General features: G+C 60.6%; 47 protein-coding genes and 2 pseudogenes (2 of these 49 cut by a window edge). 20 read left to right on the top strand and 29 right to left on the bottom strand.

The features are described 5' to 3' along the window. Both HNQ50_RS00480 and HNQ50_RS00475 read right to left on the bottom strand, forming a co-directional pair. On the bottom strand, window positions 1-1,899 hold the 5' portion of the coding sequence (locus HNQ50_RS00480) for a T6SS phospholipase effector Tle1-like catalytic domain-containing protein (protein ID WP_184096452.1). The gene continues 120 nt to the left of window position 1, outside the view; 1,899 of the gene's 2,019 nt are visible here — the first part of the coding sequence; it begins with the start codon at window positions 1,897-1,899; the stop codon falls past the left edge of the window. After that, window positions 1,896-2,588 (bottom strand): DUF3304 domain-containing protein, encoded by a 693-nt coding sequence (locus tag HNQ50_RS00475; protein WP_184096450.1) that lies wholly within the window; start codon window positions 2,586-2,588, stop codon window positions 1,896-1,898. Before HNQ50_RS00475 ends, HNQ50_RS00480 begins: the two co-directional genes overlap by 4 nt. A gap of 392 nt (window positions 2,589-2,980) precedes the next feature. Here HNQ50_RS00475 and HNQ50_RS00470 point away from each other — a divergent pair, with 392 nt between their 5' ends. From HNQ50_RS00470 to HNQ50_RS00460, 3 genes are all read left to right on the top strand, one after another. Next, a complete protein-coding gene (locus HNQ50_RS00470) occupies window positions 2,981-3,409 on the top strand; it encodes a YciI family protein (protein WP_184096448.1) in 429 nt (142 codons plus the stop codon). A 54-nt stretch (window positions 3,410-3,463) separates the two neighbouring features. After that, entirely contained in the window at window positions 3,464-4,756 is a 1,293-nt protein-coding gene (locus tag HNQ50_RS00465) for an RNA polymerase sigma factor (protein ID WP_184096446.1), read from the top strand. 214 nt (window positions 4,757-4,970) lie between these two features. Next, a complete protein-coding gene (locus tag HNQ50_RS00460) occupies window positions 4,971-6,587 on the top strand; it encodes a methyl-accepting chemotaxis protein (RefSeq protein ID WP_184096444.1) in 1,617 nt (538 codons plus the stop codon). A gap of 31 nt (window positions 6,588-6,618) precedes the next feature. Here HNQ50_RS00460 and HNQ50_RS00455 read toward each other — a convergent pair whose 3' ends face one another. After that, a complete protein-coding gene (locus tag HNQ50_RS00455; RefSeq protein ID WP_221302925.1) occupies window positions 6,619-7,545 on the bottom strand; it encodes a DMT family transporter in 927 nt (308 codons plus the stop codon). 355 nt (window positions 7,546-7,900) lie between these two features. On the opposite strand from HNQ50_RS00455, the gene HNQ50_RS00450 reads away from it, so the two are divergent. Beyond that, window positions 7,901-8,806, top strand: coding sequence for a LysR family transcriptional regulator (locus HNQ50_RS00450; RefSeq protein WP_184096440.1), 906 nt, complete (start codon window positions 7,901-7,903; stop codon window positions 8,804-8,806). A 299-nt stretch (window positions 8,807-9,105) separates the two neighbouring features. Next, window positions 9,106-9,717, top strand: coding sequence for a DUF4142 domain-containing protein (locus HNQ50_RS00445; RefSeq protein ID WP_184096438.1), 612 nt, complete (start codon window positions 9,106-9,108; stop codon window positions 9,715-9,717). Window positions 9,718-10,242: 525 nt separating this feature from the next. Here the strand turns inward: HNQ50_RS00445 and HNQ50_RS00440 are convergent. Further along, the gene (locus tag HNQ50_RS00440) at window positions 10,243-10,545 is read right to left on the bottom strand and encodes a PilZ domain-containing protein (RefSeq protein ID WP_184097856.1); all 303 of its coding nucleotides are present in this window, start codon (window positions 10,543-10,545) and stop codon (window positions 10,243-10,245) included. Between the two features lie 190 nt (window positions 10,546-10,735). Beyond that, window positions 10,736-11,290 carry a DUF2199 domain-containing protein gene (locus tag HNQ50_RS00435; RefSeq protein WP_184096436.1) on the bottom strand — a complete coding sequence of 185 codons (555 nt, stop codon included), beginning with the start codon at window positions 11,288-11,290 and terminating at the stop codon, window positions 10,736-10,738. A gap of 225 nt (window positions 11,291-11,515) precedes the next feature. On the opposite strand from HNQ50_RS00435, the gene HNQ50_RS00430 reads away from it, so the two are divergent. Both HNQ50_RS00430 and HNQ50_RS00425 read left to right on the top strand, forming a co-directional pair. After that, the gene (locus HNQ50_RS00430) at window positions 11,516-12,796 is read left to right on the top strand and encodes a S1 family peptidase (protein ID WP_184096434.1); all 1,281 of its coding nucleotides are present in this window, start codon (window positions 11,516-11,518) and stop codon (window positions 12,794-12,796) included. Further along, entirely contained in the window at window positions 12,781-13,752 is a 972-nt protein-coding gene (locus HNQ50_RS00425) for an FHA domain-containing protein (RefSeq protein WP_184096432.1), read from the top strand. Before HNQ50_RS00430 ends, HNQ50_RS00425 begins: the two co-directional genes overlap by 16 nt. Window positions 13,753-13,772: 20 nt before the next feature. On the opposite strand, the gene HNQ50_RS00420 is transcribed toward HNQ50_RS00425, so the two are convergent. The 4 genes from HNQ50_RS00420 to HNQ50_RS00405 form a co-directional block, all read right to left on the bottom strand. Then, complete coding sequence (locus HNQ50_RS00420; RefSeq protein WP_246428520.1) at window positions 13,773-15,260, bottom strand: sensor domain-containing diguanylate cyclase; 1,488 nt, start codon at window positions 15,258-15,260, stop codon at window positions 13,773-13,775. Between the two features lie 652 nt (window positions 15,261-15,912). After that, the gene (locus HNQ50_RS00415; RefSeq protein ID WP_184096430.1) at window positions 15,913-16,719 is read right to left on the bottom strand and encodes a substrate-binding periplasmic protein; all 807 of its coding nucleotides are present in this window, start codon (window positions 16,717-16,719) and stop codon (window positions 15,913-15,915) included. Window positions 16,720-16,888: 169 nt separating this feature from the next. Continuing rightward, on the bottom strand, window positions 16,889-18,502 hold the full coding sequence (locus tag HNQ50_RS00410; protein WP_246428519.1) for a carbohydrate-binding protein: 1,614 nt from the start codon (window positions 18,500-18,502) through the stop codon (window positions 16,889-16,891). 397 nt (window positions 18,503-18,899) lie between these two features. After that, a complete protein-coding gene (locus HNQ50_RS00405) occupies window positions 18,900-19,463 on the bottom strand; it encodes a TetR/AcrR family transcriptional regulator (RefSeq protein ID WP_184096426.1) in 564 nt (187 codons plus the stop codon). 104 nt (window positions 19,464-19,567) lie between these two features. Between HNQ50_RS00405 and HNQ50_RS00400 the strand changes: the two genes are divergently transcribed. Then, window positions 19,568-20,035 carry a nuclear transport factor 2 family protein gene (locus tag HNQ50_RS00400; RefSeq protein ID WP_184096424.1) on the top strand — a complete coding sequence of 156 codons (468 nt, stop codon included), beginning with the start codon at window positions 19,568-19,570 and terminating at the stop codon, window positions 20,033-20,035. 482 nt (window positions 20,036-20,517) lie between these two features. Here HNQ50_RS00400 and HNQ50_RS22525 read toward each other — a convergent pair. The 3 genes and pseudogenes from HNQ50_RS22525 to HNQ50_RS00390 form a co-directional block, all read right to left on the bottom strand. Continuing rightward, window positions 20,518-21,213, bottom strand: a pseudogene (locus HNQ50_RS22525) (ATP-binding protein); the annotation flags it as partial. Between the two features lie 201 nt (window positions 21,214-21,414). Then, window positions 21,415-22,368: pseudogene (locus tag HNQ50_RS22520) on the bottom strand (PAS-domain containing protein); the annotation flags it as partial. Between the two features lie 746 nt (window positions 22,369-23,114). Beyond that, window positions 23,115-23,837 carry a response regulator gene (locus tag HNQ50_RS00390; protein ID WP_184096420.1) on the bottom strand — a complete coding sequence of 241 codons (723 nt, stop codon included), beginning with the start codon at window positions 23,835-23,837 and terminating at the stop codon, window positions 23,115-23,117. A 652-nt stretch (window positions 23,838-24,489) separates the two neighbouring features. On the opposite strand from HNQ50_RS00390, the gene HNQ50_RS00385 reads away from it, so the two are divergent. The 6 genes from HNQ50_RS00385 to HNQ50_RS00360 all read left to right on the top strand — a co-directional run bounded on the left by HNQ50_RS00385 (window position 24,490) and on the right by HNQ50_RS00360 (window position 32,513). Next, window positions 24,490-25,170, top strand: coding sequence for a response regulator (locus HNQ50_RS00385; protein WP_184096418.1), 681 nt, complete (start codon window positions 24,490-24,492; stop codon window positions 25,168-25,170). 150 nt (window positions 25,171-25,320) lie between these two features. Beyond that, a complete protein-coding gene (locus tag HNQ50_RS00380; RefSeq protein ID WP_184096416.1) occupies window positions 25,321-25,698 on the top strand; it encodes a response regulator in 378 nt (125 codons plus the stop codon). A 678-nt stretch (window positions 25,699-26,376) separates the two neighbouring features. Beyond that, the gene (locus HNQ50_RS00375) at window positions 26,377-29,850 is read left to right on the top strand and encodes a response regulator (protein ID WP_184096414.1); all 3,474 of its coding nucleotides are present in this window, start codon (window positions 26,377-26,379) and stop codon (window positions 29,848-29,850) included. Further along, window positions 29,823-30,671 (top strand): CheR family methyltransferase, encoded by an 849-nt coding sequence (locus HNQ50_RS00370; RefSeq protein WP_308419113.1) that lies wholly within the window; start codon window positions 29,823-29,825, stop codon window positions 30,669-30,671. The genes HNQ50_RS00375 and HNQ50_RS00370 overlap by 28 nt, the downstream gene beginning before the upstream one ends. Window positions 30,672-30,673: 2 nt before the next feature. Then, the gene (locus tag HNQ50_RS00365) at window positions 30,674-31,267 is read left to right on the top strand and encodes a chemotaxis protein CheB (RefSeq protein ID WP_221302924.1); all 594 of its coding nucleotides are present in this window, start codon (window positions 30,674-30,676) and stop codon (window positions 31,265-31,267) included. Between the two features lie 4 nt (window positions 31,268-31,271). Further along, complete coding sequence (locus HNQ50_RS00360) at window positions 31,272-32,513, top strand: hybrid sensor histidine kinase/response regulator (protein WP_221302923.1); 1,242 nt, start codon at window positions 31,272-31,274, stop codon at window positions 32,511-32,513. Here the strand turns inward: HNQ50_RS00360 and HNQ50_RS00355 are convergent. Together HNQ50_RS00355 and HNQ50_RS00350 are read right to left on the bottom strand one after the other, a co-directional pair. Further along, on the bottom strand, window positions 32,479-33,159 hold the full coding sequence (locus tag HNQ50_RS00355) for a copper chaperone (RefSeq protein ID WP_308419122.1): 681 nt from the start codon (window positions 33,157-33,159) through the stop codon (window positions 32,479-32,481). The genes HNQ50_RS00360 and HNQ50_RS00355 overlap by 35 nt on opposite strands. Window positions 33,160-33,166: 7 nt before the next feature. Next, window positions 33,167-34,627: a tyrosinase family protein gene (locus HNQ50_RS00350; RefSeq protein WP_184096408.1), complete on the bottom strand. Its 1,461-nt coding sequence runs from the start codon at window positions 34,625-34,627 to the stop codon at window positions 33,167-33,169. A gap of 222 nt (window positions 34,628-34,849) precedes the next feature. On the opposite strand from HNQ50_RS00350, the gene HNQ50_RS00345 reads away from it, so the two are divergent. Beyond that, window positions 34,850-35,119: a hypothetical protein gene (locus HNQ50_RS00345; protein ID WP_184096406.1), complete on the top strand. Its 270-nt coding sequence runs from the start codon at window positions 34,850-34,852 to the stop codon at window positions 35,117-35,119. A gap of 331 nt (window positions 35,120-35,450) precedes the next feature. Then, window positions 35,451-35,915 carry an Lrp/AsnC family transcriptional regulator gene (locus HNQ50_RS00340; RefSeq protein WP_184096404.1) on the top strand — a complete coding sequence of 155 codons (465 nt, stop codon included), beginning with the start codon at window positions 35,451-35,453 and terminating at the stop codon, window positions 35,913-35,915. Here HNQ50_RS00340 and HNQ50_RS00335 read toward each other — a convergent pair. Next, complete coding sequence (locus HNQ50_RS00335; RefSeq protein WP_184096402.1) at window positions 35,893-38,106, bottom strand: alkaline phosphatase family protein; 2,214 nt, start codon at window positions 38,104-38,106, stop codon at window positions 35,893-35,895. The genes HNQ50_RS00340 and HNQ50_RS00335 overlap by 23 nt on opposite strands. Before the next feature lie 172 nt (window positions 38,107-38,278). Between HNQ50_RS00335 and HNQ50_RS00330 the strand changes: the two genes are divergently transcribed. From HNQ50_RS00330 to HNQ50_RS00315, 4 genes are all read left to right on the top strand, one after another. Then, complete coding sequence (locus tag HNQ50_RS00330) at window positions 38,279-39,055, top strand: substrate-binding periplasmic protein (RefSeq protein ID WP_184096400.1); 777 nt, start codon at window positions 38,279-38,281, stop codon at window positions 39,053-39,055. Between the two features lie 430 nt (window positions 39,056-39,485). Then, the gene (locus tag HNQ50_RS00325) at window positions 39,486-40,931 is read left to right on the top strand and encodes a serine hydrolase domain-containing protein (protein ID WP_184096398.1); all 1,446 of its coding nucleotides are present in this window, start codon (window positions 39,486-39,488) and stop codon (window positions 40,929-40,931) included. 721 nt (window positions 40,932-41,652) lie between these two features. Next, window positions 41,653-42,411 carry a COG4705 family protein gene (locus HNQ50_RS00320; protein ID WP_184096396.1) on the top strand — a complete coding sequence of 253 codons (759 nt, stop codon included), beginning with the start codon at window positions 41,653-41,655 and terminating at the stop codon, window positions 42,409-42,411. A gap of 57 nt (window positions 42,412-42,468) precedes the next feature. Then, complete coding sequence (locus HNQ50_RS00315; protein ID WP_221302922.1) at window positions 42,469-42,885, top strand: hypothetical protein; 417 nt, start codon at window positions 42,469-42,471, stop codon at window positions 42,883-42,885. Between the two features lie 155 nt (window positions 42,886-43,040). On the opposite strand, the gene HNQ50_RS00310 is transcribed toward HNQ50_RS00315, so the two are convergent. The 14 genes from HNQ50_RS00310 to astA (HNQ50_RS00245) all read right to left on the bottom strand — a co-directional run. Further along, complete coding sequence (locus HNQ50_RS00310) at window positions 43,041-44,180, bottom strand: osmoprotectant ABC transporter ATP-binding protein OsmV (protein WP_184096394.1); 1,140 nt, start codon at window positions 44,178-44,180, stop codon at window positions 43,041-43,043. After that, a complete protein-coding gene (locus HNQ50_RS00305) occupies window positions 44,180-44,839 on the bottom strand; it encodes an ABC transporter permease (RefSeq protein WP_184096392.1) in 660 nt (219 codons plus the stop codon). Before HNQ50_RS00305 ends, HNQ50_RS00310 begins: the two co-directional genes overlap by 1 nt. Before the next feature lie 9 nt (window positions 44,840-44,848). Then, window positions 44,849-45,766 (bottom strand): glycine betaine ABC transporter substrate-binding protein, encoded by a 918-nt coding sequence (locus HNQ50_RS00300; RefSeq protein ID WP_184096390.1) that lies wholly within the window; start codon window positions 45,764-45,766, stop codon window positions 44,849-44,851. Window positions 45,767-45,784: 18 nt separating this feature from the next. Then, window positions 45,785-46,501 (bottom strand): ABC transporter permease, encoded by a 717-nt coding sequence (locus HNQ50_RS00295; protein WP_184096388.1) that lies wholly within the window; start codon window positions 46,499-46,501, stop codon window positions 45,785-45,787. A 429-nt stretch (window positions 46,502-46,930) separates the two neighbouring features. Then, window positions 46,931-47,797, bottom strand: coding sequence for an alpha/beta hydrolase (locus HNQ50_RS00290; protein ID WP_184096386.1), 867 nt, complete (start codon window positions 47,795-47,797; stop codon window positions 46,931-46,933). A 1-nt stretch (window position 47,798) separates the two neighbouring features. Next, window positions 47,799-49,079: an MASE1 domain-containing protein gene (locus HNQ50_RS00285; protein WP_184096384.1), complete on the bottom strand. Its 1,281-nt coding sequence runs from the start codon at window positions 49,077-49,079 to the stop codon at window positions 47,799-47,801. 442 nt (window positions 49,080-49,521) lie between these two features. Beyond that, window positions 49,522-49,773 (bottom strand): hypothetical protein, encoded by a 252-nt coding sequence (locus HNQ50_RS00280; protein ID WP_184096382.1) that lies wholly within the window; start codon window positions 49,771-49,773, stop codon window positions 49,522-49,524. A 4-nt stretch (window positions 49,774-49,777) separates the two neighbouring features. Continuing rightward, window positions 49,778-50,185, bottom strand: coding sequence for an SRPBCC family protein (locus HNQ50_RS00275; RefSeq protein WP_184096380.1), 408 nt, complete (start codon window positions 50,183-50,185; stop codon window positions 49,778-49,780). Between the two features lie 91 nt (window positions 50,186-50,276). After that, on the bottom strand, window positions 50,277-51,911 hold the full coding sequence (locus tag HNQ50_RS00270) for a DUF4124 domain-containing protein (protein ID WP_184096378.1): 1,635 nt from the start codon (window positions 51,909-51,911) through the stop codon (window positions 50,277-50,279). 156 nt (window positions 51,912-52,067) lie between these two features. Further along, window positions 52,068-53,039, bottom strand: coding sequence for a succinylglutamate desuccinylase (astE, locus tag HNQ50_RS00265; protein WP_184096376.1), 972 nt, complete (start codon window positions 53,037-53,039; stop codon window positions 52,068-52,070). A gap of 2 nt (window positions 53,040-53,041) precedes the next feature. Then, window positions 53,042-54,391 (bottom strand): N-succinylarginine dihydrolase, encoded by a 1,350-nt coding sequence (astB, locus tag HNQ50_RS00260; protein WP_184096374.1) that lies wholly within the window; start codon window positions 54,389-54,391, stop codon window positions 53,042-53,044. Between the two features lie 195 nt (window positions 54,392-54,586). After that, on the bottom strand, window positions 54,587-56,065 hold the full coding sequence (astD, locus tag HNQ50_RS00255; RefSeq protein ID WP_184096372.1) for a succinylglutamate-semialdehyde dehydrogenase: 1,479 nt from the start codon (window positions 56,063-56,065) through the stop codon (window positions 54,587-54,589). Window position 56,066: 1 nt separating this feature from the next. Further along, on the bottom strand, window positions 56,067-57,098 hold the full coding sequence (gene astA / locus HNQ50_RS00250; protein ID WP_184096370.1) for an arginine N-succinyltransferase: 1,032 nt from the start codon (window positions 57,096-57,098) through the stop codon (window positions 56,067-56,069). Next, window positions 57,095-57,671: the 3' portion of an arginine N-succinyltransferase gene (gene astA / locus HNQ50_RS00245; RefSeq protein ID WP_184096368.1), read on the bottom strand. Its footprint extends 455 nt past the window's final position; 577 of the gene's 1,032 nt are visible here — the last part of the coding sequence; its start codon lies off the right edge, out of view — the gene reads right to left on this strand; it ends in the stop codon at window positions 57,095-57,097. Before astA (HNQ50_RS00245) ends, astA (HNQ50_RS00250) begins: the two co-directional genes overlap by 4 nt.

The following is a 57,671-nucleotide window of genomic DNA, read 5'->3' as shown; positions in this document are numbered from 1 at the left end:
ACCCGCCAGAGAGTCATGCACGTACCGGTCAAAAAAGTCGGCAATTTGCGCTGCGGGGCCCTGCTGCCGGGCAACCAGGTCTGCCACGGCCACCAGCCGGGCGTAGTGCGGGCGCAAGGGCGGTTTGCCGGTCGGCGCGTTGTAGGGGTCCGTCAGGTAGGCCAGGTCTTTGAGCAGGGCCCGGTCATACACTTGCAGGGCGGCAGAGAACTGGCCTTCGTATTTGGGCAGGGCTTCCAGCCGGGCGTGGATGCGGTTCCACGGGTCATTGGCGGTACGCCATTCACGTTCGGCCTCGTCCAGCTCGTCCCAGGCTTTGCCCACCGCTTCATGCGTGGGCGACCGGCCCGAGCACAGTTGCGCAGCGCGGTCCCGGCAGTCCTGGTAACGGTTAACGGCCTTGAGCCGTGCCGGGTTGCTTTCTTCGGCATCCAGTTCCGCCTGAATGCGCGCATGCTCGGCCTTGTACTGGGCTTCTTGCTGGGCAATCGCGGCCAGTTGGGCGTCCCGGCCGTGGGCCATGCGCCACAGCCGCCAGTGTTGCCAGTGCTGCATCTGCGTGTTGACCAGTTGTCCGAGTGGGGCAGAGGCATTGGCAAGACCGGTGAGCTGGCAGTATTGGTTGAAGTCCTGGATGAGTTTGCTGTCTATAACAAAGTCCCGTTCAACAGTAAGGTCATGAAGACTACCCAGCTTTTCCAGGGGCACGCCAACTGAGACCGCTGTCTGATACATCGCATACAGCGTGATCTGGCTTAATTTCGAACCATCATCAAGGCTCTTGCCCTGCTCTCCAGCCCGATACCCGCCCCCCACATCACTGTGCGAGCCCGGATACACCACTTCGGTACAGTTGTCCGGGTACACCGCCCCTACCCGCACTGAATCCAGCGGGAAGGAATTGCGGATTTCATGCGCCGCCACCAGGTGCAGGCACTGCGCCACAAACGGGCGCGGCGGAATGGCCAGGCCATAGTCCTGGACCCAACTGCCGTGGCCGTTGGTGCCGTCCCCCCAGGTGCCCTGCACCGGGTTGGCCCCGGCGGCCTGCCCCCAGGCAATGCGTTGCAGGCCGTTGCCGGTTTCAGCAGGCAGCCCACTGTCTGCCTTGCCCATGTGCCGGGTGGGGGTCTCGCCACTCAACCGGCGCTGATCCAGGGTGTGGCCCAGCCAGCCGGTCAGAGACTGACCGCTGCTGTTGGCACTGGCGCTGGCAGGGATGCCCACCGAGGCCACGGTATCAAACAACCCCATGAAATAAATGCGGATGGGCACCTGGGCGCCCTTGATATCCAGGCTGCGGTTACCGTGTTCATCGGCCTTGCTGCGCTGCTGCAACAGGTTGGCAAAAGCGCGGGCCTCTGTCGCCCCGCGGGAGAAGCCGAACAGCGCCAGGTCTATCTTGCGAATTTTCCAGGGGGCATAGCCGGCCTGCCCGCGTTGGGGGTCCCCCCCGGTCAGCACGCGGGTGATTTCGGCAAAGGCCCATTCCAGCCGGGCCTCGCCATACCGGGCAAAACCGCTGCCCAGGTTGCCACCAGGGTCGCCAATGTCTGCCATATAGGTGCCCAGACCGGCCACGTAAATTGCAAAGTGGGCGGCCACCGAGTCGTTGAGCGGATGAGCACGAAATAACCGGGCCACGTTGCTGTGTTTGCGGCTGGGGAGATCGGCATCCATATTGTTGCCGGTGCCATCAAAAAAGATGGCCAGTTTCACGTCATGGCAGCACAGGCCAAAGTCTTCGCGGTTGTACGGCGTGCCCGGCCCTACCGGGGTCTGGGTCTGGGCGGTCAGCGCGCCGTGGGCCGGGTTAGCCACCGCATCATCGGCGCTGGTCTGCAGGGCCGCGGCGGTCTGGCTAAGCACCAGGGCATCGTTGGGTGTGGTATTGGTCATGGTTCATTTCTCGGCAGGGCGGGCGCAGGGGGGGTGTTGTGGTGATTGAATACCGGGTCGTTCTCGATCAGGCCGTCTGGCAGCACAATCCAGTCATACAGTTCCGGGTACCCGGGCTGGGTAATCTGGGCGGGGGTGCAACGCTCCGGCAGATAGGGCACACCGGGGCGGCGGCCGGTGTCGGGGTCAATCGGCAGGATCAGGCGCGGGGCAGACGGGCGGCTGGTCACCGCCACTTCCACATGACCGTCCGGGTAGAAGTGGGTTTCGAAGTAGGCCGGTTCTTCACCAGGCGGGACGTGGATGTCGGCAGCGCTGAGGGAGACTGTTTGTTCGCGCCACAGGATGCGCGCATCATTGCGCCGCGTACCATCGTAGCTGGAGACTTGGGTATAGCGGCATTCGTCCCCACCCCATTGAATACGGTATTGCCTGGGCAGGGGGTCTTTAAGGCTGAAGCCGCTACAGCAAGTGGTCTTGCTCCCCCCTGCGCTGGAGCGACTCAAAAACACATTGCCGCCCCCCGCCCCATTCACGGAGTAGGTATCTATGGTGCGGTTGGTGTAGTTGTAGGCAATCAAGCCCAGGCTGAACCAGGTTTTGGGTTGGGCTTGGGGTTCCGGGGGGTTGGCACAGGCAGTCAGTACGGGGAACAGACAACACAACAACCAGGCGTATGGATATTTCATGCGGGGGCCTCGGATACATTGGCATTCACGAGGCTGCGCCAGGGCGTCAGGCCGCCTCGCTGATAACAGACGGTCTGATGCTACGCGGGCGAGATGGTCGGTAAAACACCGTAAAAATCACCAAGAAAACGCTGGATTCCGCCGCAAACCCGCAAGAATGTAATGTGCACTCTCCATTACGAGTATGCCGGTTGGCCCGCAACGCTTGCGCAAGCGGCAGCAACATGGTCTAACCTGCCCGTTCCGGGCGGGCGTTTTGCGGTGTAACGCGCCTGGCAAAAAAATAATCGTCGAGCATGTCGATGCTGTCGTGGCTGGTTCGTCGTCCCCATAGATGCCGGAAAAACCACGCGGCCAGCGGCGTCCCAACCTCAATCTCAAGGAGCTTCATCATGCGTTTTATGGTTATGGTCAAAGCCACTCAGGAATCTGAAGCCGGCACGATGCCGGAAGAAGAATTGCTCACCGCCATGGGCAAATACAACGAAGAACTGGTCAAGGCCGGCGTGATGCTGGCCGGTGAAGGTCTGCAACCCAGCGCCAAAGGGGCGCGTATCCGTTTTTCTGGCAAAGAGCGCACCGTGATTGATGGCCCGTTTGCCGAGACCAAAGAATTGATCGCCGGCTTCTGGATCATGCAGACCAAATCGCTGGAAGAATGTATTGAGTGGGTCAAGCGCTCGCCCAACCCGTTCCGTACGGACAGCTATATCGAAATCCGCCAGGTGTTTGAAGCCGAAGATTTTGGCGACGAATTCACGCCAGAAGCCCGCGCGGCAGAAGAGCGCATGCGTGAACAAATGGCTAAACAAGGCCACTAACTGGCGGGCTCAGGGCGGCCGCCTGGCCGCCCTGTTTGCTGATGGAACCCTGTTGTGACCCAGCTTGCTACCCACCGGGCCATTGAAGCGGTCTGGCGTATTGAATCTGCCCGCATCATCGGCGCGCTGACCCGCATGCTGCGGGATGTGGGGCTGGCCCAGGAACTGGCGCAAGATGCGCTGGTGATTGCACTGGAAAACTGGCCACTCACCGGTGTACCCGACAACCCGGCGGCCTGGTTGATGACAGCCGCCAAACACCGGGCGCTGGACCGGCTGCGCCACCACAAGCTGCAACAACTCAAACACGCAGAGCTGGGCCGGGATCTCTCTATTGAACGGGAACTGGCCGCGACTGACCCCATCGACGCGCTGGATAACCCGGTCGATGACGACGTATTACAGCTGTTGTTCATCGCCTGTCATCCGGTCTTGCCGCCGGAAGGCCGGGTGGCCCTCACCTTGCGCTTGCTGGGCGGGCTATCGACCGATGAAATCGCCCGGGCTTTTCTGGTGCCCGAACCCACCATCGCCCAGCGCATTGTGCGGGCCAAACGCACCCTCTCTGCCGCGCAAGTGCCGTTTGAAATGCCACAGAAAGACGCCCTGCCCGAACGGCTGGGTTCCGTGCTGGCGGTGATCTATCTGATTTTCAATGAGGGCTACGCCGCCACCGCCGGCGATGACTGGATGCGCCCGGCGCTGTGTGACGAGGCACTGCGGTTGGGGCGGATTCTGGCCGGGCTCGCGGCCGATCACTCAGAGGTTCACGGTCTGGTGGCGCTGATGGAAATCCAGGCCTCCCGCGCCCGCGCCCGTATAGATGCCCACGGCCAACCTATCTTGTTACTGGAACAAAACCGGGCGCGCTGGGATCACCTGTTGATCCAGCGCGGCCTGACCGCCCTGGACCGCGCACGGGCGCTGGGTGGCTTGCTGGGTCCGTATGCACTGCAAGCCGGTATTGCCGCTTGCCATGCCCGCGCCCGCACGCCAGCGGAAACAGACTGGCAGGAAATCTGCGCCCTCTATGATGCCCTGGCGCAGGTCTCGCCCTCCCCGGTCGTAGAACTGAACCGTGCCGTCGCCGTGTGCATGGCCTTTGGCCCGGAGGCAGGTCTGGCCGCGGTGGAGGCACTGCAAGATGAACCCGCCTTGCAGCGCTATCACCTGCTGCCCGCAGTCCGAGCGGATTTTTTGTTCCGTCTGGGCCGCTTTGCCGAAGCCGCGGTGGCCTTTGAGCGCGCCGCGTCACTGACCCGCAATATTCCGGAACGAACGCTACTGTTGGCCCGCGCACAGACGTGTCAGCATAAATTGTTGCCGAAACCTGACACCATTGGCTAAGTGTCACCCACCTCAAAATCCGCCTCTACCCCTTTAGCTGCAAAGGTTTCAACTGTTTTCAACGCGAATTTGTTACAGTCACATTTCAAATGTTTTGCTTAAATGCGGAGCAAGCCGCTCCAGCGGATTATGCTAAAAATGCTACAAAGCAAAGGCCGGCATCGCGTCGCCAGAACGTCGGGCCGACCGGACATGCCAAACAGGGGATTTTGAAATGACTTTGAAGAAGAAGGCCTGGGGCCTGACGACTGTTGTGCTGGTGTTTTTGCTGGGCATGATGCTCGTAGGGCTGTACGTGCTGCGTAATGCCAGCGACCAGGATAACCGCGCGCGGATCAAGCAGTTGGTGAAAACCACTTACAACACCATCGTGCAGATGGAAAACGCCAGCGCCAGCGGCAAAATGAGTGAAGCCGACGCCAAAGCCCTGGCGGCGCAGATTCTGCGCGAAAACAAGTATCACGAATCCGAATACGTCTACGTCACGGATGACAAACTGGTGTTTGTCGCCACCCCGCTGGACCCGCAACTGGTGGGCACCAGCTTTAACGATTTCAAAGACTCCAAAGGCAATAGCGTCGGGGCGATTGCCGCGTCCGCGCTGGATAAATCCGGCGGCGCCATGACGGACTACTGGTGGGACAGCAAGCGTGACGGCAAGGTGGTTGATCTTTTGTCGGTCGCCGTGCGCACGCCCAAGTGGGGCTGGGTGGTGGGAAGTGGCATCAGCTTTGCCGAAGCCGATGCACGCTTCTGGAGTAACGCCCGTTGGCAGGTCATCATCTGCCTGGCGATGGCCGCCATTATCGGCGCCATCCTGATTATCGCCGTGCGTGGCCTGACCAGTGCACTGGGTGGTGAACCGGATCAAGTGGTGAAACTGGTGTCCCGTGTGGCGGCGGGCGATCTGACCAGCAACCAGCGCATCAATGCGCCATCCCGCAGTATCCTGGGTGAAGTGGAACGCATGCGCCAGTCGCTCTCCACCGTCATGTCGGACATCCAGACCGATGCGCGCCAACTGGAGCATCACGCGTCATCCATTGCCAGCGCCAGCCGCGAGATTTCCAACGCTGCTGGCCGCCAGACCGATTCCACATCGTCCATGGCCGCTGCCATGGAAGAACTGACGGTCAGCATCAACCACATCTCCGACAACACCGGCGACGCGGAACAGACCTCCCGCATGGCGACAGAACTGGCCGCCGAAGGCGTCACCCAGGTCAATGAAGCCTCCACCGCCATGGGCAATATCGCCGGCAGCGTATCGCGTGCCTCTGGCCAGATACGCAATCTGGATGCCAAATCCCGCGAGATTTCCAGCATTGCCGCTGTGATCAAGGAAATTGCCGGGCAGACCAACTTGCTGGCACTGAACGCCGCCATTGAAGCCGCCCGCGCTGGCGAACAAGGTCGCGGTTTTGCGGTGGTGGCGGATGAAGTGCGCAAACTGGCCGAGCGCACCAGCAGTGCCACCGTGGATATCGAAAAAATGCTGGCCGATGTGCAGACCGAGACCGACTCCGTCGTCGCGGTCATGGATGAGGCACTGCCGCAGGTGGAGCATGGCGTTGACGTCGCGCGCCATGTGGCGGAATCGCTCAGTCGCATTCATGGTGGCGCCGAAGCCACGCTGGGCCGCCTGAATGAAATGGCCAGCGCCACGCGGGAACAAAGCGAGGCCAGCAACAGCATTGCCGGCCGCGTGGAAGATATCTCCCGCATGGTGGAAGAAACCACGGCGTCGATTCACCGCGCGACCGATACTGCCGGTGAAATCGAAAACGTCGCGGCACGGCTGAACCAGATGGTGGGCAAGTTCCGGCTGTAAGGCGCCCTCTTCCCACCATTACCGGGGCATGTCACGTTGTGGCATGCCCTTTGTTTTGCAGCCACGGCCATTTGATCAAACCCAACCCCAGCACCACGCCGGCAAAGGCAATCAAACCGCCCACCGCGTGCCAGGCATACAGGTGTTCGCCCAGCAGCAAGCACGCCAGCAACGCCACCAGCATGGGCAACAGGTTCAGAAACAGCGAGGTGCGCGCCACGCCCAGCGCGCGGATGCCCTGCATCCAGCAAAACGGCGCCCCCAGCGATGCGGCAGTACCCGCGTACAGAACCAATGGCGCATTACCGGCCGCCAGCGGTGTCATCGGCCCGGCCAGCCAGAACGGCAGCACCAGCAGCGCGCCAATGCTGGCCTGCACATAGAGTTGCGTCCAGGTCGGCAACGCAATGGCCCAGCGTTTGTAGAGAATCCCGTAAATCACGTTGGACGTGACCGCAACCAGCATCCAGACATCCCCCACGCCAAACTGGCCGTGCAGCAATTGCGCCGGTTGCCCATGCGTAACCAGCACAATCACCCCGCCAAATGACACCAGCGCGCCGACAAGGCGGTACACCGGCAAACCTTCATGCGCCAGCAAACCCGCCAGCACGGCGGACAACAGCGGTGCCAGCATCAGCATGACGCTCATGTTCACTGCGGACGTGTGATGCGCCGCCACATACGCCAGCCCCTGATACAACGCCATCCCCAAGCCACCCAGCACCGCCAGCTTTGGCAGGGACCTGGCAATGGACGCCCGGCGGGCCAGCACGCCCGGTAACACAAACGGGGTCATCACCAGTACGGCGAGGAGCCAGCGATAAAAGGTGATCGAGGCCGGATCAATCTGGGTCGCCGCGGCCTTGCTGACAATGGTATTGCCGGACCAGATCAACACCGCACCCAACGGTGCAAACCGCGCTAGCGGGTGAATGGTTGTCGCAGAAGGAGTCATGACGCATCGCGGTGAGGATTCTGTAGATGCGTTGATTGTGGACGGCATGCATAGATGCAAAAACTGCAATATGATTAATTGATGCGTGCACCGTTTGCACTGGTTGAGCCGGCTTGTGCGCCGTAGGGTGGATTTGCATAGCAATCCACCGCTGCCATGGCGGATTGTCGCTGCCGCTCCGAATCCACCCTACGGATGGCGGGTCGGGAATGACGAGGTGGTGGGCGAGCACCCAACTATTCTTGCACACAGTTGATTTCCATCCGGTCTACGCCGTGGCGCTTTACCACAAAGTGAGTGCAATCACCGCCCTTCCGTACCAACAACCTGACCCATTAACCCACCTATTAAAACCATGCCCCGCCTCGACCTCAACACCCTCATCGACCTGGACGCCCTGCTTACCGAAGGCAGCGTAGCCGGCGCAGCCCGGCGGCTGAACATCAGCGCGCCGGCCATGAGCCGGCGGCTGGCGCATCTGCGTGACGCGCTGGGAGACCCGCTCTTTGTACTGGCGGGCCGCAAACTCGTCCCCACAGAACGCGCGCTGAACCTGCAAGAACGCGTGCGCGCCGCAGTGGAAGACGTGCGCGGTTTGCTGGTACCGCAAACGCTGGATCTGGCCACCGTCAAAGCCACCCTGGTGCTGCGCGCCAATGACGGCTTTACCGGCGTCTGGGGTATCCGCCTGGCCGAGCGGCTGGTGGCCGAAGCCCCCGGCGTGCGCTTGCGCTTCATGCCACGGGCAGAGAAAAATTTTGAGTTTCTGCGTAGCGGCTCGGCCGATCTGGAGCTGGGCGTACTGGACATTGATGCGCCAGAAATCCACAACCGTGCCTTGTTTGATACGCGTTTTGTCGGCGTGGTGCGCCAGGGGCATCCGCTTATCGTGCAAGGTCGGCCGGTCACGGTGGATGACTTTGTCCGCTGGCCGCACATTGGGGCATCGCGGCGCGGACTGGCTTGCGGGCCGGTCGATGACGCGCTGGCGGTACTGGGCGCGGAACGCCGGCTGACGGCCGTGGCACCGGGCTTTCAGTCCGCGTTGACCATGGCGTGTGCCTCCGACTTCATCGCCACGGTGCCGGAAGTCTTTGCCCGCTGGACGGCTCCGACACTGCCGCTGGCGATCTTCCCCTTGCCGGTCAGCACGCCGGTCGTCCACGTCACCATGGCCTGGCACCCGCGTCGCCACGCCGACCCCTTGCACCGCTGGCTGCGTGAACACGTGCTGGCACTATCCCGCGAACTGACCGCCTGAGCGCGTCTTACGCCACGTAGGATGCACGCCGATAGTGTCATCACCACAGCAGGGGCAGGATAAAACCGTGCTGATCGACGTAAACACCGTTTTGCGATGGCGGTGCGACCCCATGACGTTGCGATGCGCCTTTCAAGGGGGCCGGATGGTCCCCGCTTTTTAGCCTCCACGCGCCCTTGCCAGCAAACACCGACAGCCCTTGCCGCACATTCAGCCACGCAGGCAGGCGCTGGTCCGACATCACCCTTGCCATGCCCCGGTGCATGCTGAGTGCATGCTGATCTGATACGGAGAACGCTATGCACCCTGTCCTGTCCCCCACCCTGGCCGCTTTGCTGGGTCTGTCTTGTACCCAGTTGTATGCGGTCAATGATGCAGCATCACGCGGTGGCATTGTCGAGCGCGAAGCCGCCACTGCTGCCAATGCCCGTCTGGCACCGGATGACATTGTCTTTATCGACAAGGCCGGTGCCGCCGGCAATGCGGAAATGACCACCAGCAAACTGGCGCTCAAACAAGCCAAGGGTAAAGATGTGCAGGATTTTGCCGGCCATATGATTGAAGATCATCAGCAACTGGCCGACCGGCTCACCCGCCTGGCGCGCGGCAAAAAGCATGACCTGCACCCGCAAAACAGCCCCGACCTCAAGGCCGAATTAACCCGCCTCTCTGGCTTGAAGGGCGATGCGTTTGATGCCGCGTATATCCAGTACCAGGTGGCAGCGCACCAGGATGCGGTACATCTGTTCTCGAAGGAAGCCGAATCTGGCAATGACCTGGACGTGCGGCAATTTGCTGCGCAAACACTGCCCCTTTTGCAAGCGCACCTTCACGCCATCCAGCAGATTTCCGCGCATCAGTTACGCTCCGTCAAACCGTTGCCCAACGATAAAAAGCCGGCGGCGGGTTGAGGCGCAGGTGAAGGACTGCCAAGGTGACGAAATACCCGACATGACAAACCCCGACTGCGCACAAACGATTTGCGGGGGTTGGGGCTGGGGTTGGGGTTGCTTTTGACTTTCCTCCCCCGTTAAAGCCAAGCGCCGAAGGAGTGGAGGGAGACCTTAGGCTCCCGACCGACTGAGGGCAGCCCGGAGGGCCGCCAGGCTGGGGTCGCCTTTCTTTGGTTACTTTCTTTGGCGACGCAAAGAAAGTGACGTGCTCCGGCCACCGCCGGTATCAAAAGGCTTTCCCAACCCGCGCCACAAGGCGCTAACACACATATCAATGGTGGATTGTCGCTCACGCTCCGAATCCACCCTACGTTCCACAGCAATATGAACCAGGCCAGCTACCCCGGATTCCCGCTTCGCTTCATCCGGGCTACGAGTGGCATCTGCCAGCAAAGGCCACCTGCGGTGGCCGAACTGGATTCCGGCGCAAGGGGACCGCCAAGGGGCGCGCCTTCATCCGGGCGACAAAGAGGCTCCAGCCAGCTACTGCAAAACCTCCACAATCTCCAGCCCCAGTTCATACATCCGCCCGCGCTCCACTTCATGACAGCGCCGCACCCGCACGGTGGCGGCAAATGGTTTGCGGCTGCCGCCCACGGCAGGCGGCATCATCAGTACGTCAAAGACTTCTTCCAGGCGCGGCACGTAACTGGTCCGCACGGTCATGCCACCCACACTCAGATCGGTGCAGGTGCCGTATTGCGCCGGTGCGGCGTCGCGAAACCGCAGTTTGACTTCACAGTTCACTGGAACGCGCCGTGCGCCGCGTTTTTCCTGATTCCCCATCATCCCTTGCCTGCGGTTGCCGTGTTGTTTTGTTTGCCCGTATCAAATGTCGGGCTGAGCAACATGCTGCCATGAGCAAACCAAGTCGTGGTAACGGGATGACTTCCGGCGCGTGCGGGCCGGGCAGAACACCATCAGGCATCACAGGCGGACGGTCAGCCAGTAGCTTGCGACTGGCTGACCACACGTCTTAGTCCGCGTTGGTCGGGCTCTCTGTGCTGTTGGCATGGACCAGGTGTTCAGACAGTGCCTGCAACTGCGCCACGCCAAAACCGCCATATTGATGCTGCAACAGCGGGTGCGCCATTTGCTGCGGAATACGCTGCACAAAGACCAGCGGGCGCAGGCCGCCCGCGCGGGGACGGAACTCCACTTGCAGGTTCAGGGTTTCCGGGTAGGCCGACAATTGATTGGCCAACCAGCCCGCGCCATTGATGGCCGGGCCTTCGCCACGCAAGAACGCCTGGTAGGCCGTCCAGGTGGCTTCATCAATCGCCACCCAGACATACCAGCTGTACATCAGGTTAGCGTCGTCATGCACCGGCATTTCCAGCACAGCGCGGACAAAGTAATCCGTCTGGTGGTCATGTTTGATGCTGCAAAAATCGGTATCCAGAGTTGCCAGCGACGCTTTTTGTTCGTCGCTCAGATTGAAGTAGTGATAGGGCACTTCAAAGGCGCAGCCGGTATCGCAGACGTGGGTTTGTCCACAGCGGGTGCAGCTAAAGGAATAACGGTTGTACATGATGGCTCGTGATCAGGTGCGGCAAGACCGCCACTCTAGCCGCTGCGGCTTTAGAGCGTCCACTGCCGTTGACCCGGCCGCAACACGTGAGCGGTAGTGCTGTAGCGCAACAATTGGCCCGACGTCAGCATGCGTTGTGGTTTGGTGACAAACACTGAAAGACTGATCGCGGACCGGACATGTCACAGGTAAGATGAGGCTTAAAACATACACACCCGGCCCGCCTTGCATACCCTTCTTGCCCTTCTTGCCAGTTGCCTCTTGCTGGGCGCGACCAGCGTCACTGCCGCGGAAACCGCGCTGGCCGACACGCCCCAGGTCTTTCGCCAGTACAAAGATGCCGTGGTGCAGGTCCGCATCATGGACAAGCGCAGCAATAACCGCACCGCGCTGGGTACCGGCTTTGCGGTCGATGATGCCGGCCATGTGATCTCTAACTTCCATGTGATCTCTGAAGTGGTGTGGCACCCCGAATCATTCCGGGCCGAGGCCGTGCGCGCCAATGGCAGCGTGGTGCCGCTTTCGGTCTCCGGGTTTGATGTGGTGCACGACCTGTCGCTGCTGAAACTGGCGACACCCCTGGGCACTCACCTGACACTGGATGCCGGCCCACTGGACAAGGGCACCACGCTGTACTCGTTCGGGATTCCGCTCGATCTGGATTTCACCATTGTGCGTGGGCTTTACAACGGCTTGTTGCCCAAGAGCCTGCGCGAACAAATCCACTTTACCGGTGCCATCAACCCGGGCATGAGCGGCGGCCCCACCATGACTGAAGCCGGCCATGTGATCGGGATCAATGTCGCCACCTCCGGCAATGATGTGGGTTTTCTGGTGCCTGCCCGTTATGCCGTGGCGTTGTTGCAGCAACGCGCCAGCGCGCCGATTAACAGCGCCAGCCAGATGCTCAAATTGATGGACACCCAGTTACTGGCCGAACAGAACGCGCTGGCCAGCCGGTTGCTGGCCGCACCACTCACCACCGATACGCTGGATCATTACCGCACCCCGCGTGACTGGTCGGATTTCTTCCGCTGCTGGGGTGCTGAAGATCATGGCGAAGAAAAACGCTACAGCGCGCTGGCCATGCGCTGCGGCACGCAAAGCAATATTTTCCTGACCGAAGACTACGAAACCGGCACGGTCTACTACAGCCGCAGTTATGTGCAGAGTAAAGGGCTGACCGACCTGCAATTTGCGCATCTGTACAGCAGCCAGTTCAGCATGGAAACCCATATCCCGGACGCCACACGCGAAGACGTGGGCAACTTTGCCTGCAAGACCGCCTTTGTACGCCAGCCAGATGGCCTGCCCATGAAAAACGTGTTCTGCCTGCGGGCGCATCGCAAATTGCCGGGTCTGTTTGATGCGGTGATCATGAGCGCCACGCTGGATCAAAGCCAAAGCGGGCTGATCAACCGGCTGGTGGTAGGCGGGGTCAGTTACGACAACGCAGTGCGGCTGGGCCGCAAGTTTCTGGGAGCGGTGGCATGGTCGAACCACTGATTCTGGAAATCCTGGACCGGCATGGCCGGGTGGCGCAGCGCCAGAAATTCACGCATTTTCCGGTCATCATCGGGCGGGATTACAGCAACGATCTGATGATTGACGATGAAGCCGTCTCGGCCCGTCACCTGAGCATTGAGCCCTCGCCCGATGGTGGCTGGGTGCTGGAAGACCTCTCTAGCGAAAACGGCAGTTATGCCAGCAACCGCCAGCGCTTTACCCTGGCGCGCGTCAAGACCGACGACCGCGTGCGCATTGGCCGCACGCAACTGCAATTGCGCAGCCCGCAATCGGCCGTCTCCCCCACCGTACTGCATGACGGCTTGCTGTGGCGGGTGTCCCAATTGCTGGGCAATGTGTGGATCATGCTCGCCCTGCTGCTGCTCAATGTGGGCTTGTTAAGCTGGAGCAGCAACACCCATGTGTTCACCCAGATCAAACCGTCCGACACCGCCGTCACCGCCGGCACCTTGCTGGCCGGCACGCTGATCTGGGCCAGCATCTGGGCTTTGCTGGCACGGCTGCTGAATCACCGGGCCGTACTGCTGGAATATATCTCGCTGGGCTCGTTACTGGCGCTGGCTAGCCTGGCGTTGCAGGCGTTCGAGGCCAGGCTGGGCTACCTGGCGCATGACAGCACGCTGGCGCTGATCACCTCCAGCCTTGTCTGGCTGGCGGTCATGGCCGTGGCAGCCTATCTGCACCTGAAACTGGCCACAGCGCTCTCCCGGCGCAAGCTCTACACCTTGATCGGCGCGGGCCTGGTGGCCATGTGCGGTTTTCTGGTGTTGTCCAGCTACCGCGACGACCACACCTTCACCCGGGATTTGCCGTTCAATGGCGACTTGCAATTGCTGCCGGTCAGCATGCTCCATGTCACGCCTGCGCCGCAGTTCTTCGACAACCTCCCGGACGTGCGCGACAGCGCGTTGCAGAAAGCCAAAGACCCGGACTAAACCAGAGCGGGTCTTTGGCTTTAGTCCGGCTTGAGCCCCAGCCGGCGTTCGGCCGCTGGCGTGTTGGCGTAAAACGCGCGCTTTTCTTCGTACATCAGCAAATCCGCGTGCTGCACGGTGGCTTCCAGCCGCTCGCCACGGTGGCAGGTGGCCATGCCCATGGAAAAACTCAGCGTCGCGCCAGGGTAGAACTGGTTATTGAGTTCAATCAGATGTTGCAGGCTATCAATGACCGCCTGCCCGCCGCGCTCATCCATACCGGGCAGCAACACGGCAAACTCATCCCCACCGATACGGGCCGCGTAATGCGGTGCTTCCACCGCCTTGGCAAAGACTTCACCGGCACGGCGCAGCAAGGTATCCCCGGCGGCATGCCCCAACTGATCGTTAACGCCCTTCAGTCCATTGAGGTCAGCAATGATGACCGTAACCGGGAACGGCCCTTTGCGCTCCAGCCGGTTCAGTTCGTCCACATAGAACGAGCGGTTGCGCAGTTTGGTCAGCACGTCGTGCTTGCCCAGGAACTCCAGGTAAGCTTCGGCCTTTTTACGTGCGGTGATGTCGGTGAGCGCCACCAGCACCATGTCCCAGTGCTGTTCGTGGCCGGTCAGCACGGCAAATTGCAGGTGGACGTTGACCTCGTTGCCTTCCAGCGAGTAGTTGAGGACCTCGCGCTGCTGGAAGAGTTTGTTGTCCCACAAGTCAATTAACTGTTCCCGGAAATGCTGGCGCATATCGTCACGGAACACATCACGCAGCCGCCCTAACAGGGTTTTTTTATCCGGCGCGGCAAACAGTTGCAGCGTGTGCTGGTTGACGTCGATCACCTGGATTTCTTCCATACAACGTTCGACGAATTCTGGATGCACGTCGGTAAAGACCCGCAGATCACGAATCCCCTGGGCGCGGATCTCGTCGAGCAATTGTTTGACCACGCTGAAGTCTTCTACCCACAAAGAGACCGGTGAGTATTCAAACAATCCACGCGCATACTGGGCCGACAACATCGCCCGGTGGCGTGCGCGTTCCAGTTCGGTAATGTCTTCCACCGCCACCAGCACGCGATCCCATTTGTGCTCATGCCCTGGCAGCACCGTACCGCGCAGCAGTACATCCAGTCGGCGGCCGGTGAGCGTGTAATTGACGGTCTGGCTGAGAAAATGAGTCTCTCCCGACCATAACTGCACCAGCTCTTCCAGATGCTCTTTGAACATGTCATCCCGAAACACCCGATCCAGCCCGCCGACCAGGTGCTCCAGATTATCTGCCTCAAACAGCGTCAGGGTTTTCTGGTTGACCTTGACCACCTTGATACATTCGGAACACTGCGCCACCCGCGCCGGGTCTTCATCAAACCACGCGCGCAAATCCGTCACGCCCTGCGCGCGCCAGGTATCAAACAAGACACGCATGGCACTGTAGTCTTCCACCCACAGTGAAACCGGCGCCAGATCGAACATCCAGGCGTCATCGGTATTGGCGGGTGCAGCGGGAGGGAGCTGGGACATGGCACACCTGTTGTTCTATGTTGGTGTCATTCTAATGCCGCTGCGGGTATGTGTGGTTGTTGGTGTTGTAGCGGGTGGTAAAGGGCCTGGCCAGGCGCCTCGTAAGTGACACTTCCGCAGTGGCGGTCATGGGGGCCGTTGCCGTTGCCGTTGCCGTTGCCGTTGCCGTTGGGGTTGCCTTTGATTTTCCTCCCCCATAAAAGCCCAGCGCCGAGGGCGTGGAGGGAGACCTTAGGCTCCCGACCAACCGAGGGAAGCCCGGAGGGCCGCCCGGCTGGGGTCGCCTTTCTTTGGTTCCTTTCTTTGGCGAAGCAAAGAAAGGGACGTGCTCCGGCCACCGCCGGTATCAAATGCTTTTAAAAGCCGCGCCGTCAGGCGCTAACACCCTGGTTCTCGCCAGAGAACGGGGCCGTCCCGGCCCCCACTGGATTCCGGCTCAAGGCCGGAATGACGACGTGGTGAAGCGAAGAAAGTGATGTGGGCCCGGCACCCCGGGTATCAAAATGCTTTTCAAACCGGCGCTGCAAGACGCTAACACCCACAACAATATGAACCACGTCCGCCACCCCGGATTCCCGGCCTGGTGGCCTCCATCCGGGCTACAAAGTGGCACCAGCCAGCAAGGACCACCTACCTCGCCATCAAATATCCGCTACTGCGCCCGTCCCCCCCTGTTCTGCAACGCAGCCGTAGCGGAATGGCTGTTCAACAAGGTAGTCACATACTGATTGATCAGCATGTCCCAGGTTTTATCCGTATGTAGCTGCGCCAGCCCTTTGTTGAAAGCGGCGATCAAACTGGCAGAGCCCGGTTGCTTGCGCGGGGCGATGAAATACAAGGCGCGCGTATCCAGAGGTTGCGCAGATGCCGCCAGTTTCGGGTACCCCGAAGGCAGTTTGCGCAAGACGAGATCACCCAACAGGCTGTTGGTGACAAAAAAGTCCGCCCGCCCCAAGGCCACCATGCTGGCGCAGGCACTCATATCGGCCGGTGTTTCCACACGCGGCGTTCCGCCTCCCATCAGTTTGTACACCGACGGCAGCGCCACAAACCCCGCTGGCAGGCAAAGCACCTTGTCTTTCAGGACACCTGGCTTGAGCGTGATTTCCTGACCATCCGCACGGCCGTACAGATAGGTGGTCATCTGTACTACCGGCTCGGAAAACAGATATTGCGCCGCCCGTTCAGGCGTTTGTACGTAAGGGAAAGTCGCGGCGTAGCGGCCATCCAGCGTGTCTTTGTAACCGCGCGCCCAGGGTAGCCAGTCTACCGTCGAGGTATACCCGGCCACGGCAAGGCTGCGCTGGACAATGGCGGTAAAGATGCCGCCTTCAGGCAAGCCGTTATCGGTATAAGGCAGGTAACCGTTGCCCGTGACCAGCTTGAGCGGCTCTGCCGCAGGCAGCCACGCACAACTCAGGGCAAGAACGGCAGCAAGGCCAGAACAGGTAAGACGCAAAGCATGCCCTCCACAGTGCGGCAATCTTGTCTGGATGGACAGATGATTGCTTCTACAAATATGTGTAGAGCATAACGCGGTCTGGCGCACGCCGCGCAGGAACGGACACGGCGGGCAAAAAAAATCCGGCGGGATACCCGCCGGATTTCGTACCTGCGTCAGCGCTGGATTATTGCCCCAGATCGCTGACAAAACGGTTGGTGAACGACAGATTGCTTTGACCGTTGGTGCCGGCGATATCCCGGTCAAACGACCAGTAATGCACGCCGGCCAGACCGTTGGCCTTCACAAAGCTGGACATCGCATCGGCATCTGACAAGGTGAACGTTTCGCCAGCGGTGTCGTTGGCGGCGATCATTGGCGTCAGTTCGATCTGGTTGTACGGCAGCTTGTAATAGCCGTGCAGGTCCATACCGGCCTGGATGGCAGACTGGCCCATCTGGCACTGGCTACCGCTCACCACGCAAACACCACTTGAAGCCGGGTTGCCGTAATCCATCACCATCAGGTTGACCGTGTAGTTGGTCAAACCGGCAGCCTGGATCGCGCTCATGACCTGCTTGCCGGTGTCACCCAGCGGATTGGGCGAGTTGGCCCCCATATCCACGGCAACGGCAGAGCCTGCCTGGCTGGTCGCCAGCGTAGCGATGGTAAAGCTGAAGCGCATGGCCGGCCAGGTCTTCTGCGCCACTTTCACGCGGGCAACCAGGTCATTGATCTGGGCCTGGGTCTGGCCTGCTTCAATGTCAAAGTCCACACCGATCATGTTGGCGGAGTAGTAGTTGTTCACAAACTTGGTGAACCCGGCATCCGTTGCGCAAGAGAAGATGCCTGCTGCGCCACCGGTAGAAACCACGTACTTCTTGCCGGCATTGACGAACATCGGCACGTTGGTGGCAGAGAACGTCGCCGGCAACATGCCCGCCAGGTTCTCACCGACCGGCGAGGGCGAAGTCGAACCGCACTCGCCCGTGACAAAGGCCCAGGTCAGTGTGGACAAACCAGACGGCATGGCCGCAGTGACATCAACCACGGTACCGGCGGCGTTACGGCTTTGCATGCCATCGGTATTCCAGTTGGTGTTGACCGTCACGTCCTTGTACGGGCTGTCGATGAAGGTCGGGGCGGAGCCGCTCGGTGTCGGTGTCGGTGTCGGTGTCGGTGTCGGTGTCGGCGTCGGCGTTGGCGTCGGCGTCGGTGTTGGCGTCGGTGTTGGCGTCGGTGTTGGTGTCGGCGTTGGTGTCGGTGTCGGCGTTGGTGTTGGTGTCGCGCCGCCAGAGCAATTGCCGGTGGCGGTCCACGGCAGACCAGAGCCGGTCGCGCCGCTGTTGGTCGCCGGGTTGGCACCCTGGGTCCACCAGTTGGCCTTATAGTTCACCCCGTTGTAGCTGACGACTGCGCCACCGTTATAAGCGGTGCTGGCGTTCCAGGCTGCGGCACAGTTACCGGACGGCGTCGGCGCTGGCGTCGGCACCGGAGTGGGTGCTGGCGTGGGTGCCGGAGTAGGCACCGGTGTCGGCGCTGGCGTAGGTGTCGGCGTGGCAGAACCACCGGTATCCGCGCCCAGATCTTTCCACAGGCTTGGCGTTGCGGCCGGGTTCCAGTTGGCACCCACGTAATCCGTCTGGGTGACCAGCGCCTGATAATCGTGGCCGTTGTAATAAACAATGGTGCCGGCGGAATACGTGCCACCGTCTTGCCATGTCGGGTAAGAAGCGAATGCAAAAGTCGCTGCCAATGCGGCAGGCAGGGCGGCCAGGGCCACCCGGTTAAAACGTGTCATCTCTATCTCCATCCCAGGTTGTGAAAAACAATGCGGGTGCTGTTGCACCTCTGATCGACGGTTTGTCCGGTTCAAGCCGGTACGCGCCCGTGAGTAGACCCGGCCCTGGCCAATACCCCGGCCAGGGTGGCGACATTTACAGCCATATGCAGTCTGGCGTCAATGTCATGTCTTGCATGTGTTTTTCCGGGGAAAGAGACCACCGCAACTTTGGCCGCCCGGCCCGTCAATACCAGCGCCACGGCGACACCGCAGCAGATATGGCTCAACCAGGCACTACGGTATAACCACTGGCTTGAGCAGTGGGCGGCCACATAGAACCACCGGGCCAACTCGCACCGCATATCTCTTACAAGCGGTGGCATTGCTGTGTTCAAAAAGGGGGAGAAACAAGCGCTCAGGTGGGCAAAACAGCCAGCAGCAGTGCCAGCGCATCCAGCGCTGCCTGCGGTGCGCCATCGGTCTGGGCCCGCACAATGGCGCCATCCACGGCCACGGCCGCCGCCAGTGCAATGCGTTCACGTCCGGACGAAGGCGGTAACAACGCGGCGATCGCCTCGGTCATCTGCGCTTTATGGCGGCGGGCAATATCTGCCGCATCTGGCAAACCGCCGCCCTGCTCTGCAACGGCGTTGATAAATGCGCAGCCACGGTAATCCGTGCTGTCAAACCATTCCGCCAAGACCGGGACCAGCGCGGCCAGATGTCCGCCATGCCGTTGCAACGCGTCGGTAAACCAGGTCATCCAGCGGGTGTGGCGATCCTCCAGAAACGCGCGGATCAGATCGTTCTTGCTGGGGTAGTGCCGGTAAAACGTCACTTTGGTTACGCCTGCAGCAGCAATCACCCGGTCGATCCCGGTAGCGCGGATACCGTCCCGGTAAAAGAGATCATGCGCCACACACAAAATGCGTTCGCGGGCGGGCAAAGTGGCAAGGTCTGTGGTCTGGTCGGTTTTCATGCTGCCATTGTAGACAAATCTGTCTACATCTTCTAGAGTGCAGTTCATGCACGTAGACAGACTTGTCTACATTGAATGACTATCCCACACCAGGAGCCCGCATCATGGAACATCGCCCCCCTCTGCCGCCATTTACCCTGGAGACCGCCATCGCCAAAGTCCGCGCCGCAGAAGACGGCTGGAACAGCCGCGACCCCGCCCGCGTGGTGTTGGCCTACAGCGAAGACACCTGGTGGCGTAACCGCGCCGAATTCGTCCGTGGGCGCGCGCAAGCGCAAGCCTTTCTGGAGCGCAAATGGCAGCGGGAACAGGATTACCGCTTGATCAAGGAGATCTGGGCGCACTCAGACAACCGCATCGCCGTGCGTTTTGCCTATGAATGGCATGACGACGCCGGGCAGTGGTATCGCAGTTATGGCAATGAGAACTGGGAGTTCAACGAGTTCGGGCTGATGACACGGCGGCATGCCAGCATTAATGACGCACCGATCAAAGCGGCGGAGCGGAAGTTTTTCTGGCCGCTGGGGCGGCGGCCGGATGAGCATGCGGGGCTGTCGGAATTGGGGTTTTGATTTTGCCTACACCGGGGATCTGGGCGTGCTGTTCTGTTTGTAGGGTGGATTTGGAGCGTAGCGACAATCCACCGCAAGCAGCCCGTTGGGCTGAGGGCTGGATTCCGGCTCAAGGCCGGAATGACGAGGAAGTGGGATACAACCAGCCCATCCTTGCAAACCGATGGTTTGCGGGGTTGGGGTTGCTTTTGACGTACCTCCCCCCTCCGGCAGCGCCACTTTGTAGCCCGGATGGAGGCCACAAGGCCGGGAATCCGGGGTGGCTGGCTTCGCTCCATCCGGGCTACCACGCCAGTAAACGCCCTCGCCCCGCCTCAACCTCTGAAACAGTTGCAAACAGATCTTTCACGCCAGCGTAATAATCCACCCCTATAGTGCGCAGCTGAATATCTTCTCAGGTACTCATCTCTCCAGTCTGGAAGTCCACAGTTCAAGCCCTGCATGCATTGCGGGGCTTTTTTTTGGCTGTCAGCCAGCGCACGTCAAACCAGCAGGGCGGCCAGATCAGCGCGGACAAAGGGTTTGGCGATAAATGCTTGCCCTTCCCGCCAGGCCGGATGCGCGCGGTGGGTTTCCAGTGGCAGGCCAGACATCAGCACCACCCGCGTTTGCGGCCAGCGGCGGGCGATGGCGGCGGCGAGCGCAATGCCGTTACCCCCACTGCCCAAAGAGATATCCGACAGCACCAGTTCCACCGGTTCGTTACTCGCCAGCCAGTCCTGCGCTTCCTGCGCGCCAGAAACGCCAATGGCATCGGCCCCCAGAGTGCGCAGCATCGCCAGTGCGGTGTCTTTCACTGCCGGGTCGTCTTCGACCACCAGCACGCGGCCGCCGAGCTGGCTGGTCAGTTGCGGGCGGCTGTGATCATGGCTGAGGAGGGCGTCTTGCGTGCTGGGGGGTAACCACAGCGATACCGTGGTGCCCTGCCCGACCACGCTCTGGATTTGCACATCGCCACCGCTTTGCCGCACGAAACCATACACGCTCGATAGCCCCAGACCACTGCCTTCACCCAGCGCGCGAGTGGTAAAGAAAGGCTCCATCACCTTGTCGAGCAATTCCGGCGGGATGCCGATGCCGGTATCCGCCACCGAAATCACCACGGCTTCTTTGAGTGCGGGCAGGCGCTCCGGACTGCCGCCGGCCTCTACCGCCAGCGTCAGCGTGCCGCCGCCGGGCATGGCTGCCGCGCTATTGAGCGCCAGGTTCAGCACGGCGTTCTCCAATTGGCCCCGGTCCGCATTCACGGTGTGTTTGCCGCTGCCCGGTTTGATGACGACCTCAATCTCTGTGCCGACGGCGTATTCAATCAGGTCCAGCATTTCTGCCAGCATGTCGTCCGGTTGTACGACCTCGGCCTGCAAGGGCTGACGGCGGGCAAAAGACAGCAGACGGCGCGTGAGCTGCGAGGCGCGCTCGGCAGAACGCCGCGCCAGTTCCGCCATGCCGAGGGCTTCGGGCTGCTTTTGCAGTTTGTCTTCCAGCATTTCCAGGTTGCCCAGAATGGCCACCAGGAAGTTGTTGAAGTCATGCGCCACCCCCCCAGTCAGTTGCCCAAGCACTTCCATTTTCTGCGCCTGGCGCAAGTCCGCCTCTACGGCGCGGCGGGCGGTCAGGTCGCGACACACCGCCACCCAGCCACCACCGGGCATGCCCTGACAGTGAAACTCCAGCACCCGCTGGTCGACAAAATGCAGTTCTGCGGCGGCGGCAATGCGCGTTTGCCGGTCGGTCGTGCGCGTGGCGGTGCGGCGGGATACCGCGCGCCAGCGCGCCTGCACCGGGAGTGCCTTGCGCAGTTCCAGCAGCGTCATGCCAATGTGCAGACGCTGATCCGGCATGCCCAGCGCGGCCTGAAACATGGGGTTCCAGCCCACCAGACGGCCCTCGCCATCGTGGACAGAGACGCCGTCGTTCATGGAACGGAATACGGTCTCCAGTAGCCGTTGCTGGCTATCCAGACCCTCGGTCAGCTTTTGTTTTTCCAGCATGTTGGCGCGGAACACTTCAAACGCACGCGCCAGTTCGCCCACCTCGTCCTTGCGATCAATCGATGGAATGCGCTGTTCCGTGTGACCGGAGGCCAGCCGCGCCAGCACGCGGGTCATGCGCTGCAGCTTGCGCAGCACCCGGTCAACATAGGTCACCCCCAGAATAGCCAGCACCACGCCGATCGCCGTCAGCAGCCACAGGCCCGATTCACTGGATGCCACCACCCGGCGCACGCTTTCGTGGCGCCGTTCAGCCACCTGGCGCAGTTCTTCTACATATTTGGCAGAACGTTCATCCAGTTGGTCGGCATGCGAGCGGATCAACTGCACCAGATAGGTCATGCGCTGTTCGCTGGTCAGAAACTCGTTGCGCAGACTAAAGACGTTATCCGGCCCCTCGCCAATTTTGTGCAACAGGGCAGCCAGTTCAGGTTCGCGCTTGTCCTCACCCAAGGCGCGCACCCGCATCCACAAGGCTTCGTTGTCACTTTCCGCGACGCCCAGCGTGGTGAAATCGCTGGCCTGAAACGCCGACATGGTCACCACCCACAGGTTGAGCATGGTGGGCGCATTGCGCGCCACATCGCGGCGGCGACGCAGAATTTCGTTACCCGCGCGATCGGCATCGCGGCGTTCTTCGTTGATACGGCGCTGCAACAGGCGGTGCATGCCCGATTGCACCATCAACCGGGTCAGGTCACGGTCAATGCCGTCCAGCTCTGCATTGGCGGCCAGTTGGTCGGCGGTGCGTTCCGGCAAATCCATGCTTAACAGGCGGATATCGTGCAGCAGGTTGTGCAGTACCTCGGTATCACTGCGCAACAGATCGGGCGAATCTGTCCCCGCCATGCCCGGCGCAATGGCCGCCACCTGCGCCACTTTTTCAGAGAGTTTGAGCACGCGGGCGATTTCCGGCACCACGTTGGCTTCGTACTCATCCAGCGCGCGCTGGTTGGCGCGCATGCCCATAACCCCGACCAGTGCAATCGACATGGTGACCAGGAACAACAGCAAAAACGCGACGATCAGCCGCGTGCGGATGCTGGGCATGCGATCAGGCAGGCGGGATCTTAAGGCGCGCATGATGGCTAAAGACGGGTGACGGGCGTGGCAAACATATAACCCTCGCCGCGTTCGGTGCGGATATACGCCGGCAAGCGCGGGTTGGGTTCGATCTTGCGTCTGAGGCGCAGGATCAGCACGTCAATGGTGCGGTCATACACGTCGATTTCGATGCCACGGGTGTGTTCCAGCAATTGATCCCGCGACCAGATGCGGCTGGGCTGCTGCACCATCGCCGCCAGAATGGCGAACTCCCCGCGCGTGAGCGAACACGGCTCGCAACCGTTCCTGGCCAGCACGCGCTTGCCCATATCCAGCACCCAGTCACCAAAACCGTAGCGCACGCTGCCATCGGCCACCGGACGAGGTTGTGACAGTTCTGTGCTGCGGCGCAGATGCGCGCGTACCCGCGCCAGCAACTCGCGCCCGGAGAACGGTTTGTTGATGAAATCATCCACCGCCAGTTCCAGCCCCAGCACGCGATCGGTCTCGTCACCCTGCCCGCTGATCATGATGATGGGCACGTTGGACTTCTGCCGCAGCTCCCGCGCGACCGTCATGCCATCCTCGCCGCGCAGTTTCAGATCAAGAATGACCAGCGCGCAGGATTGCGTAGCCAGATGCTGGAACAAACCACTGCTCTGACCTACTGCGCAGACGGCAAAACCTGCATCTTCCAGCAGCGTTTTCAACCATTGTCGTACTTCTGCATCGTCATCCAGGACCAGGATGCAATGTCTGTTATCCATAGCTGACTCTCCACCCTACAGCGCTCTTGTGGCGCGTTGGCAAGGTCTGACTGTATGTCATCCACTGTGCCGCTGATGCTGCCTTTGCAAGGCGGGCACGTCAACCGGGGTATTTGTGTATGGCCGGATTAGGACTCGGGTGGGTGTTGCGGTTGAAGTTGCCGTAGCCGTTGCCGTTGCCGTTGATTTTGGGTTTGAAGTTGCTTTTGACGTTCTCCCCCATAAAAGCCCAGCGCCGAAGGAGTGGAGGGAGACCTCAGGCTCCCGACCGACTGAGGGAAGCCCGGAGGGCCGCCAGGCTGGGGTCGCCTTTCTTTGGTTACTTTCTTTGGCGACGCAAAGAAAGTGACGTGCTCCGGCCACCGCCAGTATCAAATGCATTTTTAACCCCGCGCCGTCAGGCGCTAACACAGATCGCAATGGTGGATTGTCGCTCACGCTCCGAATCCACCCTACGGCCAGCCTGGCAAAGGCCACCCGCGTTGGCCATAACGGATTCCGGCGCAAAGGGGCCACCAAGGTCGGGAATGACGATGCAATGGGCAAGCAAACATCTCACCCTTGCCCGTATCGCCTCCAGGGTACAACGCGATACACTGCAAGGCTGATCACAGCAGCCATCCGCGAGCTGCCCTGCACCCCATGGACCCTCATGCGCATATTGCTGGTTGAAGACGATGTCCTGCTGGGCGATGGCGTAGCCGCCGGGCTGCGTGACGCCGGCTTTACCGTAGACTGGATCACCGATGGCGAGGCCGCACTGACTGCGCTGACCACGGTCGCTTATGAACTGGTAGTGCTGGACCTGGGCCTGCCGCGCCGGGACGGCATCAGTGTGCTGCGCACCTTGCGCGCGCAACGGCAAGACATGCCGGTGCTAATCCTCACCGCACGGGATCAAGTGAACGAGCGCGTTACCGGTCTGGAAAACGGGGCGGATGACTATGTGGTCAAACCCGTGGCCCTGGCCGAGCTGGTTGCCCGCGTGCGCGCCTTGTTACGCCGTGCGCATGGCCGCGCCCAGCCGCTGATTGAAGCCGGCAACCTGACCATCGACCCCGCCGCCCGCACGGTGACGCAACAAAACCGCCTGGTGACGCTGTCCCCGCGTGAATATCTCTTGCTGGTTGATCTGGTAGAACACCGCGGCATTGCCCGCACCCGGGCGCAACTGGAAGACAGTTTGTACGGCTTTGGGGAAGAAGTGGGCAGCAACGCCGTGGAAGTTCATGTCCACCATCTGCGCAAGAAACTTGGCGAGCCCCTGATCCGCACGGTGCGTGGCGTGGGTTATCTGTTTGTTCCTGACCGGAGTGATACCGTACGCGATTGACGGTTGCCCCGGCATAAAACTGACGGGCGTGCCCGTTGTCCCACAGCGATATCAGCGAGCGCCTACAGCAGGTCGCTCACGACGGCCTGCACTATGGCATTTCCGGTTTATTCAGGTGCCCTGACATTGCCGCAGCCTTGCGAGACCCCAATGAACGCAGATCGACTTTCAATTCTCTACGTAGAAGATAACGAGATGCTCCGCGCCACCATTGTGGAGTACCTGGAAGAAATGAGCCTGCCGGTCACCCCGGTAGCCAGCGCAGAAGACGCACTGGAGCGCCTGGCCCGGCAGCACTTTGACGTACTGCTGACCGACGTCAGCCTGCCTGGTCGTTCCGGCATGGACCTCGGCCGCGACGCCCTGACGCTTTACCCCGACATCCACCTGATCATCTCGACCGGGCACGACGTATCCGGCTTTGTGCAGAACATGCCCAATACCCAATGCCTGCCCAAACCGTTTGACCTGGACGACATCGACGCCGTGCTGAACAACATACGCCAGGCGCTGGCCGAGCGGGCGTGAACACCCAATTTCAAGCAGACGGTTTGCGAAGTTGGGGTTGCTTTTGATCTTGCCGTTGTCTTTCCTCCCCATTAAAGCCCAGCGCCGAAGGAGGTCGGGAGACCCAAGGCTCCCGACCGACTGAGGGCAGCCCGGAGGGCCGCAAGGCTGGGGTCGCCTTTCTTTGGTTACTTTCTTTGGCGAAGCAAAGAAAGTAACGTGGGCCCGGCACCCCGGGTATCAAATGCTTTTAAAAGACCCGCGCCGAAGGCGCTAACACAGATCGCAATGGTGGATTGTCGCTTCGCTCCGAATCCACCCTACAACCGGCATTGCAAAGGCCACCTGCGGCGGCCGGGCTGGATTGCGGCCTTCGCCGGAATGACGAAGTAGTGGCGCGGGTGTACATCCCGATCCTGGTACAGGTCGTAGCTGGATTCCCGCCTCCGCGGGAATGACGAATTAGTGGCCGCGTGGCAAGCAGCCTGTTTCATGCTTGCAAATAGCCCCACCCCGGATTCCCCCTTCGCGCCATCCGGGCAATGGGGCGGTTCTCCAGGGCGCAAATCTCTCCCCCCACCCGTGTAGGACTACAACCGACATCCTTACACGACGACTCATGACATCATCCCGCCTGATTCTTGAAGTATGTGCAACACGCACATCCCCAAACCGGCCACAACGACACCGCAGAATGCCATGACCGATTTATCGCTTCCAGAAAACACCTTCCGCCGCATTCTGGCGCGCAATGTGCTCGCCCCGCTGATCGTCGCGGCGGTGACCAGCGCTATCTACATTGGCCTTGTGCTGTATCTGCAAAACGTCAGCCGCTGGGTAGACCATGCCGATCAGGTCATCAGCAAAACCACAGCCGTGACCAAGTTACTGGTAGATGGTGAAACGGGCCTGCGCGGCTATGTGATCACCGGCAAAGCCAGTTTCCTGGAGCCGTACAATAGCTCCAGCGAGCAGTTTCTGGACACGCTGCATGAAGCCCGCGCCCTGGCGGCCGACAACCCCAGCCAGCAAGCCTTTTTCAGCCGGGCCGAAGAGCGCTACAAAGAGTGGCACAACTATGCCGAGCATGTGATCAAGGCGCGCCAGGATGGCATCCAGAACGCCAGTGATTACATCACCTCTGAATCCGGCAAAACGCAAATGGATCAATTGCGGGGCTTTTTCAGCCAGATCATCCAGACCGAAGAAGCCGCCCGCGCGCAACGTAGTATCGAGGTGGAAAACACCGTTAACTGGTTGCTGGGCCTGACGCTGGCCATTGGCCTGTTTTCTGGTGTGGTACTGGTGCTGAGCGGCCGCCGCCAGTTGCAGCAACTCTCGCAGGCCTATGGCGAAACACTGGCGCAGCAGCGCGAGCACAATCTGCATCTGGAACGGCAAAGCTGGCTGCGCAAGGGCCAGACCGAACTGGCGACGGTCATGTTGGGTGAACAGAACATCCAGACCCTGGCGGCCAATATGCTGGACTTCATGGTGCGCCACCTGGGTGCGGCCGTGGGCGCAGTCTATGTCAGTGCAGACCGCCAGCATTTTGCGCGGGTCAGTCAGTACGCGCTGGAAGCCACGGCGCTGGAAAGCCAGCGTGAATTCCAGTTGCGCGAAGGCATTACCGGCCAGGCCGCAGCAGAAAACCGCATTATCGTGCTGAACGATATTCCGGATGACTACCTGCGCGTGACCTCCGCGCTGGGTAACGGCAAACCACGCGCGGTGCTGGTGATTCCGGCGCGGGGCGATCGCTTTGTCAATCTGGTCATGGAGCTGTCGTTTACCCACACCATGCCCGATCAGGCCGAGGAGTTTGTCAATCTGGTGGCGCACGCCATGGGCACTGCCATTGATAGCGCGCAGTACCGTGAGCAATTGCAGAACGTGCTGAGTGAAACACAACAACTCAATGAAGAACTGCAAGCCCAGCAAGAAGAATTGAAAGTCGCCAATGAAGAACTGGAAGAGCAATCCCGTTCCTTGCGCGAATCCCAGGTGCGGCTGGAAAGCCAGCAAGTCGAGCTGGAGCAGAACAACGATCAACTGGAAGAACAAACACAAACCCTGCAACAGCAGCGGGATGAGCTGGACGCCCGTAACGAGGCGCTGAGCATGGTGCATGTGCAACTGGAAGAACGCGCCGACGAACTCCTGCGTGCCAGCCGTTACAAGAGCGAGTTTCTTGCCAACATGTCGCATGAACTGCGCACACCGCTCAACAGCGCGCTGATTCTGTCCAAACTGCTGGCCGATAACGGTGAGGGCAATCTGTCACCAGAACAGGTGCAGTTTGCCAGCTCCATTTATTCATCCGGCAATGACCTGTTGACGCTGATCAACGATATTCTGGACCTCTCCAAGGTGGAAGCCGGCAAGCTCGATATCTGGCCGGAAGACATTCCCACCAGCCGCTTGCTGGAAGGGCTGGAGCAGATGTTCAAGCCGCTGGCGCAAAGCAAGGGGGTTGAGCTGGAAGTGGTCGCGCGGGCGGATCTGCCGCGCACCATCGTGTCTGACCAGGCCCGTTTGCAGCAGATTTTGAAGAATTTGCTTTCCAATGCCATCAAGTTCACCGAAAAAGGCACGGTGCATATCGTGGCGGGTCTGCACGCGCCGGGTGAAGTGGCATTTGCCGTTTCCGACACCGGCATCGGCATTGCGGAAAACGAACTCCAAACCATTTTTGATGCCTTCCACCAGGCCGACGGCGCCACCAACCGCAAATTTGGCGGTACCGGTCTGGGCCTGACCATTTCGCGCGATCTGGCGGGCTTGCTGGGCGGCACCATCAGTGTGCAAAGCACGCCTGGCACCGGCAGCACCTTTACCTTGATTGTGCCGCTGACCCTGCCGCAAACGCCGGCGGATGACGCACCCGCCTCCGTCAGCGTCGTGCCGGCCTCCCGCCCGGCGTTGCCCGCGCCGGTGGAACCCGCTACACCCGCCCTGCCGGATGACCGCGACCAGTTGCGGCCCAACGCGCGCAAGGTGCTGATCATTGAAGACGATGCCACCTTTGCCCGTATTCTGTACACGCAAGGCAAGGAACTGGGTTTTGATTGTCTGCTGGCCAGCAGTGCGCAAAGCGGCTTTGATCTGGCGCTGGAATTGATGCCAGACGCCGTGATGCTGGACATGAAACTGCCGGATCAATCCGGCATGACGGTGCTGGAGCGGCTGAAAGAAGAACCGCGCACGCGGCATATTCCGGTGCACGTGATTTCCGGTATAGATAGCAGCCACGCCGCCTTGCAGGCCGGGGCGATTGGCTACGCGCTCAAGCCGGCGGATCGGGAAGCACTGCGCAAGGTGTTTGCGCGCATTGAGGCCAAATTGTCGCAAGCCATCAAGCACGTACTGGTGGTGGAAGACGACCCGCTCCAGCGCGAAAGCATGATGAAGCTGATTGCGGATGAAGACGTCAAAATCACCGCTGTGGCGCTGGCTGAAGACGCGCTGCAGCATCTGAAGGACACCAGTTTTGACTGCATGGTGGTCGATCTGACCCTGCCCGACATGGCCGGTTACGACCTGCTGAAACGCATGGCGGCCGATTCCGCCTATGCGTTCCCGCCGGTCATTGTCTATACCGGCCGCGTGCTTAGCCGGGAAGAAGAAGCCGAACTGCGGCGCTATTCGCACTCCATCATCATCAAGGGCGCACGCTCGCCTGAGCGGTTGCTGGATGAAGTCACACTGTTTTTGCACCGCGTGGAAACCACCCTGGCACCAGAACGCCAGCAAATGCTCAAGGTAGCGCGTAGCCGCGAAAAGGCCTTTGAGGGGCGCAAGATCATGGTGGTGGATGATGACGTGCGCAATATCTTTGCGCTCACCAGCGCACTGGAGCCCAAAGGCGCGCAGATTGTCATTGCCCGCAATGGCCGTGATGCGCTGGAAAAACTCGACACCGATCCAGACATTGACCTGGTACTCATGGACATCATGATGCCGGAGATGGATGGCTATACCGCCATGCGCCAGATCCGCACCGATGAACGTTTTGCCCGCCTGCCCATTATTGCCGTCACGGCCAACGCCATGCGGGACGATCAGGAAAAGTGCCTTGCCGCGGGCGCCAATGACTATCTGGCCAAGCCGATTGATCTGGATAAACTGCTGTCGCTGATCCGGGTGTGGATGCCCAAGCTGAGCCGCCTGTGACCTACGCCGCCGCCGACTTCGATATTGAGTTGCGTTTGCTGATCGAGGCCATCTACCTCAAGTACAGCTATGACTTTCGCAACTACTCGCCCGCCTCCATGAAGCGGCGGGTAGCGCACGCTTTGCAGCAGTTCGATTGCCAGACAGTCAGCCAGCTACAGCACCGGGTGATTCATGATGCCGATTGTTTTCCGGCGCTGCTGCAATACCTGACGATTCCGGTGAGCGAGATGTTCCGTGACCCAGGCTACTTCAGCGCGCTGCGGGAACAGGTGCTGCCCATTTTGCATACCTACCCCACCATCAAGGTGTGGATTGCCGGTTGCAGCACGGGCGAGGAAGTCTATTCCATGGCCATCATGCTCAAAGAGGAAGGCCTGCTGGACCGCGCCATCATTTACGCCACGGATATCAACCCGCACAGTCTGCAAAAGGCCGAAGCGGGTATCTACCCGCTGGACAGCATGGCGCTGTTTGAACGCAATTACGATAAAGCCGGTGGCACGCGTTCCTTGTCTGACTATTGCACCTCGGCCTATGGCTCTGTGCTGTTCGACAAATCGCTACGGCGTAACGTGATCTTTGCCGATCACAGCCTGGCGACCGATAGTGTGTTCTCTGAGGTGCAACTGATTTCTTGCCGCAACGTACTCATTTACTTCAACCGCGAACTGCAAAACCGCGCTTTTGAACTGTTTCACCAGTCACTGGTGCATCGTGGTTTTCTGGGGCTGGGCTCCAAGGAAACGGTGCAGTTTTCCGAGTTTGCCGGCGAATTTGAGTCTTTTGCCAAAACTGAACGGGTTTTTCGCAAGGTATGACCATGCGTTTGCAACCCCGTGATACCCGCCATTTGCCACCCACGGTGTTGATCGGGGGCTCTGCCGGCAGCGTGGAAGCGCTGGGACTGATCCTGCCGGCCTTGCCGGCCGACCTGGGCGCGGCGGTGGTGATTGTGGTGCACCTGCCGTCCAGCAGCCCCAGCCTGCTGGTCGATATCTTCGCTCCGCGCATGGCCTTGCCAGTGGCGGAGGTGCATGACAAGGTACAACTCAAAGCCGGGCGGGTGTACTTTGCCCCGCCTGATTATCATGTGCTGGTTGAGCCGGAGGGCCAGTTGACGCTCAATGACGATCCACCCGTGCATTTTTGCCGCCCGGCCATTGATCTCTTGTTTGAATCCGGCGCGGATGCGCTGGGCAAACGCGCGGTGGGCGTGTTACTGACCGGCGCCAACCAGGACGGGGCAGCCGGCATGGCCGCGCTGGTGGCCGCTGGCGCCACCACCATCGTGCAAGACCCGGCGGACGCGCAAGCCCCGTTCATGCCCGCCAGCGCCCTGCGCCAGACGACGGTTGAGCTGATTTTGCCCGCCCGGGAGATCGGACCGGCACTGGCGGCCCATGCTTATGGATAAAGTCATGCAGCCAGCCAAAGCCAAAATTCTGGTGGTCGATGACCTGGCAGAGAACTTGCTCGCGCTCGAAGCGTTGATACGTAGCAACGAGCTGGAAATCCACACCGCGCAATCGGGCTTGCAGGCGCTGGAACTGATTTTGCTGCATGACTTTGCGCTGGCGCTGATCGATGTGCAGATGCCAGGCATGAACGGGTTTGAACTGGCCGAGTTCATGCGCGGTACGGAAAAATCCAAACACGTGCCCATTGTGTTTGTCACCGCCGGCAACAAGGAACACTTTGTGTTCAAGGGCTACGAAAGCGGCGCGGTGGATTTTCTGCACAAGCCGCTGGACGCCCACGCGGTGCGCAGCAAGATCAATATTTTTGTCGAACTGCACCAGCAGCGCCTCGCCATGCGTTGCCAGTTGCAGGAACTCCAGGCCAGCCGCGCCGCGCAGGAAAAACTGCTGCTGCAGTTGCAAAAAACCCAGGGCGAACTGCAACAGGCTATCCGCGTGCGCGATGACTTTATGGCGATTGCCTCGCATGAACTCAAAACGCCGCTGGCCACGCTCAAACTGCAGAACCAGTTGCGCCAGCGCCATCTGGATCGGGATAACCTGGACGCCTTTACGCCCGACAAACTCAGAAAGATGACGGATACCGATTCACGGCTGGTGGAAACCATCATCCGGCTGATCGACGACATGCTGGATGTGTCCCGCATCCGTGTGGGCAAGCTGACCTATGCCACCACCGAGTTCGACCTGTCTGAACTGACCCATGAAATCGTCGAGCGCTTTGCCGATCAGCTCACGCAATCCAATCACGGCTATACGCTGGACATTGCCGACTGCGTTGTGGGGCTGTGGGATCGCTACCGGCTGGATCAAGTGATTACCAACCTGATCACCAATGCGATCCGTTATGGCAGTGGCAAACCGGTCACCATCAAACTCACGCAGAAGGATAATCAGGTCCAGTTGTCGGTACGTGATCAGGGCATGGGCATTGCGCCAGAAGACAAGACCCGGATTTTCCAGGTGTTTGAACGCGCCTCCAGCACCAGTGGTTCTGGCGGGCTGGGCTTGGGGTTGTTTATCGTGGCGCAGATTGTAGAAGCGCATAACGGCCGCATCCGGCTGGACAGCGTGCCAGGTGAAGGTTCGACCTTTACTGTGGAATTACCCCTGACCGAAGGCGTAGCCGGCGCCAACCCGGTGGTCCTCACCCCAGCGCAGCACACCCCAGCAACGCGGTAAACAACGCCGCCCGGCGTCCGGCAAAACGCGGCAGATACAGTTCTGCCGCCAGCAGCGCGCTGGCCGCCGGCATCAAGCCGCGTGCCGGCGGCGCCAGGCTGAGTGCCAGCATCAACGGGCCGCAGGTCAGCAGACAATCGACGCCCTGTCTGATGCCAAAGCGCAGGCAATCACTCTGTGCGCGCCAGCCACCCGGTGCCAGCGGCTGGGTCCGGTGGCAACGCAGCAGCACCCGCTTTCGCGCGGGCAGCCCTTGCCACAGCACCGCCCCGGCAAACAAGGCCACGAGTGCCGCAGTGGGTAGCGCAATCACGCCCTGCCAGGCCCAGAGCGGTAAGCCTGCCAGCAACCACGGCAGCAGCCAGCCCAGCACAAAAACACTCATGGCGCGCCCGCGTCGCTGCCGCAAGCTGCGAAATGCCACATGTCGCAATGCGGGCAACCAGCGCGGCGACATCATCGCCAGCAGCATCAACAACCCGCCCAGCACACGCGGCAACACGGGGCCAGACTGGACGCCGTTTGCAGTACACAGCGCCAGCAAGGGCATGGTCTGGCCAGCCTGCACCAGCAGCAGCGACCAGGCCGCCACGCACACAGCCAGCGCGACCCATTCCGGGTGCCACACCAGCCATTGCCGTAGCACGGTCAACTCAGTCTCCGTAATACAGACTGATACGGCCCACTTGCAGATCAGGTGCTTTTTGCCCGGCCCGCAATGGCGCAAAGGTGACGCGCAGATTGTGGGCATCCCACGTCCCCGCCGCTTTCAGGTGCTCCACCACATGGGTGACATCCAGCACATAGGTCAGGCCACTGCCCTGATGCAGCAGGTCACTGCCAGATGCGGCCTGCACGCCAAACATGGGCAATGTCCCGGCAAAACCGGGGTCTGATTGCGCCGGCGGGTTGGCTGCGTCCGCCACGTTCAGGTAAACGCCATACCCGCCGGGCCGACCACTACCGGTAATGTTTTCCAGGTTGAGATACACCCGCGCCACCGGCGCAGAGGTCAGCGCCGCGCCGCGCACACTGGCCGCCCCCGCCTGCAAGGGCACCTGCGCTGTGGTGGGAGCGTTGGCCAGCGCATGCGCGGCGGATGTCCCGCCCGCCAGTTCTGCCGGCTGCTGCACCACCGCGCCCATGGGGCCGCCCACCGCGGCATGAATGCTCACTGGCGCCCCCGTAGCCAGCGGGTCTGACGTGTCTTCATACTGATATCCCAAAAGCGTGTTGGTGGTGTCGAGCATCTGGGCTGGGGTGTAGGTCTGGACCTGGCCACTGGCATCGTGAAACTGGAATTTGGCGTTACTGGCGGACAACCAGGTGGTATCGGCCGGATTTTTGTGGCTGGAGAGCCGGTTAAGCCACACCTGCCACAACCGGTCGATATTGGCGTGGTGCAGCCAGAAAATCGGGTCCAGCGCGGCGGTTTCAAAGGCGCTCATCAACCCGCTATCGCCACCTACCGCCACATGCACGTCGCCATGCGGCGTTTTTTCCAGCGCGCCGGTGGGGCCATTGCCGTGGTTAAACCCGGTTTTGGGGCCGCCAAACCCGGGGTGACCGCCATCGGCAATACCGGTAAAGAGGGCGTCTGCCAGGCAGCGAATATCCACTTCTGCTGGCGTCATGCCGATATCGCCGTTGTCATTGGGCGCGCGGGCGCTGACATTGAGCGCATTGGCGCTGCCATCGGGCAGCGTGGGCAGAAAGAAGGCGGCCGGCAAACGGCGCGCGCCAGGATTGCTGGTGTCGCTGTAGTTCCAGTACGGCAAAGACCAGCCGGCCGGGCCACCCAGTTTGACCACCGTCGCGGCCACCATCGCCTCAAAACACATCAGATACATGCGATGCCAGGGCAGGAAAAACCAGGATGAATGCTGGCACTGACTCCAGAAGGTGCGCTGGTCGGCGGCGCTGGGCAGCGTGTCGCTGTCGCTGGCAAACGGGTCTTGATCCCGCTGGTAACCGTGAATGGCGGCCTGATAGCGCCAACTGGTGGGATCGTTAAAAGGCCGCGTCTGCATCTCTGCCACGGCTTTGGCGTACCACAGCAAGGTTGGGTCCCACTGCGGCAATTTGTTCACATCCTGACGAACACGAGTGACCATGCTGGTGCCTCCAGAACTGTCTCCCTGACGGTTCACCCCCAACTGCATGCCACGCTCATCGCCGTGGTTCTGCATGGGTTCTGGCTCAGCCCTGGCGTACTGTCAACCCGACATGCCATGCGATCTGGACAAAGGGCAGCGTTGTGCCAGATTAAGAGATCAACCTCATATTTCTGCTGGTGGGCGGTCCGCCAGTACCCGTTCCTTTTTCAGGAGTTTGCCATGAGTATCACGCCCCTCTCCCCGCCCATTGAAACCGGCGAAACCGGCGGTCTGCACACGCATCTGGACAACCTGGAAAGCGCGCTGGATTACGCCCTCGCCAAAAAAGAAAGCCCCCGCACACCCAACCCGGAAACCTGGCAGGTGACGTTTGATGCGGTCTCCCGCGCGGTGGATAGCAAAGACGCCGGAGACATTGCAGCAGCTCATGCGCAGTTGACCAAGGCCGTGGGGGAGACCTTGCGGGCAACCGGGAAATTGCCGTATTGAGTGTACCTGGCCGGCGCAAGCAGCCCGCTGGGCCGCAGGCTGGATTCCTGCCAGCGGGCCGCGGTGATGTACCCGCATTGCCACTCCGGATGCCCGGCCCGCTGGGCCTTCATCCGGGCTGCGGTGTTACTTTGCGGTCAGGCCAGCATCGTAGCCCGGATGGAGCAAGGCGCAATCCGGGGTGACGATGCGGGCAAGCATGATGCTGATGTAGGGTTTTGCGGATCGGGCATCGCTATTGCATGCATTGCCACCCCGGATTCCCGGCCCGCTGGGCCTTCATCCGGGCTACGGTGTTACTTTGCGGCCAGGCCAGAACCAAGGACAAGGTATGGATACGCTGGATCAATACGACCGGCACATTCTGGCGCTAGTACAACAGGATGGCCGGATTTCCCTCTCGCACCTGGCCGAGCGGATCGGCCTGAGCGAGACCCCCTGTGTGCGCCGGCTCAAGCGGCTGGAAACCGAAGGGTATATCCACAGCTATCACGCCGTGCTGTCACGCAAGGCGCTGGCGTTGGGTGTGCTGGCGTTTGCGCTGGTGCATTTTGGCGAGCACGACCGCACGCTTTACGACCGGTTTGAAGTGGAAATCCAGGGTATAGCGCGCATTGTGGCGTGCCATAGCGTGGCCGGCAGCGCGGATTATCTGCTGCAGATTGTCGCCAAAGACATGGATGACTATGGCCAGTTTGTCCACGACGTGCTGCGTGTGTTGCCCGGGGTGGCGGCCGTGGAGTCCATGCTGGCCATGGGCGAGGTCAAGCCCTTTAGCGGCCTGCCCCTGCTGTAACGCCAGGCTTTCCGGCTTTTCTGCGTTTAGCCGGCGGCGGCGCGGAGGTTTGCGGCGCTTTGCTTGCCAGCCATACCTCCACAGCGCGGATGCGCTCATCCACGCTTTGTGGCGGCGTGACCGGTGCAGCCGCCGCGCCCATGACCGGGCCCGGATGCATGATGGCTTCCGCCGCTTTCAACAGCGCCTCACGTGCATCATCCCACGGGGTGGCGGCTGCCGCGGGGAGCGTGACCGGCGAGGCGGCGACGGTGATGTTGTCCGTGCGCGGCGTGGTCAGCGAGATCAGCCCGGCAAAGTTGCCGCACACTTTGCTGTCCGCCACGGCCGGATTCATGCGATTACCCAGATACGGCATGCGCCACTTGTCGCACAAATAACGCAAGATGCTGCTGTGGTCATACACCGTGTGATCCACGCCAGCCGGTATCCATGGCGAGACCAGCAGCGTGGGCACGCGCACGCCCAGCCGGCTGAAATCAAAGCCATGCGTGCTATCCATGAAGGTGTCGGGGGCGACCGTAGCAGGTGGCGGCACGTGATCGTAAAAGCCGCCGTGTTCGTCCCAGGTGATGATCAGCAAGGTGCTGTTCCACAGGTTCTGGTTCTGCCGGATAGCGTTGTAGACCTGCGCGATCAGCACCTCGCCATCGGCCGCGCTGGCGGGCGGGTGCTGGTCGTTTTCCTTGCCATTGCTGTTGTCAAAATAACGCGGTTCGATAAAGGCGTAATCCGGGAACGCGCCTTCCGGCCCGGCACAGGCGCTGACAAAATCGGCCATGCCCGAATACGGGGATGACAGAATCTGCTCCCGCACATGACTCAACAAGGCCGTCTGCGGGAAACCATCGTGGAAAATCTTCCACTTGCGCGGGGGCTGCGCCGCGTTGAGGCGATCGTAAATGGTGTCTTGATCGTAATCCGTCAGCAACGAACTCCAGGTCGCCGGCGAGCCGCCGCTGGGCATCACCACCTGCCCTTTGCAGGTAGCCGAATGCACAAAAAAGCGGTTGGGCCAGGTGGGGCCGGGTAACGAGGAAAACCAGCGGTCGCACACCATGAAGTGGCGTGCCAGCGTGTGCAATACCGGCAGGTCCCCTTCCTTGAAGTAATTCATGATCTCTTGTTGATGTCGCGCCAGCGTGGCGGCATCCAGCTTGCTGCCCAGTGCCGCGCGGTAGCTATCCACAAAATGCCCCATCTGGTCGGCCAGTTGGGTTTGCACATCGGTGTATTCGTGCGGCGGGGCAAAGGTTTGATCCACCCACGGTACGGCGGCGGGGCTCTGGGTAAAGACCTTGCCGGACTGGCTATCCGTATTGCTGCGCGGGTCGCTGGCCTGCACGCCAGTCAGCCCTGGAATACTGGCCGCCAGCGCGCCCAGCATATGATCGAACGAGCGGTTCTCCAGCATCAACACCACCACATGCCGGATGGGATCAGCAGGCGTGGTGCTGGCCCCCGCTTGCACGGTAGTCGCACCCCGCCGCGCAACCCGGCCATTGCCGTGCCCGGTTTTGAGCGCCAGGCGCTGTGCCGCGACGGCATTGTTGGCAAAAAAGGTGTCTGGCGCATTGAGCGCCGGATCAAAAAAGCCGATATAGCCACCGGGCGTGACGCCAAAGGGCGTCAGCGGCGCACTGCAAAAGCTGGTGCGTGCGCCCGGCTCGCTGCTGCTGGCAAAGTAGGCGGGTAAGACAAAGTCAGACACCGTCACACCGTCGATGGCGTAAGTGACGGTCTGCACTGCATCGCACATCTCAAAGTAGTGGTAGACCGTGTTCTGCGGGTTGGCCGGATGCGGCCCCTGCACCAGCAGATTGCACTGCGCATCGCCAATCAGTTCCATGGCCTCGTGCGAGAGTGTGGTGGTCCATTCATCCCCAAGCTGGCGGCATAAATCCAGAAAGATGTATCCAAACGGCACGCCAGCCGCGTTGTGATCGTGATACCCCAGAAAACCCGCGCCCTGTGCGCTGTCCAGTACGTATAGAATGGCGTCCCCGCGCAGTTGCGCCAGTTGGCGCGGGTCTTTGATTTCCGGTCCGCTGGCATCCAGTCGCAGTCGCCCGCCAAAGGCCCAGAACGGCTCGAAGTCTTCTGCAATTTGCCGGTTAATGGCCCGGATCGCCCGCAACATGTCGCGATCGGACAGGGTTCGTGAACCGTTGACCACTGAAATCTGGAACATGTCACTCTCCCGCCGCCGTTGTCTGCCCGCTGTTGTACCCACCCGCACTTTGCATGGTGGTTTAGCACATGCATGGGCAATGACAACTTGTGTCGGGCAGATGGCGTGGGCACGGCGCAAGACGGCTCGGGCACTTTCTATACTGGGACAATATGTATCCTCAGGCTGGAGGATGACTTTGAGTCCAAACGTGAGGCTGGCCCCCCTGGCGCTCTGGCTGCTGACCGGCGCGGCCCATGCGGCCTGCAGCAAGCCCTTTACCATGGCGCTGGAAACCTGGCCGCCCTATGTCTACGCCGATGCGGCCGGCAAACCCGCCGGGCTGGATGTGGAACTGGCGCAAGCCGTATTCCGGGAGGCCGGCTGCACGCTCATCATCACCGGGGAAGTGCCACGCAAGCGGCGGCTGAAAATGTACGAAGATGGCGAGCTGACCCTGCTGCTGGCCGCATCCGACACCCCGGAACGTGAGAAAACCAGCTATTTCACCCTGCCCTACCGGCACGAGATCACCGCGCTCGTCGCACTGACCAGCAAAGCACCGCAATACGCCGATATCCACCACTTTGCCGATCTGGGCAGCCGCAAGGTATTGCTGTTAAGCCCCAACACCGATTGGTACGGTCAGGATTACGCCGACAACCTGCCGGCCATGCGAGCCAGCGCGTCGGTGGCGTTTTTTGAGGACTTCCAGCAAGGTATCCGCATGCTCAAGGCCGGGCATGGCGACATCATGCTGGGCGATCTGGCGGCCCTGTTGTGGGAAGCACGCAAGCAGGATCTTTCCGTCCAGGAACTGCCCATGCCGGTGGTGAGCGATGAGGTGCATTTCATGCTCAGCCGCAGAGCCGCCACCGATACCGACATCGCCACCCTGAATGCGGCGATTTCCCGGCTGGAGAAAAACGGCGTCCTGCCGCAAATCCGCAACCGTTATGGCGTGCGTTAACGCGCTGATCTGCACGGATTAGCTCGCCCCGGCCCTTATCCCTGCCCGCTTCTACCACTGGTCAGTCTGGCTGCCGTTATGGCATGCAGAACCGGCTATCTCATTACGTTCGTCATCGTCATTGTTGACAGTAGACGAAAGCATTCTCTACAACGCAGATTATTCGCTCATGGTCAGCCCGCTGGATCACACCTGCGGTGGGCCATCAGCTTCACTTTCCGGCAAAAACTGACAAAACCAGCGCCGGATTGCACACAAAAAAAGCAATCCAGAAACAAAGCCATTGAATTGATTTGTCTGATGCCCAGATTCCGCGTCATTCCAGCAAGACCTTAAGCGTAATACCGGCCCAATCCGGGCTAACAGGCAAAATGCGCCCGTACCCCGGGTGCTGCTCGCTTGCATGAGACGTTTTTCCCCGAGGTTCACCATGAACAGATTGCTCCAATGCATGGGCTGGTGCGCAGGCCTTTTGCTGGGCGCCAATGCCATCGCCGCCGATGCGACCAGCATCACCTTGCCCGACCCGCAGAACATGTTTTCCTGGACCACACAGCAAAAGGTGGTCGGTTTCAGTCATAGCGCCCAACTTTTCAGTACCGAAACCATGCAGCGCGGCTACTGGGTCTCTCCGCTGTGGCCCGCCCGGCCAGACCAGTTATGGCGGGCCAGCCAGGTGCGTTACCAGTACGGTAGCAACCCCAACGGCACGCCCCACACCGGCAACACGGTGGATGACTACATGAAGCACAGCAAAGCCACAGCACTGCTGGTGCTCAAAGACGGCAATATCGCGCTGGAGCGCTACGCAATGGGCATTACGCCGTGGACGCTCTGGGACAGCAAATCGGCCGGTAAATCCATCACCTCCACCTTGCTGGGTATGGCAATCAAGGATGGGTATATCTCCAGCGTGGATGACCCCATCGACATGTACGTGACGGAACTGCACGGCACGGCGTATCAGGGCGTACCGTTGCGCGCCATGCTGCATATGGCCTCCGGCGTGGCCTGGAACGAGAACTATCTGGACCCGAACTCGGATCTGTCCAGCTTGCTCAAGTGTGTGAATACCTCCAGCACCAACACCCCCATCTGTGCGCTGAACCTGCTGAAAACCCGGCCACATGCCATCGACCCTGCCACCGGGGTCAACGCAGTACCGGGTGCGGTGTTCAACTACAGCACCGGTGAAGCCTTTTTGACCGGGCTAGCCATCCAGCGCGCCACCCGCCTGAGCCTGGCGCAGTACATGCAGCGCAAGCTGTGGCAACCATTGGGTATGGAAGCCAACGGCAACTGGTGGACCTGGAACGGTGTGTCTTTCGGCGCTGGCGGCTTTAACGCCACCCTGCATGACTACGGTCGCTGGGGCCTGTACGTCATGAACAACGGCCGCCTGCCCGATGGCTCCCGCACCCTGCCGGAACACTGGATGCGTGACGCCACCACCTGGACCATGGCCTCCGCCTTGCCCTACTACGCCGACAATGGTCAATACGGTTATATGTGGTGGTTTGCCCCTGCCTACGACGACAACCAGGTCGGTGGCACCAACTTTGCCAGCCCGCTCTATGCCAACATTGGCGCGCCACTGCAAAACACCGACAACCCTGCGGGTGCGGTGCCGGTCCAGGCGCGTGACCCGGTGCAAGGTCAGCCCGCTTCCGTCAGCGACTGGACCTTTGAAGCGCAAGGTGTATTTGGCCAACTGATTGCCATCAACCAGCGCGAACACCTGGTGGTGGTGCAATGGTCCGTCTGGGACAACCCCGACCCCACCTGCTGCGACGCCACCAGCCCCGAATACATTGCCAGCGACCCGTATAACGAACAGGGGACGTTTTTGAATGCGATGTTGATGGCCTTGCATTGAGGACTGGGTCTGGCCGCCAGCGGATGGAAGGCCGGGTGGTACGCCGGCACAAGGCCACCTGCGGCGGCCCCCTGGATTGCAGCCTTCGCCGGAATGACGAAGTGGTGGGGGAGCTAACCATTCTTGCGCACAGAGGGTTTGTGCGGTTGGGGTTGGGGTTGCTTTTGATGTTGATGTTGACTTTCCCCCCTCCGGCAGCGCCGAGCATCGCAGCAAAGTCCGGGGTTTCGGCGTAAGGGTGTTTGAGGCCGAAGGCCGAGTTCCTGCCCCTCGGGGGTACCCCCACAAAGACGATCATCCCATCGGATGGCAGTGGCAGCGGGGCTGCAGCCAGCCGCGCCTTGCGAGAAGCGCAGGGAACCCGAAGGGCGCTGTCGCAGGGGTCGCCTTTCTTTGGTTACTTTCTTTGGCGAAGCAAAGAAAGTAACGTGGGCCCGGCACCCCGGGTATCAAATGCTTTTCAAACCCGCGCCGCCAGGCGCTATTACACACACCGCAGTGGTGGATTGTCGCTCCGCTCCGAATCCACCCTACAGCCAAAGGCCACCTGCTGCGGCCGACCGGTCTCCCGGATTTCCGCCTCCGGCTCCATCCGGGCTACGCAGTGACATCCGGGCACATGGCTGCCTTTTCAAGGCAAAACCAGTTCCCCCCTCACCTATGCCCCACCTAAGTCCCCTCAGGCACATTGCGCCCATCCGCAATAGCCAGAGCCCCTCCCATGCAAGCAAGCCCCCACTGGACCAACAAAGTCCCCGCTGTCACTGTCGCCTTCTGGCTGATCAAGATTCTCTCCACCACCGTCGGTGAAACCGGCGCAGATTTTCTGGCCGTCAACGCCGGTTTTGGCACGCTGGTCACCGATAGCGCCATGGCGCTGTTTCTGGCGGGCGCACTGGGTCTGCAACTGACCGCGCACCGCCACGTGCCGTGGATTTACTGGCTGACCGTCGTGCTGGTCAGCGTGGTCGGCACACAAATCACCGATCTGCTGACCGATGGCCTGGGCGTCAGCCTTTATCTGAGCACCGCCGTATTTGCCGTGCTGCTGGTCTTCATCTTTGCGATCTGGTACCGCAAAGAAGGCACGCTTTCGATCAAGGACATCACCACCTTGCCGCGCGAACTCTTCTACTGGGCCGCCATTTTGTGCACCTTCGCCCTGGGCACTGCCGCTGGCGATCTCACCACCGAAGCGCTGGGTCTGGGCTTTCAGTGGGGCGTGTTTGTGTTTGGACTATTGATTGCGCTGACCGCCATTGCCTGGCAACTGGGCGTCAACGCGGTGCTGACATTCTGGGTGGCCTACATCCTGACCCGGCCATTGGGCGCTGCGTTGGGCGATTTGCTGTCCCAATCCACCCATTATGGCGGACTGGGCCTGGGTGCCATGCTCACCAGCGCCCTTTTTCTGCTGGTCATTGTGGCTTTGGTCGTCATGGCACAACGCCAGGCCATGCGCGCCGACCCAGCTCACTGATCGGGCCATCCCCATTATTTGTTAGACCGCACCGTTGTTTTATTCAGGAGTAAAACCATGTCACACCCCATCCCGCTGGCGCGTCCACTGACAATGACCTTGTTGGCACTCGCCGCACTGACTGCCACCAATCTATTGCCTGCCAGCTTGCCGCTGCTGGCTTCGGCCCAGGCTGCCGCGCCGGCAAAACTGGGCGATCTATCGTCTTTCCGCAAAATTGCAGTGGATGTGCAAACGCTGGTCAACAAAGGCGATCTGGCTGGCGGCAAAACCCGTATCAAAGACCTGGAAGTGTCATGGGATGAAGCCGAAGCCGGCCTTAAACCGCGCGACGCCGCCACCTGGCATGTGGTGGACAAAGCCATCGACCACGCCCTGGCTGCCCTGCGGGCCGACAAGCCCAATGCGGACATTTGCAAACAGACCCTGGCCGATCTGATCAAGAGCATGGATCAGGCTAGCGGGAAGGTTTGAGGTTTTTCATGTAGACCGCCACCAACACGGTAGCCCGGATGAAGCCGCGCCCCTTGGCGGGTACCCCCACAAAGCCACCTGATGTACCAAATGGCAGTTACAGCGGGGGCGTGCCTTCATCCGGGCGACGACGTGGCCTTGTTTGAACAACAGGATCAAGCCGCCAGCGCGCTGCGGTGGGTCCGGCCAGAGTTCAGATAACTGGCAATGTAGTCTTGCGATACCTCACCGCTGTAGCGGCCGTTCGCGTCGATCACCGGCATCCAGGTCAGGTTGTGTTCGTACAATTTGGACAGCACCACCCGCAGGTTTTCGTTTTCGGCGGAGGCAATGCTGATGGGTTGCAGTTTGTCTGCACATACCCCGCTCGCCCCGCGCACATCTTTGCGGCGCACATAACCCAGGGGTTTGCCGGTCTCATCCACCACGGTCAGGTGGCGCAAGTCGGCATCGTCCATCACGGTGAAGGCGTTGTTCAGCGGGGTATCCAGCGTGGCGGTCAGTGTCTCTTGCATGTCGGCCACTTCGCCCGCTTGCACCAGCAACAGGCGCTTGAGGGTACGGTCATGGCCGAGGAAAGACGCCACAAAGTCATCAGCCGGCTGGGCCAGCAAGGCATCGGCCGTATCAACTTGCACCAGTTTGCCCTGGCGGAACACGGCAATGCGGTCGCCCAGCTTGATGGCTTCATCAATATCATGACTGACCAGCATCACGGTCTTGCCCAGTTGCCGCTGCATTTGCTGGAATTCGTTCTGGATTTGCTCCCGGTTGATCGGATCAACCGCGCCGAAGGGTTCATCCATCAGCAAAACCGGTGCGTCTGCCGCCAACGCCCGGATCACCCCGATGCGTTGCTGCTGACCACCCGACATTTCACGCGGGTAGCGGCTCAGGAAGCGGTCCGGGTCCAGCGCCACCATGCCCATCAGTTCACGGGCACGTTCACGGCATTTCTTTTTGTCCCAGCCCAGCATGCGCGGCACGACCATGATGTTGTCTTCAATGGTCATATTGGGGAACAGGCCAATCTGCTGGATCACATAACCAATATTCCGGCGCAGTGTCACCGTATCGATGCCGGCGGTATCTTCACCATTGATCAGCACCTGGCCGGATGAGGGGTCAATCAACCGGTTGATCATTTTCATGGTGGTGGTCTTGCCACAACCGGAAGGCCCCAGCAGCACGCAGATTTCGCCTTCAGCCACCGTGAGGTTGACGTTATCCACGGCCTTGAATGGCTGGCCATTTTTCTGGGTAAAGGTCTTGCACAGGTTTTTGAGTTCGATCATCAGCGGATTCCTTTAGGGGTTAACACACGCTGCAGTCGCAGCAGCACCTGGTCCATGACGACGGCCAGGACGCTTACGATGACGGCGCCGGCAATCAGCTTGCGAATATCGCTCTGGCTGATGCCATGCAAAATCAGGGTGCCCAGACCACCAGCGCCGACAATGGCGGCAATCGCCATCACGCCGATATTCAGCACCACGGCGGTACGGATACCGCCAAATACCAAGGGTACGGCCAACGGCAGTTCCACCCATTTGAGGCGCTGCCAGAACGTCAGCCCGATACCGCGCCCGGCTTCACGCACGCCCGCATCCAGTTGGGTCAGCGCGGTATGCGTGTTGCGCACAATGGGCAGCAAAGAGTAGAGAAACGCGGCGGTAATGGCCGGCACCGCGCCGATCCCCTGCCCGATCATGGAGAACAGCGGGATCATCAAACCAAACAGCGCAATCGCCGGAATGGTCAGTACGATGGTGGCCAGACTCAACACCACGCCTGCCAGCCATTTGAAACGCACGATCACAATGCCCAGGGGCACGCCAATCACCACGGCCAGCGCCACGGCAATGCCCACCAGCCGCAAATGCTGCGCAGTCAGGCCCAGGATGAAGGGCAGGTTGTGAATCACATACAGGAAGGTGTCATTGATGGTATCCATGCGCCCTCCTTAAGGAATGAGCTGGTGGTCACGCAGGAACGTGGCGGCCACGTCGCTGACGTTGCGGTGATCGATATCCACCTGCGCATTGAGCGTCGCGATGGTGTCGTTATCCAGCAGTGCGGCCAGCGTGTTCATGTCGTCGGCCAGGCCCGGGTTCTGATCCAGCACTTCCTGACGGATCACCGGGGTAGCGGCGTAGCTGGGGAAGTAATGCAGATCGTCTTCCAGCACCAGGAGGTCAAACCCCTTCACCCGGCCATCCGTGGTGTACACCAGACCAGCCTGCACAAAACCGTCGCGGATGGCGTTGTAGACCAGGCCCGGGTCCATCTGGCGGATTTGCGGACGGGCCAGTTCCAGCTGATACATGGCTTGCATGGGCTTGAGGCCATCCGGGCGACCGGCGAATTCCATATCAAAACCCAGTTGCCAGGGTTTGGTCTTGGGATCGTCCTGCGCACGCTTCATGGCGGCGACGAGGTCAGACACCGTCTTGATGCCTTCCGCCTCAGCCACGCTGCGTTTCATGGCCAGCGCATAGGTGTTGTTCAGCGGCGCGGGCTTCAGCCAGACCAGACCCTTTTTGGCGTCAATGTCCTTGACGGTCTGGTATGCCTCTTCATCGCTCATGCGCTGGTCGATGTGGTTGTAGATGATCAGCGCGGTGCCGGTGTAATCCCAAACCATATCCAGCTGCTTGTTCTCCAGCGCATTGCGCTGAATGATCGTCGCCAGGTCAGTCGTCTGGTTCACCGTATAGCCTTTGGCCGTCAGGTACTGCGCGGTCAGTTCGGCCAGCACGTGCTGTTCGGTAAAGTTCTTGCTGCCCAGGTTGATCGTACCGGCGGCCAGCGCCGGCACGGCACAGAGCAGCAATAATGCAGCCAGCGCGCGGCGGTACAGCGCCTTGATAGAAACTTTCATGTTTTCTCCTTGCGGGGCTTATGCCACGCCACGCGGTGTGACCAGCTTGCCAATACCGGCAAGGGTCAGATCAAGCACCAGCGCAATCAGTGCGGTGGCGAGGGCACCCAGCACCAGGGCGATCTGGTTGTTCAGGTAAATACCCGGAAAGATCAACTCGCCGTAGCTGCTGGCGCCAATCAAAAAAGCCAGCGGCGCCGTGCCGACGTTGATCGCCAATGCAATACGAATACCCGAGAGCATCACCGGCAGCGCATTGGGCAACTCCACCCGGAACAGCTTTTGCCGCGGGGTCATGCCCAGCGCATTGGCGGCCTCCAGCAAGGCCGGCTGCAAGCCAACCAGGCCGGCGTAGGTGTTGCGCACAATCGGCAACAACGAGGCCAGAAACAGCGCCACAATGGCCGGCTTGTCGCCAATCCCCACCACCACCATCGCCAGCGCCAGCACGGCCATGGGGGGCAAGGTATTGCCGATGTTGAACAACTGCATGCCCGATTCGGCCCAGCGTCGGGCAAACGGGCGGCTTAACAGCACGCCACTGGGCACGCCAACCAGCAAGGCCAGCGCCATGGATACGCCAACCAGATAAAGATGGCGCTGCCCCAGGTAAACCAGGTCTTCGTGGTAGGGGGCAATCTGGTCCGGACCAATCACCCAGACCAGTGCGGCCAGTACAGCAAAGCCAGCTACCAGACCCAGGGTCATGCGTTTGAACCACGCATTTTTTTGCATCTGCGTCTCCTCTTGCGCCAGCGGGACAAAAAGCGTCCCCACCATGCGCACAAGCCGCTGGGAAACCCCGGCAAAGCCGGTGCCGACAATGCGTGCGGCCATACGTGGGTATGGCAAACGCACACATCACAATCAGCAGGGTTTTACCCACCGCGGCGAACGATCGCGACAACCGGAGCTGTCTGGTTAGAACCCGGTGTTGGTGTTGATTTCCGGGCAAGAAACGCACTCTCAAGTGCGCTATGGGTGCGGTGGTGATGACACCAGCCGCAGGGGCTTGCGGGTAAGCCCCGTGTGACAAGGGCCTTGTTTATAACATCTGGTTACTTGCAGATGCAAACGATGACATTCCCAAGACATTGTGGGAGTCGGCCTATGCGTTAGGCATACCGGGGGCTGCGGCGTATTGCGCAAGCCTCGTGTAAAAATTCACACGAGCGCGTTTTCTGCTGTTCGGCCGTTGGCCTGGCGCAACCGCCCCGCCGCCCGCGTGCCGGGTTTACGCTCACGCACCTTGACCACGCCTGTATCCAGTTGCAGGTGACGCAAGACTTCGACCGCAACTTGATCCCGGTCATTGTCGACGCAAATCATGTGATAGCTATCCTCCACAATCACCACCCGCGTGCGGTCGTGACCAATACGCTCCGCCAGAAAACGGGCCGAGCGCGGGCTGGTCAGTTCGTCCTCAGCGGCGTGGACAATCAGTGTCGGGCACTGGATGCGATCCAGATCCTGCCGCACTTGCGCGCGCAGGCGGTCCACCTGTTCCACGCAAGACAGCGGCACCCACGGGTAATGAAAATCGTCACCGCGTGCAAACCTGGCTTTAACGATGGCGCGCACCAGATCACTTTTGATGCCAAATGGTTCTTCTTCCGCCACTTTCATGCGCTGCGCCACACCTGGAAGGCGGTACAGCAGGTGACGCACCCCCCGATACCACGGCGTTGCCCAGCCATCCAGAAAGACCGGCGGTGCCAGCGCAATCAGCCGCCCCTTGGCATGTCGCACCCGTTTGGCCACTTCTACCGCAATCAGCGAACCCAGACACATGCCCATGATGTGCAGCACGTCATACTGTGGTGCAAGCGCAAGGTACTGTTTTTCTACGGTTTCCAGCCAATCCTCCATCATCACGCCAATCAGGTCTTGCGGTTGCCCGCCGTGCCCTGGCAAGGTGATGCCATGGGTATCCACCCCTGCTTTTTGCAGCGTTTTATGCAGGGACCCCAAGTCATATTGCGTGCCACCCAGACCATGAACCAGCAGCACGCCAATGCGTTGCTGGCTCATCTCAGTACACCCCCTGGTTGGCGGTGGCGGCAAGGCGCAGCAGCCCGCTGACGCGGTATATGCTGTCGTCAAAATCCACAACGGGTGCGCCGGTGTCTTCCAGCGTGACCCACTGCCCGTTGCCGGTTTTGAAACGGAAGGTCTGGGTAAAGGCCGCCACCCCGCCGGCTTCCCGCAAGGCAGCGTAATCCGTCACGCGGCTGCGGTCTTGCGGATGGATGCGGGCAAAAAAGTCATCCAGATGCGGCAGTTGCGGCGCGGTCAGGCCCATCAAGGCGGGCATGGGGCCGGCCCAGATGATGTTGCCGGTGGCCGGATCGACCTCGTACATCAGCTGCTGGGTGCCCAGCAACATGCCGTCGGCCCGCACTTTCCAGGCCAGCGCATCCGCCAGGGCCGCTTCACGGGCGGCGTTGATCGCCGACATCAACAAGCCCAGCAATGCCGCCACCGCCAGATAGACCTGGACTTGCAAGAGCGGATCGCCCAGCAGATTGCCAGCGTGGGCAAACGGGCCGTCGCCCTGCGCCGTGTTGACACAGGCAATGACAGAGAGCGCCAGCAACGCCGCCGCCATGCCCCGTTGCTGCCAGGACAGCGCCACCAGCACCATGAACACCAGCGGCAGGTAAGAGAGCTCAAACGTGCCCGCGCCAAACAGGGCTTCAATGGTGCCGTTGTCGAACGCAACAGCCGCACTCACCAGCAACAGGGCAAACCACACCGCGCCGGTCGCGCTCTGCCGCCCGGCCGAGCGCCGTGCGCCAAAACCGGCCCAGGCCAGCACCAGCGGCGCCCCCACCAACGCACCGACGGCGGTTGAAATCGCCAGCACATCGACGCCCGCCTTCAGCGGTGCAAAACCCAGCACCTTGAGGCCTTCCGAGCCGGCCAGCGCCCCCAGCAGGCTGCCCGCCAGCACCAGCCCGACAAACCAGCACAGGGCAACGGGCTCGGTCAGCATGGTCCGGCCCGGCTTGCGCCAGCGCCACAGCGCCGCAATCGACAACATGGTGCCGAGGTTAAACAGCACATACAGCGCCGACACGGCCACGGGCCGGTGAATGAACAGCCCTGCACCAAAATGCAACCAGCCAGCGACCACGCAATACACCAGCCATTCGCGGCGCGGCGCCAGCATGAGCGTACCCAGCAATACACCGCCGGCGGGCCAGATCAGGGTGGAGTGCGTGACGGGATCGCGCACCAGCATGCTGAACAACACCAGCGCGCCAAACACGAGAACAAAGGTCCAGATTCTGGACAAAGGGGGAAAGGACATCGCGGCACCTGCAGCAACAAGAGTGGGTCAAACGCCAGCATGGCTGGCGACTGACCCGACACGTGTGAGGTGCCTGTCAGCGACCCGGATTATGCAAACTGCATGGGGGTCGACTGAATGTGCGGAAGTTTAATTTGGGGGGGCCGTGCGGGGCTTAAGGAACTGGTGTGGAAGGGGAAATTGGGGTTGGTGGGTGGGACATTGGGCCCTGCGGGCCACTTCGTAGCCCGGATGGAGCCGCAGGCGGGAATTCGGGGTGACTGGCCTGGTTATGTATTGTTGCGGGGAACGGAGGTGGATTCGGAGCGGGAGCGACAATCCACCATGGTGATGGTTGCGTATATGGGCTACTGGCCTCGCCGCTGACTCGTCATTCCCGCGAAGGCGGGAATCCGGGGTGGTGGACCTGGTTCATTTTACGTAGTTGTGGCACGCTGGCCCCTCAGGCCTTGGACCAAACCCACACCGCAAGAATCGCAGGGGCGCCGAAGACTAGCAGCAGGATGGGCAGTTCTTCCAGTGCGGAGTAGCCGGCGCGGTGGACGCCAAACCACATATTGATGAGCGAGGCCACGAGCCAGATGCCAATGAATACCTGGCAAACCAGCGGCACCGTCGCGCCGAGCCAGTGGCCGGCCAGTAGTGCCAGGCCTAGCAACACCAGGCCGGCAGCGATCACCAGCGTGGTATGCATACCCTCACCCCCGCTCCGCCAGGTTTTTCAACGCCGCCAGCACTTCGGCAAAGTCCCCGGTCACCATCGGCCCGAATTCATCGGCCTGCGGGCCGGTGATGGTGGTGCTGTAGGTAATGCGGGTGAGGTTGTCGGACAAGGGCGTGATGCGGTGATCGACGATGACCTTGGTGCCATCAATCACGGTTTCATCCGTAAAACCCGACAACGCGGTCACCTGGGTCAGCGTGCTGACAAACCCCTCCTGCCCCGGCGGTTGCATGGAAAACGTGGTGCCAACGGCAAACGGGCCGTTGAGCTGGATGTAATCAATCCCTGCGTTCCAGTTCTTCCAGCCGTGAACATCGGTGAACAACTGCCACACCCGCGCCGGGCTGGCGGTGGTGGTAATGGATTCTTCGTGGGTCCACATGATGGGGCCTTTGGCTGAGAGTAACAGCCCTCATCATAGTGGCTAATCCGTATGCTGACGGTTTCCCTGTCGAACAGGCCCAACGACTGGTTCAATAACTGCTGTAAGTGAGCCGGGTCTGGTTCTGGACGTAATCCAGATACCAGACCAGTTTGACCGTATCGCCCGCATAGCCCACCAGCACAGCGCCGTTTTCCCTTGGAATGATCATGGGTGCTTGCATGCGTCCATCATCATCCCCGTATAAAAGGCCGGAGCCTGGCAGCTGTTTGAGCAGCGGCATGCTGACCAGAACTTTCCCTTCACTGGAGATAAACAGCAGCATCCCATAGCGGTTAAGCGCCACGTAACGGTCATGTGCCTCGTCATAGGCGAAGCTGACGATACCAACGTTTTTCATCAATTGAGAGTCAATCCAGCGCTCGTGTTTCAGGTCGTAGCGATAGATAAACCCACGCGTAGTGACAAGCGAGAGAATGTGATGGCGGGTATCCAGCGCCATGGCAGACGGGAATGCAAAGTTGGGCAGCGTTGCCGTGGCTGCAAACTGCTTTTTCTGGCCGGTCTTTTTATCAACGGCAATCACGTATTCCGGGTGATAGCGTTCCATGACATAGCTGACACCCACTTCAGCGTTATCTACCGTCAGATCATTGAGCGTGTAGCCTGAAGCTTGCCCATTCGCCGGCCCTGCCGCAGTCCAGCTCTGGTAGCCGCCACGCTCTAATGGCAACTTGAACGCCAGCTTGCCGGCATCAACTCCGGCCAGTCTGGAAACCCGTAGCCCCAAGGCCAGTGCGGGATCATCGCTCACATGATCAATGACCACGCTGGCAGGTAAGCGATAACTGCCATAAAAAGCATCCATTTTCTGTACGCCATACCACCAGGAAAGCATCTGCAAGGTGCTGACAAACCCGGCATTGCCCACCTCAGAGGTATAGGCCATGGACATCGGCACAGGCTTGACCGGTGCCGACACAGGTGAGGGTTTGTCATTCAACGCGCGATAACCCTGCAATATCCCGACCAGCTGCGTATTCCCCACCAGTTTAATGCTCCAGGGGACAAGCGTATGGCTGTTAATCAGCAGCAACACTTTTTGCCCTGGGAAGGATAACGTTACTTCGACTGGCTTCTGTGAAGTGATGTTTTGCGCAGCCGCAGTGCCAGGCTTGGGTAAAGCACAACCGCTGGTACACGCTGGATCGGGCCGCTCAGAGTCATAACCGGACACCATTACGATTTTTGCACCCTTGACCTGCTCAGGTGCAATGGGCGGCTGAGGTAACCCGGACGGAGGCTGGGCATGAGATACAACCAGAGTATCCCCGGTAACAGCAACGGGTGCCGGATTGGAAATGATGTCCGATGGGTTGGGTGCGGTCGGGCGCAGGTTCGCGCGTTGATGGGCAAGCACCGATGCAAGTGTCGGTGGCGGTGTAATCACCGGCCGGGGGATGGGTGTCATCCCGCGCCAGCGTTGTTGTGCCGCGGATGGTTGCGCCGGTGACGGCGAAGAGTACTCATGTAGCTGCGATGTGCTGCCATCGTCGCAAGGATGATCCTGGAAAACCACATTGCCGGCCCTGGTACATTGATAGACCTGAGCCGCAAAAACCGGGCTTGTGCAGAATGCCAGCAAGGCGATGACAAGCATGCCGCGATTGCGCCAGCCAGTGTGAACCCATCCCCGTCCGTTAGTACGTTCAAAACGCTCTGCCAATTTCGCACCAGTCAGATGTTGTCGCAAAAAATTGCGAGCAACACTATATGTCAGCTAAATGACAGTCAAACCATAAATATTATGAGTTACTAATCCAGCAAAAAAACAACAGCCCCACCGTAAAATCCACGACGAACGCGGGATGGCCCGGTGTTGTTACCCCCGCTCCACCACCATCAACCCCGCCCGCAACCCCACCTTCACCTTCGGATTCGGAAACACAATCCGCTCTTCTTCATGGGTCACCGCATACTGATAATCCCCGTCCGAGGCAATCAAAGTGCCCTTGGGGTAAGCGGTAAAGTTGGCCATTTGCGACCCGACAACCAACACAAACCGTTCGCTGTGCTTGTCCAGTTGCCCCACCACATCAAAAATCCGTGGCTTTGCACCTGTGGCGGGCAATGGGCTGGCTGCCAGCATCAGCCGCAAGCCATCTGCCACTTTGGTAAAGCGGGTCAGATCATTCATGCCAAAGGGCATCACTTTGCCCAGCTCCAGCGTCGCTGCCAGTGCGTTGTGCTGGCTGCTGCTGAAATAAGTAAAGGTATTGGAGCGCTCGCGATGGTTGAGCACGGCGGAGATATCCAGCGCCGCCAACCATTCAAAGACCGCCTCACCATAGGCAGCATCCCGATGCGGCAGCAGCGCAAAGCGCTCGAATACCGAGGGGCGAATGGCGGTGTGCAAATCCAGATGCCAGCGCGCGCCAGCGGCCTCATCAAAGAAAGCGGCAACGGCGTGCTCCAGCGCCGCAGCACGCGGGGATTCGGCGCTTTGTGGCAGTTCGCGGTGGGCACCACTGAACAAACGATTCAGATCGTCGTCCAGATAACGTTTACCCGCGCTCATGGCGGGTGCATTACCAAACAGCACCAGCACCCGCACGGCCAGGGGCAAGGTGCCGTTGGCGATGTCGGTGACCAGATCACGCAGGATTTCAATGGGTGCGGTTTCATCGCCGTGCACGCCGGCAGACAACACCATATGGGCGTCCACCTGATGCGGCGGCGTCAGTTCCAGCATGCCCTGCCCCAGCCAGCGCCAACGTACGCCAGAAGGCGCTGCGCCGGCGGCTTGTTCCGGGGTTTCGTTCCGCAGGGTGAAATGCAGGAAGTCATCAAGCACGGTTACGCTCCTGCTTGCTGAAAGTCATACACCGATCCCAGATTCAGGATGCGTGTCAGTTCATCCAGCGCAGTGCGGCATTCATCCAGCAGTTTGGGGTCTGCCAGATCGCTATCCACCAGACGGTCCCGATAGTGGCGACCGATCCAGTCGTCCAGCAAGGTAAAACTCTGGTCGTTGATCCAGACCTGCGGGTTCACCGCTGCCTGTTCGGCCTCGTTCAATACCACCCGCAGACGCAGGCAGGCGGGACCACCGCCGTTGCGCATGCTTTCGCGCAGTTCAAACACCAGCACGTCATCAATCGGGCCCCGACTGGCCATCAACTGGTCCAGATACGCCGACACATGCGGGTTGTCGCGACATTCTTGCGGCACCACCAGCACGGTTTTGCCATCAGGGCGGGTCAACAACTGGCTGTTGAACAGATAAGACGTCACCGCATCCCGCACCGACACGGCACTGGCCGGCACCTCAATCACTTTCAGCTCAGCACCCAGTGGTGAGAGCTTGCGGCGAATCTCGGCCAGCACGCCAGGCTGGTCCAGGAAAGCGTGCTCATGGCAGAACAAGATGTCGCGGTTGCCCACGGCAATCACATCATTGTGAAACACACCGGCGTCAATGACGTCCGGATGCTGCTGTGCCAGCACCACGGTGTCAGCAGCCAGTCCGTGTACGCGGGCAATGGCTGCGCTGGCTTCCAGCGTCTGGCGGGCCGGGTATTTGACCGGGGCCGGGCCACCGGCGTATTCGCTGCGACCATAGACAAAGAACTCCACACCGCGCTGGCCGTAATCGGCGCAAAAGCGGGTGTGGTTGGCTGCGCCCTCATCGCCCAGGGCCGGCGTGCCCAATAGCGGTGGGTGGAACGCAAAGTGCTGATCAGAACGGAACACCGCCTGCAATACGCGGGTGGTGGTTGGCGCTTCAATGGCGCGATGCAGTTTGCTGGAGAGGCTGGCCGGCGTGAAATGCACACGACCGTCCGGGGTATCGGCCGATGGGCTTACCGTCGCCGCATTGGCGACCCACATGGACGAGGCTGAACTGGCCGCGGCCAGAATGGCCGGCGCTTCTTTGGCCGCGCGCAGGATCATTTCATGATCGCTACCGTGAAAACCCTGAGAGCGCAAAAAGCGCATGGATGGCCGCTCTTGCGGGGCCAGCACGCCTTGCAAGAAGCCCATATCGGCCAGCGCTTTCATTTTGCGCAGGCCTTGTTTGGCCGCCGCACGCGGGTTGGCCACGCTTGCGGCGTTATTTTGTGAAGCCACGTTGCCGAACGACAAACCGGCGTAGTTGTGGGTCAGGCCGACCAGGCCGTCAAAGTTTGCTTCGCGTGCGCTCATTGCAATCGTGCCTCAAGCTTGAATTTTGTTAGCGCCTTCCGGCGCAGGTTTGCAAGACATTTGATACCCGGGCTGCCCTCAGTCGGTCGGGAGCCCAAGGTCTCCCTCCGCTCTTTCGGTGCTGGGCTTTGATGGGGAGAACGTCAAAAACAACAGCAACGCCAACAACAACCCCGCAATTCAAAACCCGATCCCTCACCCACCAAAATCAAGCCCCGGCGAGAGGTTAGCCGGCAAGGTCAAGGTTTCAGACTCTACCGAGGCCATCGGCCAGGCGGTGTAGTCTGCAGCGTAGTACGCGCTGGGGCGGTGGTTGCCAGAGCGTCCCACGCCGCCAAAGGGTGCACCGGAAGACGCGCCATTGGTTGGGCGGTTCCAATTCACCACACCGGCCCGAATGCCGATGTTGAATTCTTCCCACAGCGCCGGGTCATCGGCCAGCAAACCGGCAGAGAGGCCATACGCCGTGTGATTGGCTCCGGCGATGGCATCGGCAAACTGCTCGTAGCGGATCAGTTGTACCAACGGGCCAAAGTATTCTTCATCGGGCAGGCTGGCGACTGCGGTCACGTCCAGAATACCGGGCGTCACAAAACCCAGATGCTGGTCAGGCTGGCGCAGCGGCAGCAAAGCCCTTGCCCCCATGCTGACAAGATGCGCCTGTGCCGCCACCAGATAAGCCGCTGCTTTCTTTGAAATGACCGGGCCCATAAAAGGTTGCTCTGCATCATCAAACCGGCCGATCTTGATCTTGCTGGCGACTTCGACAAAGCGCGCGACAAACTGGTCACCAAACGGGGTGTTTGGCACAAAGATACGGCGCGAGCAGGTGCAGCGTTGACCTGCCGACAAGAAGCCGGACTGGATGGCGTGATGTACGGCCGCATCCAGGTGGGCGGTGGGGGCGACCACCAGCGGGTTGTTACCGCCCATTTCCAGCGCCAGCACAATCTCTGGCCGGCCGCCAAACTGGCGATGCAGCAATGTGCCGGTGGCGGAACTACCGGTAAAGAACAAACCATCAATGCCTTTGTGGCCGGCCAGCGCTTCACCGGTAGCACGCTCGCCCTGCACCAGGTTGAGCACGCCGCCGGGGATACCGGCTTGTTGCCACAACTCCACCGTCAATTCGGCAACTTTCGGCGCCAGTTCAGAGGGCTTGAACACTACGGCGTTGCCCGCGATCAGCGCTGGCACGATATGGCCGTTAGGCAAATGGCCGGGGAAGTTGTACGGCCCGAACACCGCCACGACGCCATGCGGACGGTGGCGCAAGACCGCCGTGCCATCTGCCATGGCACCGCGTTTCTCACCGGTACGCTCGGCATAAGCCTGGATGGAAATCTCGACCTTGCCAATCATGGCCTGGACTTCGGTCCGCGCTTCCCACAAGGGTTTGCCGGTTTCTTCGCCAATGGCGTGCGCCAGCGTTTCCTTGTTGGCGGCCAGCAATTCGGCAAAGCGGCGCACGACGGCCACGCGGTAATCCAGCGGCCGCCGCGCCCAGCCTGCAAAACCGTGCCGTGCGCCTTCGACTGCCGCGTTGACATCTTCTGCGCTGGCGGCATGCCCTTGCCACACCGTGTCGCCGGTGGCGGGGTTGATCGAGGCAAATGCCGCGCCGTGCGCCGTTACCCATGCGTTGTTCAGAAACAATCCATTGCTTGCGGTCATGTCATTTCCTCTCTTTCGGGTAGAGCGGGAGCACACGGACCGGCTCACCCGCTTTGATATTCAGTGCCGCCGCTTCGTCTGGCGTCAGTCGTAACTGGTCGTCTTGCGGCGCGCGTGGCAAGAGCACTACGCGGAAATCCGCCAGGCTGGTATTGGACACCAGCCACTTTGCCCCCTCACCGGTCGCGGTTTCATCCACCACCACGTTCACCAGACGGCTTTCACGCACGGCGCGCAGATTGTCGATATGCGCTTCCAGCACCGGTCCGGCATCAAAAATGTCGACGTGGTTTTCAAAGCGCAGTCCTTCCGCTTCCAGCAGCGCGCGGGCGGGCTCGGTGTCTTTATGGGTTTTACCGATGGAGTCCTGCACATCTGCCGGCAGCAAATCCACGTATACCGGCAGGCGCGGCATCAGTTCGGCCATGAAGGATTTCTTGCCATGCGCGCTGAGGTAATCGGCGTCATCAAACCCAATCTGGTAAAAGTGCGCGCCGACATCCCGCCAGAAAGGCGATTCGCCGGCCTCATTGAAATGGCCACGCATCTCGGCGCAGATGCGCTCGCCAAACCGTTGGGGAAACTGCGCCAGGAACATGAAACGGGATCTGGACAACAACGCGCCATTGCCATTGACGCGTGCGGCCGGCTCCAGGAATAGCGAACACAGTTCCGCGTACCCCGTCAGATCGTGCGACATGTACAACAGGCTCATGCGTGTCCAGACGTCCATCTCACGGCTGGCGTGCACCACCGTGCCCACGCGGTAGTTATAGAACGGCTGGGTCAGGCCCACGGCGACTTCCAGCCCGCATACCCCCACCACCCGGCCGCTGGTGGTGTCTTCCATGACAAAGAGGTAGCCCTGCTCTGCCGGCGGTGCATCCCCGGCAATGGTGCGCCGAATACGTTCAATGCGCGCAGTCAGTGCGGGGCGATCCGGCTTGAAACTGGTCATGCCTTCGCCGGTTTGCCCGGCCAGGTGAAACAGCGCATCCAGATCACGCGCTTGTACGCTACGAACGACGATCATGCGCGCGCTCCTTGCAGCGGCACGCAGCTAAATTCATCGCCCGTGGCCAGTTCCAGATGTTGTGCGGTGCCGTCCGGCAAGGCGACCGTGGCGGTCAGTTCTTCCGGCAGATCGACGACCGCGCAGCGGAAGTCTTCACACAGGGTATTGGCCAGCAACCAGCGCGTGCCGCCCTCGCCCGCCGCGTTGCCTGACAAGGTATGGCGTTCACTGCGGCGCACGGATTCACACATATCGACGTTGGCAGTCAGCACCGGGCCCGCATCAAAAATATCGACAAAACCATCCGGCTCGAATCCTTCTTCCACATGGATGGCATAGGGCAGTTCGGCTTGCGGATGCGGCTCGCCCAGCGCCCGTTGTGCGGCGGGGGGCAACAGGGGCACGTACAGCGGATAGGACGGCATGACTTCGGCAATGAAGGTCGCACTGCGCCCGCCGGAGGCGATCTCTACCTCGGCAAAATCACGCTGGAAGAACTTGCGACCCACGGCTTCCCAGAATGGGGAGTCGCCCTGCTCGTCCGCGACGCCCAGCAGGACGGTGAAGATATCCGGCGCAAAACGCTCGCGG

The sequence above is a fragment of the Silvimonas terrae genome, assembly GCF_014202765.1.
Taxonomy (GTDB): domain Bacteria; phylum Pseudomonadota; class Gammaproteobacteria; order Burkholderiales; family Chitinibacteraceae; genus Silvimonas; species Silvimonas terrae.
The sequence above is the reverse complement of the archived record's forward strand: the minus strand, read 5'-3'. Positions and strand labels throughout refer to the sequence as shown.

Excerpts from the sequence above, each read along its gene's own strand:
- HNQ50_RS00475 (WP_184096450.1), bottom strand. The coding sequence starts at position 2,588 with ATGAAATATCCATACGCCTGGTTGTTGTGTTGTCTGTTCCCCGTACTG.
- HNQ50_RS00470 (WP_184096448.1), top strand. The coding sequence starts at position 2,981 with ATGCGTTTTATGGTTATGGTCAAAGCCACTCAGGAATCTGAAGCCGGC.
- HNQ50_RS00460 (WP_184096444.1), top strand. The coding sequence starts at position 4,971 with ATGACTTTGAAGAAGAAGGCCTGGGGCCTGACGACTGTTGTGCTGGTG.
- HNQ50_RS00455 (WP_221302925.1), bottom strand. The coding sequence starts at position 7,545 with ATGACTCCTTCTGCGACAACCATTCACCCGCTAGCGCGGTTTGCACCG.
- HNQ50_RS00450 (WP_184096440.1), top strand. The coding sequence starts at position 7,901 with ATGCCCCGCCTCGACCTCAACACCCTCATCGACCTGGACGCCCTGCTT.
- HNQ50_RS00445 (WP_184096438.1), top strand. The coding sequence starts at position 9,106 with ATGCACCCTGTCCTGTCCCCCACCCTGGCCGCTTTGCTGGGTCTGTCT.
- HNQ50_RS00440 (WP_184097856.1), bottom strand. The coding sequence starts at position 10,545 with ATGGGGAATCAGGAAAAACGCGGCGCACGGCGCGTTCCAGTGAACTGT.
- HNQ50_RS00435 (WP_184096436.1), bottom strand. The coding sequence starts at position 11,290 with ATGTACAACCGTTATTCCTTTAGCTGCACCCGCTGTGGACAAACCCAC.
- HNQ50_RS00425 (WP_184096432.1), top strand. The coding sequence starts at position 12,781 with ATGGTCGAACCACTGATTCTGGAAATCCTGGACCGGCATGGCCGGGTG.
- HNQ50_RS00420 (WP_246428520.1), bottom strand. The coding sequence starts at position 15,260 with ATGTCCCAGCTCCCTCCCGCTGCACCCGCCAATACCGATGACGCCTGG.
- HNQ50_RS00410 (WP_246428519.1), bottom strand. The coding sequence starts at position 18,502 with ATGACACGTTTTAACCGGGTGGCCCTGGCCGCCCTGCCTGCCGCATTG.
- HNQ50_RS00405 (WP_184096426.1), bottom strand. The coding sequence starts at position 19,463 with ATGAAAACCGACCAGACCACAGACCTTGCCACTTTGCCCGCCCGCGAA.
- HNQ50_RS00400 (WP_184096424.1), top strand. The coding sequence starts at position 19,568 with ATGGAACATCGCCCCCCTCTGCCGCCATTTACCCTGGAGACCGCCATC.
- HNQ50_RS00390 (WP_184096420.1), bottom strand. The coding sequence starts at position 23,837 with ATGGATAACAGACATTGCATCCTGGTCCTGGATGACGATGCAGAAGTA.
- HNQ50_RS00385 (WP_184096418.1), top strand. The coding sequence starts at position 24,490 with ATGCGCATATTGCTGGTTGAAGACGATGTCCTGCTGGGCGATGGCGTA.
- HNQ50_RS00380 (WP_184096416.1), top strand. The coding sequence starts at position 25,321 with ATGAACGCAGATCGACTTTCAATTCTCTACGTAGAAGATAACGAGATG.
- HNQ50_RS00375 (WP_184096414.1), top strand. The coding sequence starts at position 26,377 with ATGACCGATTTATCGCTTCCAGAAAACACCTTCCGCCGCATTCTGGCG.
- HNQ50_RS00365 (WP_221302924.1), top strand. The coding sequence starts at position 30,674 with ATGCGTTTGCAACCCCGTGATACCCGCCATTTGCCACCCACGGTGTTG.
- HNQ50_RS00360 (WP_221302923.1), top strand. The coding sequence starts at position 31,272 with ATGCAGCCAGCCAAAGCCAAAATTCTGGTGGTCGATGACCTGGCAGAG.
- HNQ50_RS00350 (WP_184096408.1), bottom strand. The coding sequence starts at position 34,627 with ATGGTCACTCGTGTTCGTCAGGATGTGAACAAATTGCCGCAGTGGGAC.
- HNQ50_RS00345 (WP_184096406.1), top strand. The coding sequence starts at position 34,850 with ATGAGTATCACGCCCCTCTCCCCGCCCATTGAAACCGGCGAAACCGGC.
- HNQ50_RS00340 (WP_184096404.1), top strand. The coding sequence starts at position 35,451 with ATGGATACGCTGGATCAATACGACCGGCACATTCTGGCGCTAGTACAA.
- HNQ50_RS00335 (WP_184096402.1), bottom strand. The coding sequence starts at position 38,106 with ATGTTCCAGATTTCAGTGGTCAACGGTTCACGAACCCTGTCCGATCGC.
- HNQ50_RS00330 (WP_184096400.1), top strand. The coding sequence starts at position 38,279 with ATGACTTTGAGTCCAAACGTGAGGCTGGCCCCCCTGGCGCTCTGGCTG.
- HNQ50_RS00325 (WP_184096398.1), top strand. The coding sequence starts at position 39,486 with ATGAACAGATTGCTCCAATGCATGGGCTGGTGCGCAGGCCTTTTGCTG.
- HNQ50_RS00320 (WP_184096396.1), top strand. The coding sequence starts at position 41,653 with ATGCAAGCAAGCCCCCACTGGACCAACAAAGTCCCCGCTGTCACTGTC.
- HNQ50_RS00315 (WP_221302922.1), top strand. The coding sequence starts at position 42,469 with ATGTCACACCCCATCCCGCTGGCGCGTCCACTGACAATGACCTTGTTG.
- HNQ50_RS00310 (WP_184096394.1), bottom strand. The coding sequence starts at position 44,180 with ATGATCGAACTCAAAAACCTGTGCAAGACCTTTACCCAGAAAAATGGC.
- HNQ50_RS00305 (WP_184096392.1), bottom strand. The coding sequence starts at position 44,839 with ATGGATACCATCAATGACACCTTCCTGTATGTGATTCACAACCTGCCC.
- HNQ50_RS00300 (WP_184096390.1), bottom strand. The coding sequence starts at position 45,766 with ATGAAAGTTTCTATCAAGGCGCTGTACCGCCGCGCGCTGGCTGCATTA.
- HNQ50_RS00295 (WP_184096388.1), bottom strand. The coding sequence starts at position 46,501 with ATGCAAAAAAATGCGTGGTTCAAACGCATGACCCTGGGTCTGGTAGCT.
- HNQ50_RS00290 (WP_184096386.1), bottom strand. The coding sequence starts at position 47,797 with ATGAGCCAGCAACGCATTGGCGTGCTGCTGGTTCATGGTCTGGGTGGC.
- HNQ50_RS00285 (WP_184096384.1), bottom strand. The coding sequence starts at position 49,079 with ATGTCCTTTCCCCCTTTGTCCAGAATCTGGACCTTTGTTCTCGTGTTT.
- HNQ50_RS00280 (WP_184096382.1), bottom strand. The coding sequence starts at position 49,773 with ATGCATACCACGCTGGTGATCGCTGCCGGCCTGGTGTTGCTAGGCCTG.
- HNQ50_RS00275 (WP_184096380.1), bottom strand. The coding sequence starts at position 50,185 with ATGTGGACCCACGAAGAATCCATTACCACCACCGCCAGCCCGGCGCGG.
- astB (WP_184096374.1), bottom strand. The coding sequence starts at position 54,391 with ATGAGCGCACGCGAAGCAAACTTTGACGGCCTGGTCGGCCTGACCCAC.
- astD (WP_184096372.1), bottom strand. The coding sequence starts at position 56,065 with ATGACCGCAAGCAATGGATTGTTTCTGAACAACGCATGGGTAACGGCG.
- astA (WP_184096370.1), bottom strand. The coding sequence starts at position 57,098 with ATGATCGTCGTTCGTAGCGTACAAGCGCGTGATCTGGATGCGCTGTTT.